Annotated in this window: 57 protein-coding genes, 2 tRNA genes and 1 other RNA gene (1 of these 60 running past the window's edge); 39 read left to right on the forward strand and 21 right to left on the reverse strand. The window is 61.4% G+C overall.

Annotated elements, in window-relative coordinates; translation table 11 throughout:
* Positions 1 to 198: 198 nt before the first annotated feature.
* Both Q6D67_RS05300 and Q6D67_RS05305 read right to left on the reverse strand, forming a co-directional pair.
* Entirely contained in the window at positions 199 to 867 is a 669-nt protein-coding gene (locus Q6D67_RS05300) for a 4'-phosphopantetheinyl transferase superfamily protein (RefSeq protein ID WP_304704547.1), read from the reverse strand.
* A gap of 31 nt (positions 868 to 898) precedes the next feature.
* Positions 899 to 1372, reverse strand: coding sequence for an excinuclease ATPase subunit (locus Q6D67_RS05305; RefSeq protein ID WP_304704548.1), 474 nt, complete (start codon positions 1370 to 1372; stop codon positions 899 to 901).
* A gap of 281 nt (positions 1373 to 1653) precedes the next feature.
* Between Q6D67_RS05305 and Q6D67_RS05310 the strand changes: the two genes are divergently transcribed.
* From Q6D67_RS05310 to radC, 20 genes are all read left to right on the forward strand, one after another.
* On the forward strand, positions 1654 to 2397 hold the full coding sequence (locus Q6D67_RS05310) for a beta-ketoacyl synthase chain length factor (protein WP_304704549.1): 744 nt from the start codon (positions 1654 to 1656) through the stop codon (positions 2395 to 2397).
* A complete protein-coding gene (locus tag Q6D67_RS05315) occupies positions 2394 to 3170 on the forward strand; it encodes a 1-acyl-sn-glycerol-3-phosphate acyltransferase (RefSeq protein ID WP_304704550.1) in 777 nt (258 codons plus the stop codon). Before Q6D67_RS05310 ends, Q6D67_RS05315 begins: the two co-directional genes overlap by 4 nt.
* Complete coding sequence (locus Q6D67_RS05320; protein ID WP_304704551.1) at positions 3160 to 3441, forward strand: phosphopantetheine-binding protein; 282 nt, start codon at positions 3160 to 3162, stop codon at positions 3439 to 3441. The genes Q6D67_RS05315 and Q6D67_RS05320 overlap by 11 nt, the downstream gene beginning before the upstream one ends.
* Complete coding sequence (locus tag Q6D67_RS05325; protein WP_304704552.1) at positions 3438 to 3689, forward strand: acyl carrier protein; 252 nt, start codon at positions 3438 to 3440, stop codon at positions 3687 to 3689. The genes Q6D67_RS05320 and Q6D67_RS05325 overlap by 4 nt, the downstream gene beginning before the upstream one ends.
* The gene (locus tag Q6D67_RS05330; protein WP_304704553.1) at positions 3682 to 4278 is read left to right on the forward strand and encodes a hypothetical protein; all 597 of its coding nucleotides are present in this window, start codon (positions 3682 to 3684) and stop codon (positions 4276 to 4278) included. The genes Q6D67_RS05325 and Q6D67_RS05330 overlap by 8 nt, the downstream gene beginning before the upstream one ends.
* The gene (locus tag Q6D67_RS05335; protein ID WP_304704554.1) at positions 4265 to 6007 is read left to right on the forward strand and encodes an AMP-binding protein; all 1743 of its coding nucleotides are present in this window, start codon (positions 4265 to 4267) and stop codon (positions 6005 to 6007) included. The genes Q6D67_RS05330 and Q6D67_RS05335 overlap by 14 nt, the downstream gene beginning before the upstream one ends.
* Positions 6007 to 6792: a glycosyltransferase family 2 protein gene (locus Q6D67_RS05340; RefSeq protein WP_304704555.1), complete on the forward strand. Its 786-nt coding sequence runs from the start codon at positions 6007 to 6009 to the stop codon at positions 6790 to 6792. The genes Q6D67_RS05335 and Q6D67_RS05340 overlap by 1 nt, the downstream gene beginning before the upstream one ends.
* Positions 6793 to 6807: 15 nt before the next feature.
* The gene (locus Q6D67_RS05345) at positions 6808 to 7770 is read left to right on the forward strand and encodes a hypothetical protein (protein WP_304704556.1); all 963 of its coding nucleotides are present in this window, start codon (positions 6808 to 6810) and stop codon (positions 7768 to 7770) included.
* Positions 7771 to 7810: 40 nt separating this feature from the next.
* Positions 7811 to 8269, forward strand: a complete 459-nt coding sequence (locus Q6D67_RS05350) for a thioesterase family protein (protein ID WP_304704557.1) — start codon at positions 7811 to 7813, stop codon at positions 8267 to 8269.
* Between the two features lie 23 nt (positions 8270 to 8292).
* Positions 8293 to 8877 carry an outer membrane lipoprotein carrier protein LolA gene (locus Q6D67_RS05355; RefSeq protein ID WP_304704558.1) on the forward strand — a complete coding sequence of 195 codons (585 nt, stop codon included), beginning with the start codon at positions 8293 to 8295 and terminating at the stop codon, positions 8875 to 8877.
* Between the two features lie 8 nt (positions 8878 to 8885).
* Complete coding sequence (locus tag Q6D67_RS05360; RefSeq protein ID WP_304704559.1) at positions 8886 to 11216, forward strand: MMPL family transporter; 2331 nt, start codon at positions 8886 to 8888, stop codon at positions 11214 to 11216.
* A gap of 13 nt (positions 11217 to 11229) precedes the next feature.
* Positions 11230 to 12510: an NAD(P)/FAD-dependent oxidoreductase gene (locus Q6D67_RS05365; protein WP_304704560.1), complete on the forward strand. Its 1281-nt coding sequence runs from the start codon at positions 11230 to 11232 to the stop codon at positions 12508 to 12510.
* Between the two features lie 20 nt (positions 12511 to 12530).
* Positions 12531 to 13040: a DUF3261 domain-containing protein gene (locus tag Q6D67_RS05370; RefSeq protein WP_304704561.1), complete on the forward strand. Its 510-nt coding sequence runs from the start codon at positions 12531 to 12533 to the stop codon at positions 13038 to 13040.
* Positions 13037 to 14236, forward strand: a complete 1200-nt coding sequence (locus tag Q6D67_RS05375; protein ID WP_304704562.1) for a beta-ketoacyl-ACP synthase — start codon at positions 13037 to 13039, stop codon at positions 14234 to 14236. Before Q6D67_RS05370 ends, Q6D67_RS05375 begins: the two co-directional genes overlap by 4 nt.
* Positions 14237 to 14238: 2 nt before the next feature.
* Positions 14239 to 14718, forward strand: a complete 480-nt coding sequence (locus tag Q6D67_RS05380; protein WP_304704563.1) for a hypothetical protein — start codon at positions 14239 to 14241, stop codon at positions 14716 to 14718.
* Positions 14718 to 15452 (forward strand): 3-ketoacyl-ACP reductase FabG2, encoded by a 735-nt coding sequence (locus Q6D67_RS05385; protein WP_304704564.1) that lies wholly within the window; start codon positions 14718 to 14720, stop codon positions 15450 to 15452. Before Q6D67_RS05380 ends, Q6D67_RS05385 begins: the two co-directional genes overlap by 1 nt.
* A complete protein-coding gene (locus Q6D67_RS05390) occupies positions 15452 to 16684 on the forward strand; it encodes a beta-ketoacyl-ACP synthase (RefSeq protein ID WP_304704565.1) in 1233 nt (410 codons plus the stop codon). Before Q6D67_RS05385 ends, Q6D67_RS05390 begins: the two co-directional genes overlap by 1 nt.
* 229 nt (positions 16685 to 16913) lie before the next feature.
* Positions 16914 to 18002, forward strand: coding sequence for a class I SAM-dependent methyltransferase (locus Q6D67_RS05395; protein ID WP_304704566.1), 1089 nt, complete (start codon positions 16914 to 16916; stop codon positions 18000 to 18002).
* Between the two features lie 657 nt (positions 18003 to 18659).
* Positions 18660 to 18729: hammerhead ribozyme type II (locus Q6D67_RS05400), an RNA gene on the forward strand.
* 67 nt (positions 18730 to 18796) lie between these two features.
* Complete coding sequence (gene radC / locus Q6D67_RS05405) at positions 18797 to 19300, forward strand: DNA repair protein RadC (protein ID WP_304704567.1); 504 nt, start codon at positions 18797 to 18799, stop codon at positions 19298 to 19300.
* A 707-nt stretch (positions 19301 to 20007) separates the two neighbouring features.
* Here radC and Q6D67_RS05410 read toward each other — a convergent pair.
* The 3 genes from Q6D67_RS05410 to Q6D67_RS05420 form a co-directional block, all read right to left on the reverse strand.
* Positions 20008 to 20337 carry a terminase small subunit gene (locus Q6D67_RS05410; protein ID WP_304704568.1) on the reverse strand — a complete coding sequence of 110 codons (330 nt, stop codon included), beginning with the start codon at positions 20335 to 20337 and terminating at the stop codon, positions 20008 to 20010.
* A gap of 134 nt (positions 20338 to 20471) precedes the next feature.
* Positions 20472 to 20548, reverse strand: a tRNA-Asp gene (locus Q6D67_RS05415).
* Between the two features lie 17 nt (positions 20549 to 20565).
* Positions 20566 to 20641 (reverse strand) — tRNA-Val (locus Q6D67_RS05420).
* Positions 20642 to 20811: 170 nt separating this feature from the next.
* On the opposite strand from Q6D67_RS05420, the gene queD reads away from it, so the two are divergent.
* Both queD and Q6D67_RS05430 read left to right on the forward strand, forming a co-directional pair.
* Positions 20812 to 21171 (forward strand): 6-carboxytetrahydropterin synthase QueD, encoded by a 360-nt coding sequence (queD, locus tag Q6D67_RS05425; protein WP_304704569.1) that lies wholly within the window; start codon positions 20812 to 20814, stop codon positions 21169 to 21171.
* Positions 21172 to 21603: 432 nt separating this feature from the next.
* Positions 21604 to 22233: a LysE family translocator gene (locus Q6D67_RS05430; protein ID WP_304704570.1), complete on the forward strand. Its 630-nt coding sequence runs from the start codon at positions 21604 to 21606 to the stop codon at positions 22231 to 22233.
* A 15-nt stretch (positions 22234 to 22248) separates the two neighbouring features.
* Here Q6D67_RS05430 and Q6D67_RS05435 read toward each other — a convergent pair whose 3' ends face one another.
* Both Q6D67_RS05435 and Q6D67_RS05440 read right to left on the reverse strand, forming a co-directional pair.
* Positions 22249 to 22575, reverse strand: coding sequence for a DUF3301 domain-containing protein (locus Q6D67_RS05435; protein ID WP_304704571.1), 327 nt, complete (start codon positions 22573 to 22575; stop codon positions 22249 to 22251).
* A 24-nt stretch (positions 22576 to 22599) separates the two neighbouring features.
* Positions 22600 to 23370, reverse strand: a complete 771-nt coding sequence (locus Q6D67_RS05440; protein WP_304704572.1) for an alpha/beta fold hydrolase — start codon at positions 23368 to 23370, stop codon at positions 22600 to 22602.
* 63 nt (positions 23371 to 23433) lie between these two features.
* On the opposite strand from Q6D67_RS05440, the gene Q6D67_RS05445 reads away from it, so the two are divergent.
* On the forward strand, positions 23434 to 24222 hold the full coding sequence (locus tag Q6D67_RS05445) for a hypothetical protein (protein ID WP_304704573.1): 789 nt from the start codon (positions 23434 to 23436) through the stop codon (positions 24220 to 24222).
* A 62-nt stretch (positions 24223 to 24284) separates the two neighbouring features.
* Here Q6D67_RS05445 and Q6D67_RS05450 read toward each other — a convergent pair whose 3' ends face one another.
* Together Q6D67_RS05450 and Q6D67_RS05455 are read right to left on the reverse strand one after the other, a co-directional pair.
* A complete protein-coding gene (locus tag Q6D67_RS05450; protein ID WP_304704574.1) occupies positions 24285 to 25100 on the reverse strand; it encodes a crotonase/enoyl-CoA hydratase family protein in 816 nt (271 codons plus the stop codon).
* Positions 25101 to 25139: 39 nt separating this feature from the next.
* Positions 25140 to 25697: a nitroreductase family protein gene (locus tag Q6D67_RS05455; RefSeq protein ID WP_304704575.1), complete on the reverse strand. Its 558-nt coding sequence runs from the start codon at positions 25695 to 25697 to the stop codon at positions 25140 to 25142.
* Between the two features lie 314 nt (positions 25698 to 26011).
* On the opposite strand from Q6D67_RS05455, the gene Q6D67_RS05460 reads away from it, so the two are divergent.
* A complete protein-coding gene (locus Q6D67_RS05460) occupies positions 26012 to 28291 on the forward strand; it encodes a TonB-dependent receptor (RefSeq protein WP_304704576.1) in 2280 nt (759 codons plus the stop codon).
* Positions 28292 to 28336: 45 nt separating this feature from the next.
* Here the strand turns inward: Q6D67_RS05460 and Q6D67_RS05465 are convergent, their stop codons facing one another.
* On the reverse strand, positions 28337 to 30193 hold the full coding sequence (locus Q6D67_RS05465; RefSeq protein ID WP_304704577.1) for a beta-ketoacyl synthase: 1857 nt from the start codon (positions 30191 to 30193) through the stop codon (positions 28337 to 28339).
* 138 nt (positions 30194 to 30331) lie between these two features.
* Between Q6D67_RS05465 and Q6D67_RS05470 the strand changes: the two genes are divergently transcribed.
* From Q6D67_RS05470 to ribB, 8 genes are all read left to right on the forward strand, one after another.
* Positions 30332 to 31318 (forward strand): GlxA family transcriptional regulator, encoded by a 987-nt coding sequence (locus Q6D67_RS05470; RefSeq protein ID WP_304704578.1) that lies wholly within the window; start codon positions 30332 to 30334, stop codon positions 31316 to 31318.
* Positions 31319 to 31406: 88 nt separating this feature from the next.
* Entirely contained in the window at positions 31407 to 32999 is a 1593-nt protein-coding gene (locus Q6D67_RS05475; protein WP_304704579.1) for a tetratricopeptide repeat-containing sulfotransferase family protein, read from the forward strand.
* Between the two features lie 302 nt (positions 33000 to 33301).
* Positions 33302 to 35761 carry a TonB-dependent receptor gene (locus tag Q6D67_RS05480; RefSeq protein ID WP_304704580.1) on the forward strand — a complete coding sequence of 820 codons (2460 nt, stop codon included), beginning with the start codon at positions 33302 to 33304 and terminating at the stop codon, positions 35759 to 35761.
* A 14-nt stretch (positions 35762 to 35775) separates the two neighbouring features.
* Positions 35776 to 37683, forward strand: a complete 1908-nt coding sequence (locus Q6D67_RS05485; RefSeq protein ID WP_304704581.1) for an NAD(P)-binding protein — start codon at positions 35776 to 35778, stop codon at positions 37681 to 37683.
* Positions 37684 to 37689: 6 nt separating this feature from the next.
* Entirely contained in the window at positions 37690 to 39060 is a 1371-nt protein-coding gene (locus Q6D67_RS05490) for a Na+/H+ antiporter NhaC family protein (RefSeq protein WP_304704582.1), read from the forward strand.
* Between the two features lie 43 nt (positions 39061 to 39103).
* Entirely contained in the window at positions 39104 to 39553 is a 450-nt protein-coding gene (locus Q6D67_RS05495) for a cupin domain-containing protein (protein WP_304704583.1), read from the forward strand.
* Positions 39554 to 39744: 191 nt separating this feature from the next.
* Positions 39745 to 40926 carry an acetyl-CoA C-acyltransferase gene (locus tag Q6D67_RS05500; protein ID WP_304704584.1) on the forward strand — a complete coding sequence of 394 codons (1182 nt, stop codon included), beginning with the start codon at positions 39745 to 39747 and terminating at the stop codon, positions 40924 to 40926.
* A 43-nt stretch (positions 40927 to 40969) separates the two neighbouring features.
* Complete coding sequence (ribB, locus tag Q6D67_RS05505) at positions 40970 to 42082, forward strand: 3,4-dihydroxy-2-butanone-4-phosphate synthase (protein ID WP_304704585.1); 1113 nt, start codon at positions 40970 to 40972, stop codon at positions 42080 to 42082.
* 16 nt (positions 42083 to 42098) lie between these two features.
* Here ribB and Q6D67_RS05510 read toward each other — a convergent pair whose 3' ends face one another.
* The 8 genes from Q6D67_RS05510 to Q6D67_RS05545 all read right to left on the reverse strand — a co-directional run bounded on the left by Q6D67_RS05510 (position 42099) and on the right by Q6D67_RS05545 (position 49315).
* Positions 42099 to 42857, reverse strand: coding sequence for an enoyl-CoA hydratase-related protein (locus Q6D67_RS05510; protein WP_370551925.1), 759 nt, complete (start codon positions 42855 to 42857; stop codon positions 42099 to 42101).
* A gap of 10 nt (positions 42858 to 42867) precedes the next feature.
* Positions 42868 to 43542, reverse strand: coding sequence for a nitroreductase (locus Q6D67_RS05515; protein ID WP_304704587.1), 675 nt, complete (start codon positions 43540 to 43542; stop codon positions 42868 to 42870).
* A gap of 88 nt (positions 43543 to 43630) precedes the next feature.
* Entirely contained in the window at positions 43631 to 44449 is an 819-nt protein-coding gene (locus Q6D67_RS05520) for a crotonase/enoyl-CoA hydratase family protein (protein ID WP_304704588.1), read from the reverse strand.
* A 15-nt stretch (positions 44450 to 44464) separates the two neighbouring features.
* Entirely contained in the window at positions 44465 to 46093 is a 1629-nt protein-coding gene (locus Q6D67_RS05525) for an acyl-CoA synthetase (protein ID WP_304704589.1), read from the reverse strand.
* Between the two features lie 32 nt (positions 46094 to 46125).
* Positions 46126 to 47286, reverse strand: coding sequence for a thiolase domain-containing protein (locus Q6D67_RS05530; RefSeq protein ID WP_304704590.1), 1161 nt, complete (start codon positions 47284 to 47286; stop codon positions 46126 to 46128).
* Positions 47286 to 48344 carry a lipid-transfer protein gene (locus tag Q6D67_RS05535; protein ID WP_304704591.1) on the reverse strand — a complete coding sequence of 353 codons (1059 nt, stop codon included), beginning with the start codon at positions 48342 to 48344 and terminating at the stop codon, positions 47286 to 47288. Before Q6D67_RS05535 ends, Q6D67_RS05530 begins: the two co-directional genes overlap by 1 nt.
* Positions 48345 to 48347: 3 nt before the next feature.
* Positions 48348 to 48863, reverse strand: a complete 516-nt coding sequence (locus Q6D67_RS05540) for a Zn-ribbon domain-containing OB-fold protein (protein WP_304704592.1) — start codon at positions 48861 to 48863, stop codon at positions 48348 to 48350.
* The gene (locus Q6D67_RS05545) at positions 48860 to 49315 is read right to left on the reverse strand and encodes a Zn-ribbon domain-containing OB-fold protein (protein ID WP_304704593.1); all 456 of its coding nucleotides are present in this window, start codon (positions 49313 to 49315) and stop codon (positions 48860 to 48862) included. The genes Q6D67_RS05540 and Q6D67_RS05545 overlap by 4 nt, the downstream gene beginning before the upstream one ends.
* Positions 49316 to 49545: 230 nt before the next feature.
* On the opposite strand from Q6D67_RS05545, the gene Q6D67_RS05550 reads away from it, so the two are divergent.
* Positions 49546 to 50451 carry a VOC family protein gene (locus tag Q6D67_RS05550; protein ID WP_304704594.1) on the forward strand — a complete coding sequence of 302 codons (906 nt, stop codon included), beginning with the start codon at positions 49546 to 49548 and terminating at the stop codon, positions 50449 to 50451.
* 15 nt (positions 50452 to 50466) lie between these two features.
* Here the strand turns inward: Q6D67_RS05550 and Q6D67_RS05555 are convergent, their stop codons facing one another.
* From Q6D67_RS05555 to Q6D67_RS05565, 3 genes are read right to left on the reverse strand one after another with little or no spacing between them, the layout of a single operon-like run.
* Positions 50467 to 51222: a transporter substrate-binding domain-containing protein gene (locus tag Q6D67_RS05555; protein WP_304704595.1), complete on the reverse strand. Its 756-nt coding sequence runs from the start codon at positions 51220 to 51222 to the stop codon at positions 50467 to 50469.
* Positions 51223 to 51255: 33 nt separating this feature from the next.
* A complete protein-coding gene (locus Q6D67_RS05560; RefSeq protein WP_304704596.1) occupies positions 51256 to 52596 on the reverse strand; it encodes an MFS transporter in 1341 nt (446 codons plus the stop codon).
* Between the two features lie 3 nt (positions 52597 to 52599).
* The gene (locus tag Q6D67_RS05565; protein WP_304704597.1) at positions 52600 to 53457 is read right to left on the reverse strand and encodes a PA4780 family RIO1-like protein kinase; all 858 of its coding nucleotides are present in this window, start codon (positions 53455 to 53457) and stop codon (positions 52600 to 52602) included.
* Positions 53458 to 53608: 151 nt separating this feature from the next.
* Between Q6D67_RS05565 and Q6D67_RS05570 the strand changes: the two genes are divergently transcribed.
* The 6 genes in view from Q6D67_RS05570 to Q6D67_RS05595 are tightly spaced (at most 6 nt apart) and all read left to right on the forward strand, a layout consistent with a single transcriptional unit that may run on beyond the window.
* Positions 53609 to 54088, forward strand: coding sequence for a Na+/H+ antiporter subunit E (locus tag Q6D67_RS05570; protein ID WP_304704598.1), 480 nt, complete (start codon positions 53609 to 53611; stop codon positions 54086 to 54088).
* The gene (locus Q6D67_RS05575; protein ID WP_304704599.1) at positions 54088 to 54399 is read left to right on the forward strand and encodes a monovalent cation/H+ antiporter complex subunit F; all 312 of its coding nucleotides are present in this window, start codon (positions 54088 to 54090) and stop codon (positions 54397 to 54399) included. Before Q6D67_RS05570 ends, Q6D67_RS05575 begins: the two co-directional genes overlap by 1 nt.
* Positions 54396 to 54746, forward strand: coding sequence for a monovalent cation/H(+) antiporter subunit G (mnhG, locus tag Q6D67_RS05580; protein ID WP_304704600.1), 351 nt, complete (start codon positions 54396 to 54398; stop codon positions 54744 to 54746). Before Q6D67_RS05575 ends, mnhG begins: the two co-directional genes overlap by 4 nt.
* Positions 54743 to 55720, forward strand: coding sequence for a DUF4040 domain-containing protein (locus tag Q6D67_RS05585; RefSeq protein WP_304704601.1), 978 nt, complete (start codon positions 54743 to 54745; stop codon positions 55718 to 55720). The genes mnhG and Q6D67_RS05585 overlap by 4 nt, the downstream gene beginning before the upstream one ends.
* Positions 55721 to 55726: 6 nt before the next feature.
* A complete protein-coding gene (locus tag Q6D67_RS05590; RefSeq protein WP_304704602.1) occupies positions 55727 to 56086 on the forward strand; it encodes a cation:proton antiporter subunit C in 360 nt (119 codons plus the stop codon).
* Positions 56083 to 56489: the beginning of a monovalent cation/H+ antiporter subunit D family protein gene (locus tag Q6D67_RS05595; protein WP_304704603.1), read on the forward strand. Its footprint extends 1087 nt past the window's final position; only the first 407 of its 1494 coding nucleotides appear in the window; it begins with the start codon at positions 56083 to 56085; its stop codon lies off the right edge, out of view. The genes Q6D67_RS05590 and Q6D67_RS05595 overlap by 4 nt, the downstream gene beginning before the upstream one ends.

A 56489-nucleotide genomic window follows, 5' to 3' on the forward strand; every position in this document is an offset into this window, starting at 1 on the left:
CTTGGCGGCCTTCAGCTGTATCCGGCCGGAATCCGTCAATGATTACCCACCATGATTGGGGAAGAGCCAAAAATTTAGGAAGCGGAACGCCGTGATCGGCGGTCCTTGGATGTTGATACGCCCGACCTAAGCCGTTTCCAGCTATCCTGTATTCTTGGATGAAAGCGTTCTACGTCAAGATACCTGACTACTGCTTTCTCATTCACTCGAAAGTATGCGCATCTCCCCAGTCTGTACCCGGTAACAGGCTTGAAATCGGGAGGCAGCCAATGGGTGGCAGTGTAGTATGCATGCGGTGTAATCAAGAACACTAAAGGTTTCTACAGTGTATAAATGCGTAGAGTAGCACGAAAGCGAACTCAGCCTTTGTCGAGTCAAACCTTCTCCTCTAGCCTTCGCTTCTGCTTCTTTGCGTGTCCACAAACCGTAGAACCAGTCAGGCTGTTGATCCGGTTCTACCAGGGCAAAAGCGCGATATTCGTCAGGGTGGAAGTACTCTGCCACGAGCCGCTGAAAATCCCGGAGGCGATGTTGTTCAATATCCACTCCGATGGGGCCGATCTGGCTGAATCCGGCCATCACTGCCGAGCCGCTGTGGGAAATACTGCAATGGATATTGACCCCGCTCAGGCATGGTCGGCCATCAGGGTCTTCGCTGAGCTGCGCAGCAACTGTCTGCGGAGGGTAGTTCAGCTCTGCGGCCAGCAACTGCGCCAGCAGAATCCGCCCCGCGACAAAATGGCGGTAGCGCCGTACTGAACGGAAAGCCGCCGCGCGGTTCTGTGCCGTGTCGGACAGGGTTTTACACCAGTCGGAAAACCGTGCAAAGGGGACGCTCTCGAGATCAGTGGCAACCGCTACTGCCACCGCCGCGCCATGGATGGTGTTAGCCTGGGAACTAATTTGGGAGGGTAACTACATCACCGATTAGCGCTACCCCGGCGATTACAGCGCCAGCATGACACTCATATTCGGTGGCACTGGAGAATTCATTCTTCTTATAGTAGCTGCGGATATTGACTACGGAATTACCACCTTCCGCTGCTGCGCGCTCCTGCAAGGTTATCAAGGCTGACAGCAATACCCATTGACAGGCTGTTATATCCGCTTTGCCAAACGCATTGGTTTTCTTGTTGGTGACAAATTCGCCGTGTTCGGCGGTGGGAGTGGGGTGGGATTGATCGCCGAAGTACAGCTTGATATCTGAGTTCAATTTTCCCTCGTAGGCCGGACTCGCAAGCGCTTCGGCGATGGAGAAATGGTGCTTGGTGTCGCGCGCCTGCGCATTGAAGCTCAGAGCGAGAAGAAAAGAAGCGACAAGGGCAAAGGCGGCCCTAGAAATGACGGAAGCAGATTTGGCGTAAGTGGGCACGGAGCAGGTTCCTTATGTGATTTTACTGAAGGCGCCGCAGGGTCTTGTTCTGCTTGAGGGTGCCATGCCTGCATTCTCGAGACGTGGCGATTATAGCGTATGGCCCACGTGTTTTCCAGAATCAGAATCCACTTGAATACCGTAGCGCTAATGTTTGCGGTGCCGATTTGATCTGCTACAATCTGGCGGTTTTCTGTAACAAGTGAGCCAGCTCACGTGTCAACAGGCCTGCGGCTTGAGCCTAACGGATCTGTTATCGACAATAATAAGGGCTCTCCCGGATGGCGATCCATTTTGCAGTTTCCAGCTGGTCTGGATGGACAACAGGTGCAGCTGATATCTCCCCGAGTGTCAATACTGCCAAGGTAAAGCCCATCCTTGTCTCACAAACGCCCGATGTTTCAATCGTTCCACCCCTGCTGCGGCGCAGGCTAAACGTCATGGGCCGTGCCTGTGTCAGCGAGATGCTACGCCACCTACAGGAGGGAGACAATCCGGCTGTTGTTTATGGCTCGCGCCATGGAGACATAGAGCGCACCCTTGCCATACTCATGGAACAGGCCCGCGGTGAGCCCATTTCGCCGATGAATTTCAGTCTCGCGGTACACAATGCCATCACCGGTGTGATTTCCATTCACCAACAGATCAGCTCCAATATCAGTAGCATCGCTGCTGGGGATGAGCCCCTGATACCCGTGTTGCTGGAGGCGGCAGGGTTGCTGTCTGACACCTGCCCGGCAATATTGTGTGTACTCTGTGATGTGCCACTGCCGGAAGTTTATCGAGATCCGCTTAAGCAGGTGCCTGCGCCTTATGTCGCCTGCTTTAGGATTACCCGCGATCAGGGGCTTGGCGAGGAGCTGTGGCTCGATGTTAATGCAGTTTCGGAAGCAGATGGCCCGGCACGGACGGCACCATTGGATTTCGTTGAGTTTTTGTCCTCCGCTTGCGAATTCTTCCCCACCCGTCATAACGGCAGTCACTGGACTGTACGCAAATCGCGTCGCCCAGCGGGATCTGGATGAGATTGATTCAGCGTGTCAATTACCTGTGGCGTTTGTTTGCTACTGCTCTGGCCTTTAGTCTCTTTGGCATTGGCGGTGTCATTGTGCCACTGATATCCACCCCCGTACTGTACCTTATCCGTGGAGATGAGGAGCGGCGCCGCCTGCGGGCGCGCCGTATCGTGCATTGGCTATTCAAGATCTACATCTATATGTTGCGGTTTCTGGGGATTCTTACCTGGACCACGGACGGATTGGAAAAGCTCGACCGGGATGGACTGTTGGTGCTGGCCAATCATCCGACACTGATTGATGTGGTTTTTCTGGTTGCCTTCGTCCCCGATGCCAATTGCATCGTTAAAGGCCGTTTGCTGGCAAATCCGGCGATGCGGGGCTTAATTTCCCAGGCTGGCTATATCACCAATGATCAGGGCGGCAAGCTAATTGACTCTGCTGACGCTTCGCTCAAGAGTGGCGGTGCCCTGTTGGTTTTTCCAGAGGGAACCCGTACTCGCCCCGGCTCGCCTCTGGCGTTTCAGCGCGGTGCTGCCAACGTGGCGATACGTTGCCAAGTGGACATCACGCCGGTGGTGATCCGTTGTCATCCCCCGACCTTGAGTAAACAACACAAGTGGTATCACATCCCCGATCAGTCGTTTATCATGTCGTTCTCGATCGGTGATGACATCGCGATTGCACCTTTCCTGGACTATCCCGCAGCTCAGGGGGCTAGGCAGCTGACTCGTTTTCTAGAGCACTTTTTCACGGAGGAAACCACCGCATATGCCCACTGAAGCACTGCACACCGAGCTCAAAGCATTGATTATCCAAGCCCTTGATCTGGAAGACCTTACCGTCGAGGATATCAATGATTCAGACGCCCTCTTTAACGAGGGGTTAGGGCTTGATTCAATTGATGCCCTTGAGATCGGTGTTGCCCTGCAAAAGCGCTACGGCATAAAGCTCAATCCTGAAGCCGACGATGTGAAGCGTCATTTTGCCAGCATTACCGACCTGGCCGCACTGGTGCACAATCATCGGATGGACGGGAGGGAGTCAGAGTGAAATCCCGAGAGGAAATCTACAGCCATGTGGTCGGCTTGATGAGCGATATGTTTGAGCTCGACCCCCAAATCATGTGTGAAGATTCGCGACTGTACGACGATCTCGACATCGACAGCATTGATGCGGTGGACTTGATCGTGGAACTCAAGAGCTACACAGGCAAAAAAGTGGCCCCTGAAGATTTCAAGAACGTTCGCACCGTAAGGGATATTGTCAGCGCCGTCGAAGACCTCCTGGAGAATGAATAAAGTCCCATGGCGCAATATGGGATACGGCCTTCTGTTTGCGCTGTATCCGTTGCTGGTCTACCTGGGGTTGCGTTATTTTGATCCTCGCTGGTTGGCATTGTTGTTAATTGTGGCGGCGAGCAGTCGCTTGGTGCGTGCAGGGTTTTCCCGCAGAATCCAGGTTCTAGCCGGCGTTGCGGTCATCGCCGCCGCTGGCTATACCCTGCTCACAGGCTCCGAGTTGGGCATACTCCTCTACCCGGTGCTGGTTAATGCGGTGCTGCTAAGTCTGTTTGGCGCCAGCTTGTTGCAACCGCCGACTATTGTTGAAACCTTGGCCCGTATCAAGGAACCTGATTTGCCCGAGGCTGCTATCAGCTATACCCGCAAGGTTACGCAGCTCTGGTGCCTGTTTTTTTTGTTCAACGGTTTCATCGCAATGGTTACTGTTGCCCTTGTCACGCAAGGATTCGGGCGTGAGTGGTGGCTGCTGTACAACGGATTTCTCGCCTATGTACTGATGGGCACGCTTTTGGCGGGAGAGCTGCTGGTGCGCAAACGCGTGCGGTCAAGGATCAGCGGCATTGAGCGCAACCATGAACGCGCCTGAATTGCTCAACGATGTTAGTCATGGCCGCAGTCTCCGCAGTGAGGAGCACGCCGTGGCCTGGGGCGTCGAGGGCGCTCTCAGCTGGGCAGGTTTCAGGCAGGAAGTGGCGACGTGGCGGCAGCAGTTGCAGTCCATGGCTGGCTCAGGTGTTGCAATCCATCAGCCTGTGCCGCAGACATTCATGGCTTGCCTGTGTGCAGTCTGGAGCCTGGGCAAAGCAGCGGTAGTTTCTGCCAGTGGCTTTCGCGACACAGCAGAGCTCCTGCCGCGTCTGCACCAGCAGTTAGGTGACCGTTCACACGAGCGAGGTTTCTCGCTGGGGGTGGACGTGCCGCAAAAGGCGCTGAAGATAGCGAATGGGGAGTCCCCCGCACTGCTGCTATTCACTTCCGGATCAAGTGGTACTCCCACCCTGGTGGCCAAGTCTCTGCGCCAGCTGGATGCGGAAATTGCCATGCTGGAGGAGCTGTGGGGCGAATCTGTGGATGGTTCGGTATTCGTCAGTACGGTCTCGCACCATCACATGTATGGCCTGCCGTTTGCGCTGCTTTGGCCGCTCGCGCGCGGTTCAGCCTTTTCCAGCGAGGGATTGCCCTATCTGGAGTCCCTTGAAGTGCGCGCACGACACCATCGTCTTACCCTGGTGACCAGCCCGGTTCAGCTGGACAACCTGCCTGCGGGCCTCGATTGGTCATTGCTGCAGGAGAAAACGTCACGTATTTTCTCCGCCGGTGCAGCGCTGTCCGCTATTACGGCGCAGACCTGCCTGGATTGCTTCGCCAAGCCCGTGACAGAAATTTATGGTAGCACTGAAACCGGCGCCGTCGCATGGCGCGAGCAGCCGGCCGTGCGCCTCTGGCGTTGTCTGCCCGCTGTACAGGTGAGGACCGCAGATCGAGGAAGCCAATTGTCCATTCACTCTCCCGCTCTCAGCAGCGAGCCCCAATCCTGGCTGACCGTGGCTGATACCGGCGATGTTCACAGCCCGCAAGAGTTCGCCTTGCGGGGCCGAGTGGACCGCATCGTCAAGGTAGGAGGCAAGCGTGTTTCCCTAAGCGGTCTGGAAAGCGCCCTGCAGGAGCATCCCCTGGTCTCCAGCGCGAAAGTGGTTGTACTGCCCCAGCGCAAGTCTCGCTTGGGAGCCGTGGTAGTGCTTTCGGCGCAGGGTAATGCAATATTGATCGATCAGGGCAAAAGCGCTGTCAACGCCATGCTGCTGGAGTCCATTGGGAGCCTTCCGGAGCGGGTCGCGTTGCCGCGCTACTGGCGCTATGTCACGACCATGCCAATCAATAGCCAGGGAAAGACTGTCAATGATGCTCTCGTGAGTCTTTTCCATCAAGAGCACCAACCCACGCTACCCGATGTTCTCGCCACGCAAGCCAGCGGAGATGAGCGAGAGCTAACTTTGCGAATCCCCGAAAATCTGTATTTCTTTTCCGGTCATTTTCCCGGCAACCCGGTGGTGCCTGGTGTGGTGCAGATTCACTGGGTCTTCCATTACGCTGGAGAAATCTATCCTGCGTTACGTCACTTCCTGCGCCTGGAAAACATCAAATTTCAGCATATCTTGCAACCAGGCGATATCGCAACTTTGCATTTGCAGCGCCAGGATGGCAGCGAGAAATTGCTTTTCCGCTTGTACTCTCCACGGGTACAGTATTCCAGTGGTCGTATCCTGTTTGGCGCTCTGGCTGAAGAATCGCATCCGGTTGACGGGGGGAAGTGATGACTGACTGGGCGACTGAAAATTTCAGTCCTTGCGTGTTGATCCCGGTTTATAATCATTGGCAGGTGTTGCGAAGCACTGTGGAGAAGGTCCGTGGGTTTGGCCTGCCGATCGTGTTGGTAAACGACGGTAGCCATCGCCAGTGCCGCGAAGTGATCGAAACGATAGTCAGCGATTTCGAGAGCGTTCATCTGGTTAGCCGGGACTACAATGGTGGCAAAGGCGCGGCTGTCAAGGATGGCTTGCGAGCCGCGCACGCACTGGATTTCACCCATGCTTTGCAAATCGATGCAGACGGTCAGCACGATATTGACGATGCACAGCGTTTCCTGCGAACTGCGCAGGCTTTTCCCGAGGCATTGGTGGCCGGATATCCGGTGTTTGACGAATCTGTACCCAAGCACCGTTACTATGCCCGCTATATCACCCATGTGTGGGTATGCATCAATACGCTCTCTACCACCATCAGGGATTCGATGTGTGGTTATCGTGTGTATCCCCTGGCGTCCAGCTGTGCACTGATTGAAGCGAGCCGCATCGGCGGCCGTATGGATTTTGACGGCGAATTCATTGTGCGCTGGTACTGGGCGGGGCTCCCCCTGCAGCAATTGCAGACACGCGTTGTCTACCCCGAGGGTGGGGTTTCTCATTTCAGGCTATGGCGAGACAATAGTCTGATCTCGATGATGCATGCACGCCTGTTCTTTGCCATGCTGATGTTGCTACCGCGCCTGCTGGCTCGCAAGTTTCCAACTATTCGAGGGAGTGCGCGCCCTTGCCGCTAGAACTCAGGATAAATCATGGCAGCTAACTCGCATTGGGCGCATACAAGGGAAGCCGGTTCGCTGCTGGGAATGCGGTTTCTGCTTGGCGCCTATCGGTATGGTGGGCGTTGGTTGTTTCGCCTCTGCCTGCTGCCCGTGGTCTGCTTTTACGCCCTTTTCCAACGTAGCAGCTACAGGGCGTCGCAGGACTACCTGCACCGAATGCACACCGTCAACAACGCTTTCCCCAAGCCGCGACCCTTGCATAGCTTCTATCATTTTTGGCATTTCGCCGACTCGCTGCTGGATAAGCTGGGAGTGTGGATGGGGCGTATTACACGCCAGGACGTGGTCCTGCACGGTGCCGAGGTTGCCGATGAGCTTCTGGCTACTGGGCAGGGGGCCTTGATCCTGATCTCCCATCTGGGTAATTTTGAAATCTGCCAAGCGCTGTCGGAAACCCGACGGAACCTGCGTCTGACGGTGCTGCACCACACCCATAATGCGGTGAAGTTCAACCGGATTCTCAGTGAATACAACCGGGCATCATCGGTGGAGCTACTGCAAATCAGTGAGCTCGACATTAGTGTGGCGATACAGTTGAGCGAGAAGATAAGCGACGGTCAATTCATTGCCATTGCAGCTGACCGGGTCGCTATCAACAATGCCGAACGCTCGGTTGCCGTGGATTTCCTCGGCTATCCTGCGCCGTTTCCCGTTGGCCCTTTCGTGTTGGCTGCCGCCCTCCAGGCCCCTGTACTGACCATTCACTGCATAAGAAAAGAGGGCCGCTATCATCTTTATTTCGAATACCTCTGGCAGGGTGACGTTGTCGGTCGTCGAGATCGTCAGCACCATATAGAATCCCTGATGCAGGGCTATGTGCAGCGTCTGCAGTACTATTGTCTGCAAGCGCCCTGGCAGTGGTATAACTTTTATCCATTCTGGGCGCCTTTGTGCACGGCGCACAAGCACTCCAGCCGGCAAGCGTCCTCATGATTTGCGATTCTGTTTCTAACCAATACCTGGAGGTCGCATAATGACAGGAGCCCCGTTACCCAGCGTCGATGTCACCATCGAGATACCTTTTCACGACGTGGATTCGGCGCATGTTGCCTGGCATGGGCACTACGCAAAATACCTCGAAATAGCGCGCTGCGCTTTGCTCGATACAATTGAATACAACTATGTCGATATGTCTGCCTCAGGGTTTTTCTGGCCAGTCATTGATATGCGGCTGCGTTATGTAGGTCCGGCTCGCTTCCAGCAGAAGATCTCCGTTACTGCCACGTTGGTGGAGTGGGAAAACCGCTTGCGTATCGACTACATGATTCGAGATTTCGTCAGTAAAAAGCGCCTCACGAGAGCTTCCACGGTACAGGTGGCTGTCAGGGTCGACAATGGAGAGATGCAGATTGCTTCGCCTCCGGTGTTACTGGAGAAGCTCGGCATCGAATCCGGCCAGGGTGGGCGCCGTCAGAGTGGGGATAATCGGTGAGAAACCGAGGCTGGCTGATTGTCATGCTAACCATACTTGTTGTGGGGCCTGTCCCCGCAGTTGTGTTTGGTGACGAATCCCCCGCCGGCTTCATCTCCGGGTTGGCGCAGCGCTTGGCGAAGACCGGGCAGTTGGAGGGTACCTTCGAGCAAACCAGGTATATCAGCGTTCTCTCGATACCGCTACGCTCGTCCGGAACATTCACTTATCAGCGGGGAGAGGGCATTGTCTGGCGAACCCTCGAGCCCGTTGCAAGTGTTGTCCGTATCAGTCCTGACCAGGGTGTAGTCGTCGTGGATGACCGCAACAACCCGCAGCCTGTGCCCGCGTCGGAGTTGGTTGGCGTGATTTTTCTCGGGGTCTTCTCTGGTGACTTCAGTCGTCTCAACGACTACTTTCGCGTCGAACACGAGCAGGGAGTGACCGCCCGAGAGGGTGACCACTGGGAGTTGCGCCTGACTCCGTTGCGGAAACAGCTGGCTGAGCACCTACGATCCATTGCCATTGCGGGTACTCAACTGGTCGAGTCCATTACGTTGCTGGAACCTAACGGTGATCGCACGGAGATTGTTTTCGAGACAACTGAATCTGGTGAGAAGTTCCACTGATGGGGGCGATGTCCGCGCCCGTTATGCACCGCTACCTGGTAGGCCTATGGCTGCTGGGGCTGCTGATTGGCGGGTTATACTGCGGCGAGCGTATTCTTCGAGGAGAAGTCTTCCAGAGCAATATTCTCGGTCTGATTCCCGAGCGAGATGAAGGCGGCCAGAGTGTTTACTCTGGCGTCACCAAAAATTTCGAGAAGCGCTTTGTGGTTATGCTCAGTCACCCCGATCCCCATCAGGGTTCAGCTCTTGCCGTCGCACTGAAGGAGAAACTGGCCCAGCAGGACCTTGTCGATATGAATGGCGCCAGCGAATCATTGCTGGGGGAACTGCGAGACTTCTTCAAACCTTATCGCCACCAGCTGCTTGCGGTTGAGACGCGACAACGCCTTCTTGCCCAGAATCCGCAAGACCTCGCTGCTAGCGTTGTTACCGGCCTCTACAGTCCTGTTAGCGGCTTTCGCCTTTATCCCTTTGCCGATGATCCCTTCAACCTGGGTGGCGCCTGGTTTCAAGAAGTGTTTCCCGAGGCTGTGCGGTTTCGGGGCACGGAAATCCCCTCCCTGAGAGCGGAGGGGCGCATCTGGTACCTGATCGACGGGCAGGTCCGGGGCAGTCCCTTCGATCTTGCCAGCCAACAGGCACTCAGCACCGTGCTGGATGATTTTCCCTCCCAATCAGGCACACAGATGGGTGATGCCGACTTGTTGTTTTCTGGTGTTATTTTTCATGCCACTGAAGCCGCGCGTCTTGCCCGCTCTGAAATATCTACCGTGGGCAGTGGTTCGCTATTGGGCATTCTCCTTCTGGTGATAGCGGTATTTCGCTCCCGTCGCGCGCTCGCCGCCATTGCCTTCACTCTGCTGAGCAGTGTGTTGATGGCGCTGACCATCTCCTTGTTGGTGTTTGACCGTGTGCATCTGGTCACTCTGGCATTTGGCACAACACTGTTGGGCCTGGCTGTGGATTACTGCTTTCACTTCCTGATCAAGTACCGGGTCCATGGCGATGCCCTGGTGGCGGGTCGCCTGATCCGCAAGGGGCTGTTGATCAGTGCGGGTTCCAGCATTGCAGCGTATCTGGTCCAGCTAGTCTCTCCGTTTCCGGGCTTGCAGCAGCTGGCCGTGTTCCTGGTGGCGGGTCTGGTGGGAGCATGCAGCGCAGTGCTTGTCCTGACACTCTGCTTTCGGGAGCTGCCTTCGGCGAGCCTCTCCCCCTGGCTGATTTTTTTTTCCACAAGGGTGGAGCCTGCTTATTTGCGCCTCGGCGCCCGGCGCCTGCAGTTATGCTGCTCGCTGGCTGCAGTGCTTGCTCTGCTCGCAGGCTATTTGTATTGGCTGGGTAGCAGCGATGATATCCGTCATCTCAATTCGTCAAGTCAGTCCCTACTGGACTCCGAGCGCAAGGTGCAGACCCTGCTGGGCGGGATCGATCCCCAGCGCTATTGGGTTGTGGCGGGGCAGGATCAGCAGCAGGTTCTGGAGCGCACCGAGAAGGTAGTGGCAGCTATTGACGACGACCGTGCCCCAACAGCGCGGTTGGCAGTCGCGGTTACGGCGATGGTGCCGTCGCTAGCAGCCCAGCGTGGCGACCATGCCCTGGTGGCCTCCAGGCTCTACGGTTCTGACGGGGCGGTGACCGTGATGTGCGTCATGCTGCAATCCGATTGTAGCCAGTGGCAATCACTGCCTGGCGATGTCCTCGACGAACTTGAACCGTCCGGCGTTCCCGCCACTGTTGCCGCCCGGTTCCTGCCCGCTGCCCTGACAACCGAGAACCGCAGTATTGTCCTGCTGCGGCAGGGGGCGCTGCCTGCGCAACGGAAGCTTGAATCCATGGCAGAATTGCCCGGTGTAACCTATGTCGATCAGGTGCAAGTCTTGTCGGAAACCCTGAAGTCGTTTCGGATCGAGGTGACGATGTTGTTGGCGGCGTTCCTCGGGGTTTTCTCCCTGGCGTGCATATTTTTCTATGGCCGACGGGGCAGCGTGGTACTGGTTAGCGTGCTTGCTTCAATGTTTGTGAGTCTGGCATTGTCCGCAGCCGGTGGCGTTACCCTGTTCCATGTTCTCGCTCTGCTGCTGGTCTTGGGGCTGACTGTGGATGCCGCGGTTTTCTACCTGGAGCTCGGTCTGAACGGTGAAACATGGCTCGCCTCGACTCTGGCCTCGGCAACGTCCATTCTCGCCTTTGGCTTGCTGGCATTGAGCGACGTGCCCCTGCTACACCATTTTGGTAGTGTAGTGTTTTTTGGCCTGCTGGCAGCCTGGTTAATCACTCCGCTGATGTTTCAGCTTGCCAGAGGCGGGACTGTGCCTGCCTCTTTGGGATTAAAATCATGACAGGAAAGATATCGTGATCGAAACAACCGATGTGGCCATTATCGGTGCCGGTCCCTCGGGCACCATCGCCGCGGCTCTGCTGCGTAAGGAGGGCAGGCGAGTTGTGGTGTTGGAGAAAACCCACTTTCCGCGTTTCTCCATCGGCGAAAGCCTGTTGCCACAATGTATGGAGTTTATCGCCGAAGCGGGAATGCTGGACGCGGTCAACAACGCCGGTTTCCAGTACAAGAACGGTGCGGCCTTTGCGCGCGACGGTCTCAAGGCTGCCTTTGATTTCCGCGACAAGTTCAGTGTTGGTATGGGGACGACCTTTCAGGTACAGCGCGCCAGCTTTGACCATTTGCTGGCGGAGGAGGCAGCTAAAATGGGCGCCGATATCCGCTTTGGGCACTGCATCGAGGCCTTCGCTTATGATGAGTCGGATCGGCCCCTGCTGACATTTGCCGACAGTGAGGGCCAACGCCATCAATTGAGTGCCGGGTTTGTTCTCGACGCATCCGGTTTTGGTCGTGTATTGCCGCGCTTGCTGGATTTGGAGCTGCCATCGGATTTTCCCCTGCGAATGTCGCTGTTTACTCATATCGAGGATAACATCAGCGATTCCCGGCACGATCGTGATAAAATCCTGATCGTGGTACATCCAAATCTCGATGACGTGTGGTATTGGCTGATACCTTTCAACAACGGTCGCTGCTCTCTCGGTGTTGTGGCTCCCAAGGGTTTTTTCGATAACGAAGTCGGTGCTCCCGAACAATTGCTGCGCGAGGCGGTCGATGCCAGCCCCGACCTAGTGCAGCTGCTGGTCGATGCCCGTTTCGATACTCCCGTGAGCCAGATTGGCGGCTATGCCTGCAACGTAAAGTCCCTCTGGGGTAAAGGCTACGCACTGCTGGGCAATGCCGGGGAATTCCTCGATCCTGTGTTCTCCTCCGGCGTAACAATTGCGATGAAGTCCGCAAGCCTGGCAGCACCGCTGGCAAGCCGAAGCCTGGATGGGGAAAATATCGACTGGGAGAGCGAATACGCCCAGCCCCTGCGCCTGGGCGTAGATACCTTCAGGACCTACGTCAGGTCGTGGTACGACGGAAGTTTTCAGAAGGTAATTTTTTCACAGGGTCAGCAAACTCAAGTGCGGGCCATGATCTCCTCAATCCTGGCCGGGTATGCCTGGGATACGGATAACCCCTTTGTGCGGGAATCGCAGCGGCGACTGAAGACTCTGATAGAGCTCTGTGATGGAGCAGCGCCTTCAGGTGAGACAAGGTCCTTCGGCGAAGTCGGGCCATGCTGCTGAGGTCGACTCTGGCGGTCATATTGCTTGCCCTTGGCGCCTGTGCCAGCCTGCACGGGGCGCGGCTGGAACAACTGCCGCTGCCGGCGGCCAGCCAGCTGCCTTGCTGCTGGCAGGCGGAAGAAAAGGTCGAGATTTCGGTGCCTGGCCGGGATTTACTCTTGACTGCGGCGGTTGCCGTGCAGGAGGACACCTTGACCGTGGTGGTTTTTGATCCGATCGGGCGTCGCATGGCTACGCTAATTCACACCGAAGGCGAGCCGCAGGTTCTGGCGCCACCAGACTGGCCTCCGGAATTGTCGCGCCAGCTACTGATTGGCCTGTATCTTCATCACTTGAACCCGGACCAGTGGGTCTTTTCAGAGGAGGGTTGGACCATCGCCAGTGACCCCGGTCTCAGGACCCTCAGCTACCATCAGCGGCAACTGGTCAAGCTTCAGTACTCGGCACATGATCTTGCTGAACGCACCCTGCTTTTTAATGGGCATAGCCTAAGTGTACGGCTCACAACTTTGTCTAGGGCTGATCTGTGAGCAGTGTAACACCTGTGTTCCTCAACCACGCCGGGGCCATCTGCTCCCTGGGGGCTGACCTGGCGAGCGTCGAAGACAATCTTTTTCCCTCCGAGCAGCTGACTCCCGGGTCGGAAGGGAACTTTCTGACACTTTCGGATGCCTGGTCACCAGGACGCACATTGCCGCTTGGGCTGGTGACTGGTCATTTGCCTTCAACTGTCATCGCGGCTGAAAATACCCGCAACAACCGCCTGCTGGCAGCATCCCTGTCCCCGTTATATGGAGTGGTGGAGGGCCTTAAGTCGCGCCACGGGCGCCACCGTATTGGTATAGTGGTGGGTACCAGCACCTCTGGCATTGCTGAGGGCGAGGCGGCGCTGACCTGTGACAGTGCGGGCGCGCGACTGGTGCCGGGTTACCGTTACACCAGCCAGGAATTGTCTGCCCCGACTCGGTTCCTGGCCCGCTGCCTGGATGTCAGCGGGCCCTGCTGGACCCAGTCGTCGGCCTGTACTTCAGGTGCCAAGGCTCTTGCTTCGGCGGCGCGCTTACTCCGACTCGGAGTTTGTGACGCGGTCGTTGCTGCGGGAGTGGACAGTCTTTGTCATATGACCGTGGCTGGATTTTCCTCTCTGCTGGTCACCGCTGAGAGCCATTGCAACCCGTTCAGCCGCAATCGCTGCGGGATTAATATCGGTGAGGCCTCTGCCGTGTTCGTGCTGAGCCGGGAGCCCGGGCCAGTTCGGCTTGCCGGTGTAGGTGAAAGCTCCGATGCATACCATATTTCCTCTCCGGATCCAGAAGGCAAGGGCGCGGCAGCAGCCATGCTCCAGGCCTTGAGCATGGCGCAAACAGATCCGGCCCAGATCGATTACGTCAACCTGCACGGTACTGCCACGCCCCAGAATGACGCCATGGAAGCTCTGGCGGTGAACCGGGTATTCGGACCTGATGTGCCCTGCGGTTCCACCAAGCCCCTGACCGGCCACACGCTGGCGGCGGCGGGTGCCATTGAAGCGCTAGTGTGCTGGCTACTGCTGCAACGCGACGACAATCGGTTGCCTCCCCATCTCTGGGATGGCGAGGTGGACCCGGATCTAGCCGCACTGAACGGGCTTGCACGCAGTAATGGTGTCGCCCCGGCACGTATGGTGATGAGCAACTCCTTTGCCTTTGGTGGTAACAATCTGTCGCTAGTCCTCAGCCGGGAATAATCATGGAAGATACGTCACCCAACAGAAATTCCTGTCCCAAGGCTCTGCCGATCCGCGACCTGCTCCCCCACGATCATCCGATGATATTGCTTGACCGAGTCGACTCGTGCCGGGAGCACGGCCTAACTGCCTGCGTCTACATCGGTGCCGACTCCCTTTTCGTTCAGCCACAAGGTGTGCCCTCCTGGGTGGGGCTTGAGTACATGGGGCAGGCCATCGCCGCCCATGCCGGTGTTTGCGCCCGTCGCGACGGCCACCCGGTGCGCATTGGCTTCCTGGTCAGCACCCGCCGCTACGATCCCGCTTGCAGCTATTTCCCCATCGGTGCGACACTGCACATCGCCGTAGATGCAGTGACCTATAACAGTACCGGCTTGCAGGTGTTTGAATGCACCATCAGCGGCCCGGATGTAATCGTTACCGCCAATCTGAATGTATTTATGCCGGAGAATGTCGAGAAATTCATGCTGGAGAACTTGTGATGAGCGGTACTGTTCTGGTAACCGGCTCAAGCCGCGGCATCGGCAGGGCTATCGCTCTCGACCTGGCCCGCGCTGGCTACCCGGTGTTGCTGCACTACCGCAGCCAACGGGATGAGGCAGAAGCCGTGGCGCGAGAAATCGACGCACTCGACGACCGCTCCGGCCCAACCCGTATCCTCCAGTTTGATGTGGCCGACCGGGAGCAGTGCCGCGAGGTGCTGGAAGCCGATATTGAAGTCCACGGCGCCTATTACGGCGTGGTGTGCAACGCCGGGATTGTCCGCGACGGGGCCTTTCCAGCACTGACCGGCGACGATTGGGACTCAGTGATCCACACCAATCTCGACGCGTTTTACAATGTACTACAACCCTTGGTCATGCCCATGGTGCGGCGCCGACAATCAGGGCGCATCGTCACGCTTGCCTCGGTGTCCGGATTGATGGGCAACCGCGGCCAGACTAACTACAGCGCCGCTAAGGCGGGTGTTATCGGCGCCAGCAAATCCCTCGCTATCGAACTAGCAAAACGTGACATTACTGTGAATTGTGTGGCACCCGGTCTGATTGAAACAGACATGAGCGCTGCAGCAATATCCCCCGAGGCGCTGGCGATGATCCCCGCGCGGCGTACCGGGAAACCCGCTGAAGTCGCCGCCCTGGTCCGTTTTCTACTGTCGCCGGATGCCGCCTACATTACTCGCCAGGTGATTTCCGTCAACGGAGGCATGTGCTAATGAAACGGGTTGTCATCACCGGGATGGGGGGCCTGTCACCGATCGGCTCAGACTGGCACACCATCGAACAGAATTTGCGGATGGGCGCTACCGGTATTCGCTTTATGGATGACTGGAAGAAATACACTGAACTCAATACCCGTCTGGGCGCCCCGGTAGCGGGTTTCGACCGGCCGGCACATTACCCGCGCAAGATGGTGCGCAGCATGGGGCGGGTTGCCCTGATGAGCACCCGGGCGAGCGAGTTGGCCTTACAAGCTGCGGGATTGCTGGATGATCCCTGCATCAAGGATGGGCGCATGGGTGTCAGCTACGGCTCTTCAACCGGCAGCCCCGACGCGGTCCTCGATTTTGGCAATATGCTTCTCAACCACGCCAGCGCCGGCATCAACGCCAACTCTTATCTAAAAATGATGAGCCATACGGCGGCGGTGAATATTGGGGTTTTCTTTGGCCTCAGGGGCCGGATTATCCCCACCTCCAGCGCTTGCACTTCCGGCAGCCAGGGTATTGGCTACGCCTATGAAGCGATCAAGTACGGTCACCAGGCACTTATGATTGCCGGTGGAGCCGAGGAGCTTTGTGCCACAGAGGCGGCTGTGTTCGACACACTCTACGCTACCAGTACCCGCAACGCTGAGCCGCAGCTGACACCGCGTCCCTTCGACCGCGACCGCGACGGACTGGTGATTGGTGAGGGTGCCTGTTCACTGATTCTCGAAGAACGTGAGCACGCCTTGGCCCGGGGTGCTAACATTCGGGCAGAAATCGTTGGTTTTGCCACCAACTCCGACGGCAGTCATGTCACTCAGCCCGAAGCTGAAACCATGTATCGGGCCATGGAGTTGGCGCTGGAGAATGCCGGCCTACCTCCAACCCGGGTCGGCTATATCAGCGCACACGGCACCGCCACTGATCGCGGCGATGTAGCCGAAAGCCACGCGACCTACCGCCTGTTCGGTGGTAACACCCCGGTCAGTGCGCTGAAAAGCTATACCGGCCACACGCTCGGCGCCTGCGGGGCGCTGGAAGCCATGGTCGCGGTCGAGATGATGAACAGGGGTTGGTTCCACGCCACCGCTAATCTCGACAACCCGGACCCTGCCTGCGCTCCCTTGGATTACCTGACCCGAGAGGGGCGCAATATCGATACCGACTGTGTAATGAGCAATAATTTTGCGTTTGGTGGCATCAACACATCCCTATTGTTCGTTCGTCCTGAACAGGGCTGAGTCATAGACCACCTAGGATGGGCTGGCCACGGTTGGGAGGATAAAAACACTTGGAGCGTCCGCACCCCAGACCGCGCGCGACCTCTCGGCGTATAGAAAAGATAGGAACCAAATTTTGCTGCTACAAGCCGTGCTATAAGGCTTTGTCCCGAGAAATATTGGCTAGCAAAACGGGTAAATTTTGCGGCAAAAGGAATTTCACCCCTAAGACGAGTTTTATAGCCAAATCATGATTAGCTATGACAAGCCTAAAAAAATTCATGCCTTTAATGCCAAATTTGAGGCACAAAAAATTGCTTTTGCGCCAGTGGCCTTTCAAACAGCTCGATGCTTAATTAAATTCGATATTCTAAAGTATATCGATGCTGCTGGTGAAGCCGGCATAAATCTGACAGCACTTTGTGAAAAATGCAGCATCAGTGCATATGGTGTGCAGGTGTTGGTCGATATGGGCATGAGCATGCATCTGATTTGGCAAAATAATGAAAACTATATACTCGATAAAACGGGTTATTTTTTGCTTAACGATCCCATGGCACAGTGTAATCTTAATTTCGTGCACGATGTTTGTTATGAAGGCTTGTTTAAGCTTGATGACTCTATCAAAAACGGCAAGCCTGAAGGTCTACAGGTTTTTGGTGATTGGAAAACGATTTACCCAGGCTTAAAGGATCTACCCGAAGCCGTGAAAAAAAGTTGGTTTGAATTTGATCATTACTACTCCGATCATGCCTTCCCTGAAACATTACCCTTAATATTGGAGTTCTCTCCAAGACATATTTTAGATGTGGGCGGAAATACCGGTAAGTGGGCACTAATGTGCGCCGAATTCGATAAAAATATTAATGTGACCATTATGGATTTACCTGGCCAGCTAGCTGTTGCCAAGGTCAATGCCGAAGCGCAGGGTGTGGGTGATAGAGTTCATGGTTATGAGATTAACCTGTTGGACGAAAGCCAAGAGTTCTACCAAGGTGCTGATACTATTTGGATGAGTCAGTTTCTTGATTGTTTCAATAAGCAGAAAATTCTCAGCATTCTCAATCGCGCGGTTAAAGTCATGAATAGTGATAGTCGTCTCTATATCTTGGAGTCCTTCTGGGATAGGCAGCCATTCGAGGCCGGTGCATATTGTGTAAATGCCACCTCTTTGTATTTCACCGCTATGGCCAATGGCAATAGCCGGATGTATCACAGCAAAGATATGATCAAGCTAGTTCAAGAAGCCGGAATGTATGTGGAGAAAGATACCGACAACTTAGGCTTAGGCCACACCTTATTAAATTGTCGGCTCAAATCTAGTAATTATTCGCGCTAATTTGTTTGACTCAAGAGCATGCATCAATATGCTATTGAGCTAATTCGATTCGACCGCTTCAGCTGGAGACTGAGCGGCGAAGACTGAACGCGTAGCTTGGCCAGGAAGGGACCAAGACTTCTCCCGGCGGGAACCCCGTGCATTGCAAGCGCTGAATCAGTCACTCAAGCATATAGGGTCTCACAGAATAGGTAGAAAGCTCCATGAACTTGGACACGTCCATAGAATAGGGCTAGAAACCTCCACGAATCACTCCGATGAATGAGCTACATCTAGTACTCCAAAAAAACCTTTCTTTTTCCATGTCTTAATTATATCCCCCACCAGGTAAAGATCTTTTTCCGTATACCGAAGATGAGCCTTCACCGACGTGTTTCCTTCTGAGCACTAACAGTTAATTACGCGGACCCTACCGTAAAAAACATCTCCATGCTCGCCGCAGGACGCCCTGCAAGAGGAGAAATCCACCCTGGAGACTTTTGCGGTCGCTGACCCGTCGAGCCTATATATAGGTTCCCTTTTTTATCGACCCCCGCCTTCGGATTCGTATCCCAAAGAGCGGATATGAAAATCCCGGCCTGGAACCTTGTGTAGCACCCCCCTCCCCCTAATCGCGCCCATCAAGGCACGAAGAGGGCGTCCTCGTATCGATCTTTCCGTCGAAACCCCGTCAAGTCGCGGGGTCTGCAGCAGCTGGCGCCTGCCGCACTGATGAGACAAGCCAAAGCAAGTCGGCCCGCGCGGTAACGCGGGCCTAGCCCAAGAAAAACAATCCTACCTACGGAGTATCCATCATGAGCCACACCTACGATATGTTCGCTACTGCCACGATGTCAAACACACGGTGTTCTGGTTTCAGTGTCGCCGACCAGAGTGTCATCGAACAGGCACTCGATATCCTCAAACGTCGCCTCCTCGAAGGGGAAGCATTCACCAGCCCTCAAGCGGTCAAGCACTACTGCCAGCTGCAGATCGCTCACGAGCCAGACGAGTACTTCTGCGGCATCTACCTCAACAGTCAGCACCGCCTGATTAGCTTCGAGCGCATGTTTCGAGGCACGGTCGATGCTGCAAGCGTCTATCCACGGGTGGTGGTCAGACGGGCGCTGGAGCTGAACGCAGCTGCTGTGATCTTCACCCACAACCACCCCAGCGGAGTGACTTCGCCCAGCGCTGCCGATCTACGCATCACCGAAAGGCTGCAATCGGCTCTGAACCTGATTGATGTCCGGGTCCTGGACCACGTCATCGTCGGGGTCGGGGGCGCCACTTCCCTTGCCGAAACCGGTAAACTTTAAGGAGATCCCCATGAATACTGACCGTAAACCACGAGTCCGCGTCACCTGGGATGAGAACGGGGCCGTCCAGTGGCCTCGCGTGACGGCCACGGTGGTCGTTCCCGGCAGGCCAGCCCAAACCAGGCTTTCCCTGCCTATCGAAGACCCCGCGCATCAACTTGGTGGGCAGTGTCCACACTGTGGCGGCCTCGGCCGCTACCTGCACCATCTGCGACGGTCATGGGATAAGTGCTTCAGGTGTGACGGCAAGGGGGTCCTGGACGCCTTTGATATTGCGCTGCTGCGATTGCGCCTCCAGGGTGGCGGCCCTGTAAACCGCGTTTACGGAGGCGTCCCGCGCAAGTCAGAGAGGTTCACCTGAGCTCCCGAGACCCAGCACGCCCCCGCGGCAACCGGATCACAAGAGCTGACGGGCTCACAGTCATCTGGAGAGCGTAACTAGCAAAGCGTCACAGCGTCATTGTATTGGTGCGTCGGTGCGTCGGTGCGTCGGTGCGTCGGCGTCTCGGTGGCCGGGGTGTGGGTGCGTCGTGTCAGTGGTCCCGCATCAGCCGAAGAGGGACAATGGCCATACGAAGCCACTGTGAAGCGCTACTATCGGCGGCCGCCAATCCCTCAACCTCACCGCCCTACCCCGAGTCCTCAGCTCCCTGCCCGATGACGAAGGTTGCGTCCCGAGGCGTCCAAGCTGGCTGGACAATGAAGGGCTAGTTGATTAGGCCAAACAATCGGCACAGCAGCTCTGCCGCCCGGAGCTTCTCTCCGGCGGTGGTCTCGGGGGAGTGTATGATTGCGCGTAGGTCCGTGAGGATATCGTCCCGAACCTGATGCTGCTCAATGAAGAACCGCGCCCGTTGGCGCGCGACGGCTTCGGCGACTTTCGGGTGCCGGAGTAACTGACAGGCCGAGTTCTGAGCGACATCACGCTTGAGGACTCTGCCAGGGCCTTTGGCGGTAATGTAGGCGTCCGTAGCCGTGATGGTCGGGTCGGCGGTGAACGCCGAGACGAAGCGATTCTGGAGGGCGGTGAGGGCCATGCGCAAGCCTCATGTGGCACCCGCTTATTATACTAGGGGCAGCCAAGTGCCGCTATCCATCACTAACAGAATGGTATACGAAATGGTATACAAAACAAAAAAGCGCCCCGAAAGGCGCTTGATTGCTGTGCATGTGGCGGAGCGGACGGGACTCGAACCCGCGACCCCCGGCGTGACAGGCCGGTATTCTAACCAACTGAACTACCGCTCCAAAAGGGGCTCGGATATTGGTGGGTGGTGACGGGATCGAACCGCCGACCCTCTGCTTGTAAGGCAGATGCTCTCCCAGCTGAGCTAACCACCCCCTGACCGAGAGGCGCATTATAGAGATAAAAAAAAGGCTGTCAAACCTTCGCCGTTGATTTCCCGGAAATTTTTCCGGCACTGTAAAAACACGGGTTTGGTAGTAGTATTCCCGATCCCAAACGTGGCGCAGGAACTGCGCCTCTACCCGCTGCCACAGGTTCACCAGCCATGGATATCTTCAAGGAATTTCATTTCGAGGCCGCCCACCGCCTGCCCAATGTGCCGCCCGGGCACAAATGCGCACGCCTGCACGGCCACTCGTTTCAGGTCCGGCTGGTGGTCTCCGGCCCGGCCGCGGAGCCGAGCGGTTGGGTGATGGACTTCGGTGACATCAAGACTGCCTTCAAGCCGACACTCGACAGGCTTGACCATTACTACCTGAACGACATTCCAGGCCTGGAAAATCCCACCAGCGAAAATATTGCCCGCTGGATCTGGCGCGAACTGTCGCCAACGCTGCCGCAGCTGACCCAGGTTGAGATTCGCGAGACCTGCACTTCCGGCTGCATCTACCGGGGCCAGGATTGAGCTGTCATAAAACCGTTACGTCCCGGTAACATGGCGCAAATGTCTTGACGATCAGAAAAACGCTATGCCAACAGGGGTCCCGTAGATTGGTACGATTTGTTACCGAGACAGCCCCTACTCGCGATGTTCCCCAAGCACTGGGGAAGTTACGTTAGGTAGCAAGAGGGAAAAGGTTATGCACAAATGCAGCGCAGTGATAATTCGGTGCAAGCTTAGCCCCACAAAACAAAGTGTCACTTTAGATAAACTACGTAACTATATGTATTAAAAGGGAATTTAACTATTGTTTATTTTTTAACCAATCTGTAACACGGCCCCGGACCACTGGCTTCGGGGCGCCGTTAAACAAATTGTGCACCGACTTATCCACAGATTCTGTGGAAAAATGATGAGGGCTTGAAAGGTGTTACCAACCGCTGGAAAGCACTGCTTATGACTCTGAGCGCCTGGCTGTCACTGCTCGGAGTGTGCCTGCTCGGAGCGATGTCCCCCGGGCCCACCCTCGCCGTAGTCCTGCGCTCGGCGCTTGCCGGAGGCAGGCCGGTAGGGCTTGCCGCGGCAGTCGCCCATGGCCTGGCAGTGGGGTGTTACGCACTGTTTACCGTAGGCGGCCTGTCGGTCCTGATCGCCCGCTCCCCACAAACGTTTTTTGCCCTGCAACTCGCCGGCGCCGGCTGGCTTATCTACCTCGGAGTCTCGGCATTGCGCAGCGGCGGCAATCCCTCGGCCACCACTGCCGGGGCTGGCGCGGCGCCTCAAACCAGCCCCTGGCAGGGGGCAGTCAACGGTTTTCTGATCGCCTTCCTCAACCCCAAACTGGCCCTGTTCATGCTGGCCCTGTTCAGCCAATTCCTGCCCGCAGAGCCCAACTGGCCAATCTATGCCCTGATGGTAACCACTGTCGCAGTCACCGACGCGCTTTGGTATTGCCTGGTGGTGCTACTGGTTAGCAGACCGGCCTGGATGGCGCTACTCCAGCGCAAGGGGCAACGGGTCGACAAGCTGCTGGGCGCAGTCCTGATTGTCCTGGGCGCTGTCGTGATCCTGAGGCTGGTACTGTAGGTGCCGCCTGCGTGGTCAGTGCAGGGTGGCATCGGGCTCCCGCACCACCACCGCCTGCAGGCGCTGGCCCAGCATAATGACAAAGCCCTCGTGCCGCTCCACGCCATCGTAGCTGTAATCGAAACGGTACTGGCGCCAGACCCGCCAACTGCCGCGCTCGTCCCGACTCAGGGACACACGCGAGAGCTGAACGGTCTGGTCGAGGAGCTGAAAATCATCGCGTTTGCCGGCGTGGCGAACTGCCGCCACCGCCAATTCCCGTACCCGGATGGAGGAGAGAAACCACACGCAGAGGGCGCCAAAGGCGAGCACGGCCAGCACTTCCCCCAGGGTAAAATACACGATCAGGCCCCGCGCCGGCGCAAATCAGCCGTCAAGGAAACGCATCACCAGCTTGTTGAACTGCGCTGGCTGCTCCACGTGTAGCCAATGGCCGCAACCAGGCATTTCTGCCAGCTCTGCCTGGGGGAAACGCGCCTCGATCGCCGGGAGGTGTTCGTCCCTGATATAGGGCGACTCGCCGCCCTTGATGAACAGGGTGCGGCCAATGAAAGGTGCTTGCTGAGGCACCTCCGCGAGCACCTCGGCATAACGTTCGCGCAGGACCTTGAAATTGAAGCGCCAGTGATAGTCACCGGCATCGTTGCGCTGCAGGCTCAGCAACAGAAACTGAATGACGCTGTCCTCCTGCAGGTGCTCCGCCATCAGCTTCGCGGCCTCGTTGCGGCTGCGGCACCCGGCGCCATCGACCGCGGCCAGCGCCGCGAACACCGCGTCGTGGGAGGCCGGATAGGCCACCGGGGCGATATCCGCCACGACCAGGGCGTCCACCCGGTACGGTGCATCGAGCGCCAATTGCATGGCCACCTTGCCGCCCAGGGAATGGCCGACAAAATGTGCCATCTCCAGGTCGCGGTGCGCCATCCAACGCTGCACTGCGTCCGCCAGATCCGGCAGCGCCATGCTCCCGGTCCAGGCTGAGCGACCGTGGTTGGGCAGATCGAGGCTATGTACCCGGTAGTGATCCTGCAGTGCGCGGGACAACCCTCCCAGGTTGCTGCCCACCCCGAACAAACCGTGCAAAAGCACCACGTCAGGGCCGTCTCCAGCCACCGAGTCGAATACTTCAGCTGCCATTGTCGCTGTCTCCCCCGCGAGATTTTGCTACCATGCGCGCACTATAAACGAACTGGAGCCACTATGCGTTATTTCCGCACTCTGGGCCGGGCGGCCGTAGCCCTTGCGGTACTGCTCGGGCTCGCCGCCTGCAGCGGCGCGCCGACCTACAACCCCACCGTCTTTGCCTATGAACTGGACAAGGAGCGGCTGGCGCAGAACCAGATAAAGACGGTCATCATTCCCCATGTCAACCTCGGCCCGGTCTCCCGCGCCTACCTCGACAAAGAGGCGCCGCGCATCGACGGCATGGTCCAGACCTACCTGAAGGAGCATGGCTACAAGGTCCTGCCCCAGCGCGATTTCATCCAGCACTGGAACACCGGGGTGCGCGCTTTTGGCAATCCCTACGACCCGACGACCGGCCGGGTCGATATGGCGACCTTCGCCCAGGTCATGCAAAGCGTACGTGACCGCCTGCGGGAAACCAGCGAGCTGGACGCCTTTGTCTTTACTGACCTGATCGAGTCACAGGTACCCTTTGGCACCGGTATGCAGCACATCGCCCGCTGGCATGGGGTAAGCCGCAAGCCCTCGCTGCAGGGGCCCGGCACTGGCGTCTCCGCCGACTTCGACTGGAACCAGGGGGCCTCGGTGGCCTCTCTCCAGATCAGCGTTTATGACATGGAGCTGCAGCGCCTGTTCGCCAGCGTAGGCGGCCTCGATGCCACCGACGCCATTGACGCACGCTCTTCCGCCGGCCGCTTTATCCGCCGCCGCAACATCCTGGAAAACGAGAATTTCGTCAACGAGGGGATCGCCATCGCCTTCCACCCGTTCATCGTTTCGGAAATCTGGCCCGGCAATCCCTAGGCGGGGCACCAGCTAGGCGCTCCCTCGGCGGGCCCCAGCTAAGCGCCCCCTCGGCGGCCCCCCTAATCTTCGTAGGACGCTTTCTTTTTCGCGGCCTGGGCCTGAATCCCCGTCATAAGGTCCGCCTGACTCAGCATGCCCGCGTTCCAGGTGGCGATATAGTTGAGGCCGTCCCGCACGCTGTGGTCGCGGGTATACAGCAGCATCTCCTTGGTGCCGCGCACCGCCAGCGGCGATTTGCCGGCGATGTTGCGGGCGATAGCCGTGACCTCGCGCAGCATGGTCTCGCGATCATCAAAGACCCGGTTCACGAAGCCAACCTCGCGCGCCTCTTCCGCATCCAGGTTGCGCCCGGTGTAGGCCAGCTCCCGCACCACACCCTCGGCAACCAGCCTGGGCATGCGCTGCAGGGTACCGACGTCCGCAGTCATGCCAATGTCGATTTCGCGGATCGCGAACCAGGCATCCTCGGTGGCGTAGCGCATGTCGCAGCAACAGACCAGGTCGACGCCGCCCCCGATACAGGTGTTGTGGATCGCGGCCAGCACCGGTTTGCGGCAGTTTTCAATCGCGCTCAGGTTGTCCTGCATGCGCAGTACATTGCGCCGGAACTCCTCGCCCTGGCGGGCGGGGTCGCTGGACTTCCCCTTGAGGCCATTGAACATGGCAAGGTCCAGACCGGCGCAGAAATGCTTGCCATTCCCGGTCAGGATCACCGCCCGCACAGCGGGCTCCGCATCCAGCCACTCAAAGCAGGCCTGTAGCTCCGGCCACATAACGGCGCTCATCGAATTGGCCTTGTCCGGGCGGTTGAGGGCCACGGTGGCCACCTGCTGCTCAATGCTCAGGGCCAGGGTCTCGAATTCAGGTATCGACATGATGGCAATCACTCCAGTGGGTACACTATGGGCCGCCACCTACCAGCGGCTGAGAAAATCAGCCGGGTTCAACGCCGGCAGATTCTTGGGGTTGCCGTCCCGGGTACCCAGGTAGAGAAAGGCAACCACTTCCTCGTTACTCTCCAGGCCCAGCGCGGACCCAACATAGGGATCAAAGGCCGCGTTGCCGGTGCGCCAGATACCGGCGTAATCGAGGGCCTCCGCTGCCAGCAGGATAGCGTGGGCAGCGCAGCCGGCTGACAGTCGCTGCTCGTCCGCAGGCACCTTGGGGTGCTCCTGCAGGCGAGCAACGACCACCAGTACCAGCGGCGCCCGCAGCGGCGCCGAGCGGGCTTTTTCCCGGGCTGACGAGTCGGCGGCCGGATCCCGGCGCAGGAGGCAGCGTTCCAGCACTTCACCGAAGTCCTCCCGTCGCTCGCCCTCAATGGCAATGAACCGCCAGGGGCGCAGCCAGGCGTGATCCGGAGCCCGCAGTGCCGCCTGCACAAGTTCGTCGAGTTGCTCCGGCGAGGGCGCGGGGGCTACCAGTCGCGGCGCCGAATTACGGGTTTGCAGACGTTGCAGGAGATCGGACATAGGTTCGCGGATACGCTCCAGCTACACAGGGCAGTCATCATACCAGCGGGTCGGGAAAACCGCGAAGACCCTGTGCCGCCGCTGTGCTCCCGGTAATTTTTACGCGCCCGGAGACTGGCATCCGTGTGGCGGTATGTTTAAAGTGTCAACTTGGCGTCCCCGCAAGAAAAACTGCGGTAATAATCAGGCTTGTTCGACCTTGCCAAAACCACCACAATTTACCGAACATCGATAACAGCGCAGCGCACGCACAGGGGACAGGCGCACTACCGGTAACAGCAGCAGTGATTTTATAATTACAAGGAGCACACAACATGCAGCACACCACTCAACCGCAATCCCTGAGAAAAAGCCCTCTGGCAGCCGGCATAGCCGCTCTGCTGGGCACCGTCATGGCAACCACTTTCACCTCGGCAGTCCAGGCCCAGGAGGAGAACCGCCGCGGCGCTTCCGCCTTGCTGGAAGAAGTCGTGGTCACCGCCCGGAAGCGCGAGGAAGGTTCCCAGGAAGTGCCGATGGCCATCTCCGCACTCGGTGCCGACCAGCTGGAAGCGCTGAAGATTCGCGACCTGACCAACCTCTCCGTACGCCTGCCCAACGTGGCGCTGGATGATGTCGGCACCGCGCGCGGTACCGCAAACTTCGCCATTCGCGGCCTCGGCGTCAACAGCTCCATCCCGGGCATCGACCCGACGGTGGGCGTGATTGTCGATGGCGTTTATATCGGCCTCAACAGCGGCATCCTGTTCGACACCTTTGATCTGGAGAGCGTGGAAGTGCTGCGCGGCCCCCAGGGCACCCTGTTCGGCCGCAACGTAACCGGCGGCGCGGTCCTGCTGAACACCAAAAAGCCCGGCGACGAGTTCGAACTCTCTCTGCGCGCCGCCATTGACCAGGGCCCGGACGGCGGCCCCAGCCGCTACATCATGGGCAGCGTCGGCGGCCCGGTGAACGACTGGCTGGCAGCCCGCGTCACCGCCTACCACAACGACGATGACGGCTTTATCGAAAACCAGTTCGACGGTGAGGACGTTGGTGCCATCCGCCAGACCATGTTTCGGCCGGTAGCGGTGCTCACCCCGACCGACGAGCTGGAAGTGATCCTGCGCTACGAGTACAGCGAAGTTTCCGGCGACGGCCCTATCGGCCAGAGCCATACCAACGGCTCCGGCGTGCCGGGCTTCCCGGTAAATTTTGATCGCGACGAGTTCGACGTCTCCATCGACGAGGTGGGTTTCCAGGACAACGAAACCAACGCGTTCACCGCCGAGGTCAACTACGACGTCGCCTTCGGTGACGGTACGGTTACCAACATCTTCGGCTGGCGCGACTACACCTCCAATGGTCTCGGGGACATCGACGCCCAGCCGGTGTGGATGTTCCACGCACCCTCCTGGCTGGACTACGAGCAGGTCAGCAACGAGCTGCGCTACAACGGCCTGTTCAGCGAGCGCTACAACGTCACCACCGGCGTGTTCTACTTCGACAGCGAGATCAACTATCACGAGCGTCGGGAACTGCTGGGGATCGCCACCGGCGGTGTGGCGCCTGCCGCCCAGTTTGACGGCGGCGGCAATCTGCTGACCGAGACCTGGGCCGTATTCGCCTCGGTGGACATCGACCTCAATGACCAGTGGATCCTGAGCCTGGGCGCCCGCTACTCCGAGGAAGAAAAGGAGACGGAAATCGCCTCCCTGAGCAAGAACATCAACAACCCCTGCAATATTGTCACCGCCGGGGACTGTGCATATGACTTTATCGACGATGACAAGTGGGACAGTTTCTCACCCAGGGTGGGCCTGACCTACAACCTGTCTGACGACTCGTTCATCTACGGCTCCTACAGCCAGGGTACCCGCTCCGGTGGCTACAACATGCGCAACACCTCCTTCAACCCGGCGGACACCCCCGGACCGTTTGATCAGGAAACCGTCGACAGCCTGGAGCTCGGCTACAAGTCGTCCTTCGGCGGCCGCGGTATCCTCAACGCCGCGGTGTTCTACAACCAGATCGATGACATGCAGCGGGAGATCAACCTGCCCGGCCCGATCGGCGTGATCCAGCTGGTACGCAACACCGCCGAGGCCACCATCATGGGCCTGGAAGTGGACGCAACCTGGGGTCTGACCGACAGCCTGGTGGCCATCGCCTCGGTCGGTGTGCTCGATGCCAGTTACGACGAGGTGCTGGTGGATCTCAACGGTGACGGCGTCATCGACGGGGCCGACAAGGACCTGGACCTGCCGCGGGCGGCGGACCTGACCTGGACCGTGGGCCTGAACCACGATATGGAACTGGGCAGCTGGGGTTACCTCGGCTCGCGGATCAGCTACTCCTACCGGGATGAGTCGGCCTATACCGACAACAACCTCGGCACCCTCAACGAGCAGAAGCGGGTTGATGCCGGCCTCGACTTCTACAGCAACGACGGCCACTGGGTATTCTCCATCTACGGCCGCAACCTGCTGGACGAAGTGCTGCACGGCAACGACACCCAGCTTCCGGACAACATCTCGGGAGTGCCCCTGGGCGGCACCTTCGCGCCCATGTCCAAGGGTCGTCGCGTCGGTCTGGAAGTCACCTACAACCTGTAGGCCGCCACCGCAGCTCTACTCAAGGCAGCCTTCGGGCTGCCTTTTTTATGGCTGCATGTCCGCGTAGGGATTGGGCAGGTCCAGGTCGATACGGTAGCTGCCCACCTGCATGTCCCGCTCGCCAATGGCGACATCTGCGTCCCCCAGCACCCCAAAATCAAAGCGGTAGGTAGGCGACACCGTGCCGGCGGTCATTGCTGCATCGTAATCCTGCTGGCGTGCGCGAACCTCCTCATTCGCCCGCTCCCAGGCCTGCCACTGGCCGCTGCCGTGGCGCGACTGCAACATGCGGGCAGTCACCGCGGGGCTCAGCAGCGTGGCCGAGGCATTGTTGCCGCCGAACCCCTTGGAGTTGATGATGGCATAGGACTGCCGGGCTGGATCGATTTCCCGGTGGCGCAGGGTAAACGCCAGGCCGTCCTGACAGACATCCTCCGCCAGCGCATCAATGGTATTGATACCAGGGATGATGCCATCGGCCCAGATTCCCAGAGTCGCGCTGACCTGGTCCCCGGAGGCAGAGCCCAAAGAGTGCCCCAGGTAGCATTTCAGCGCCGCCACTGGCCAGGCATCGATCCCGAACGCTTTTGCCGTCGCCGACAGAATCTGGGACTCTGTCACCCGGTTTTGCGGGGTGCCGGTGCCGTGGGCCTGTACCAGGCCACCCTTGCGTACCGCCTGTTCGCCGAGCATGGCGCGTACCGCGGCCACTGCCTTGGCCATGGTGATGTAGTTGCCGACGCCCGGCCCCGAGATGGACTTCTTGTAGCCGTCCGCGTTGACGAATACATCGGTGGCGGCGCCATAGACCGTGGCGCCCAACTCCAGCGCCAGGGCGTCGTCAAAGAGCACGACCATCTGCGAGGATTCGGCAATCGTGAAGCCACAGTTCTCCGCAAAGGGCCGACAGGCACGCCGGTGATCCGGTTCCACGTCAGACGGCAGGCCGTCCAGCTCCCGCAGGCCCTTGTCAGACGCCAGCGCACCCATGGCGCCATAGCCTTCCATCACTTCCGGATTGACCGGGGCCTCGGAGGAACCGATAAACGCCACCCGCGCCCTGCCGCTGCGAATGTCCTCAATACCGAGGCGCAGGTTGTACAGGAACGAGGCGCAGGCTCCCAGGCTGGCGCCGGTCGCGCCGAGGCTCCCCAGTACATAGGCGTTGACGAAATCCGCCGGCATCTCCGCCAGTGACAGGGGGCAGAACTTGGAGGTCACCCGCTGGCCGTTGTAGCGTGCTTTGAGCATGCCGCCGCCACCGGCGTCGTCCAGCTGACCCATGGCACTGCCGGCGTAGACGCTGATCTTGTCCGCCGCGACCCGCTGCTGAATCTGCTCCCAGGGAATACCCAGGCTGCCGAGGGCATCGGAGGCCGCATAGACCATCATCTGCAGGCCACGGGGATGGTTGCGCGACTGGTACAACTTGCCGGGATGAAAGCCGGTAGGCAGCTGCCCCGCCGCCTTGACTTCAAATTCACGCAGGCTGGGCAGCAGCATGTCCAGGGCACCGTCGATGCGCACGGCGACCTGGCCCACACTCAGCGGGGTCACGGTCCAGTTGCCGGGGATAATGGCGGGCAGCTGCTGTTTGCGCAGGGTGAGGTGCAACGGGCCACCTTCCCCCTGGGCGACCAGGCGCTGGGTCCAGCTGACCGCGTCCGGGTCGAAGTGACTGGACTCCACTCGCCGGACCAGGGTGTGGTCCAGGATATGGGCAGTACTGGCCACCGGATCCTCCAACCCCATGAGCTGGGCCAGTGCAGCCAGCGTCCGCTGGCGCGTCGCCGAAGGCAGTGCATCCTGAACCAGACGCCGGTAGGCGTGATGACCCGAGGCCCGCCCCGCTCCGTTGATGCCGCCAAAACCCACTATCACCGGTAACCGCGGCTGACCCATTTCTCCCTCCCTGTGGCAACAATGCTCGTAGAGGCACCAGTGTACTGAGACAGTCACCCCATTAGTATGCTATTTTTGCCACTTGCTATACTGTTTCTGCCAAATAAACAGCTGCCAAGTTGAAGAGACGCCACCGCGATGTACACCGTTGCCGCCCTGGTCTACCCGGACGCGCTCGCCAGCAGCCTGACCCTGCCCATGGAGATTCTCGGAGCTGCCAGCCAGACCGCGCTGGGCGCCAACCGCAATGCCCGCCCGCTGTCATTCCTGCTCGCCGGCGACACGCCGGGGCCGGTGACCCTGGCCAGTGGCCTGACCCTGCACACAACAGAGTCCCGCGATGCCCTGCCGCCCCTTGACCTGCTGCTCCTGCCCGCCATCTGGCGCACCCCCCTGCCCACCCTGCGTAGCTGCCGGGAGTGGCTACCGGAACTGTGCCGCATCGCGGCGGCGGGCACCCGCATCTGCAGCGTCGGCACCGCCAGCTGCATTCTCGCCGAGGCCGGCCTGCTCGCCGGGCGCCCGGCCACCACCCACTGGAACTGGTTTGAACGCTTTGCCCGACGCTACCCGGATGTCAATCTCAAGACCCGGCACCTGATCACCCAGAGCGACAACATCTACTGCGCGGGCAGCGTCAACTCGATTGCCGATCTCTGTGTGCACGTCGCCGAGGACTGGTACGGCAGCCGCATCGCCAGGGCCGTGGAGCACCAGTTTTCCCCGGAGATCCGCCAGCCCTTCCGGGCCGCGGCCTGGCAGGACCCGCCCCGCAGCAGCCACCACGACGAAACGGTCCTGCAAGCCCAGCAGTGGCTGCAGGACCGCTTGCATCAAGCTGTGACCCTGAGCGCCCTGGCGCCGGCACTGGGGGTCAGCGACCGCACCCTGCACCGCCGTTTCCGCCAGGCTACCGGCATGACACCGCAGCAGTATCTGAACACGCTGCGCAGCAACAGCGCCCGCGATCTGCTGCGCCGCAGCAACCTGAGCATCGGCGAGATCGCCTGGCAACTGGGGCTGCAGGATACCAGCCACTTCTCGCGCCTGTTCCGGCGCCTGAACGGCATGACGCCTGGAGCGTATCGCGCGGCGGTGCGGGGCAAGCTGTTCGATCCAGGCTGAAATTCCTGCGATTACCGCAGTGCCGGGTGCCATGTGGGAGGGGCTCTGGTACTCTCAGCCACCGTCCTGACAGCAGAAGCAGCGCCCCATGCCCCCACCACCCGGCAGTCCCGAACCCTGGATGCAGCAAGCACTCCAGGAAGGTTACACAAGACTCGCACAGGGGGACCGGCAAGGCGCCGCCGACTGTTGCCGCAGGGTGCTGACGGTGACCCCGGACCTCGCCGAAGGCCATTTCCTGGTGGGCCTGGTCGCCGCCGAGAGCAACGATCTGGGCACAGCGGTGCAGGCCTTTGGCTCGGTCACCAAACTCAACCCTGCCCACGGTGCAGCCTGGGCCCAACTCGGGCGCCTGTTCATGCGCCTGGGCCACGTCAACCGCGCGGATGACGCTCTGGCCAGCGCGGTAAAAAACCAGGATGGCAACCCCCTGGTGCAGGATACGATCGCCACGGTCTATACGCTGTTGGGTGACACAGAGGCTGCAGCGACATGGTTGCACGCCGCCGTCGCGCAGCAGCCGCGCAATGTGGCCTTGCGCATCAACCAGGCCAACAACCAGATGTTCACCGGCGACTTCGACGCCGCCCGGCGAAGTCTCCAGTATGCGCTGGCAGAGCAGCCGGAGAACGCCAATGCCCACTGGTTGCTGAGCGGGCTCGGCCGCGCCACCGACGACAGCCATGTGCAGCAGCTGCAAAACCTGCTGCAACGCGCCCGGGACAACCCCCGCGACCGGGCCTACCTGGGCTACGCCCTGGGCAAGGAACTGGAAGACCTGGAGCAATGGCCAGAAGCCTTTGCCGCCTATGCCACCGGCGCCGAGGCCCGACGCGTCTCGCTCAGCTACAACGAGAGCGCCGAGATCGCGATGTTTCGAGCATTGCAGCAGACCTTCGATCAGTCCTGGCTGGAGCGCCAGGCACCGGGTTGCGACGACCCGGCACCAGTGTTTATCGTCGGCCAGCCCCGCACCGGCACTACGTTGGTAGAGCGCATCATCACCAGCCACTCCATGGTTCACTCCGCCGGCGAGCTGCGCCAGTTCGACAGCTCCCTGCGCCGCCTGCTTAATTATCGCGGCCGCGAGCGCCACTCGGCGGAACTGGTGACTGCGGCGGCAGGCATGGACTTGCGCCGGCTGGGCGAAGCCTATTTGAGTACCAGCCGCAAGTTCCAGGGCACGCTGCCGCGATTCGTGGACAAGCTGCCCACCAACTACCGCTACCTGCCGCTGATCCTCGCCGCCCTGCCCAATGCGAAAATCATCCACCTGCGCCGCGATCCCATGGATGCCTGTTTTGCCAGCTTCAAGCAGCTGTTCGCGGAAGCCTATCCCCATTCCTACCGGCAGGAAGAGATGGCGCGCCACCACGCGCGCTATCTGCGCCTGATGAGTTGCTGGCGCGAGCGCTTCGGCGATCGCTTTCACGAGGTGCGCTACGAGGATGTTGCGGCGAACCTGGAACCCAATGCGCGGGCGCTGATCGATTTTCTCGGCCTGCCCTGGGAGCCGGCCTGCCTGGAGTTCCACCGGCAAGCGTCTGCGGTGACCACGGCCAGCGTAGTGCAGGTCAGGGAAGCGGCCCACACCCGTTCGGTCGGACGCTGGCGCCGCTATGCGGAGCAGTTGCAGCCGATGCGCCGGGCGCTCGCTGCCGAGGGGGTCGACGTCGACTGAATAACTGCACCGTGCGCCTCCTCCCTCCTCGCGGCTACCCCTAAAGTGTTAGGTAAAAGCCGCCCGCGGCGATTGCAAAGCCCGCTTGATTCTCGTAACTTCATTCGCACCTGCTCGGAGTCGACCGACGCACGGCGACTGTCTTTTGGCATCGACGGCGGATAGAGTTTTTCCGAACGAACCATCCACAATAACGAAGACAGTGGTTCAGCTGACGCCGTGACGCCCGCAATAACGTCATAAACCGTTCGGCCCCGGGGGCCGGACACCGCAGTGCCACATGACTTCACAAGGGGTACGTCATGACTACAACACCGAACAGAAAGTCCCGCACCAGTTCGTCCTTTTCCCGCTCTCCGAGCCTGTCCCGCTCCGCCCTCGCCGCGGCGGTTTCTGCCGCGCTCCTGGCCGGCCCCATGGCCAGCCCCGCCCGCGCCCAGCTCGAGGAAATTATCGTTACCGCGACCAAGCGCGCGGAGTCGGTAATGGATGTGCCGCTGGCGGTGCAGGCCTTGTCGGGAGAGTTCCTGCGCGAGGTCAACCTGGATGACATCAAGGATCTGGTGTCCTTCACCCCGGGGGTAACCGGCAATTCCAAGGACAGCTTCCTCGACACCATCCGGGTGCGTGGCATCGTCACCAACGATTTCGGCAACGGTGGCGACCCGTCTCTGGGGGTCTACAAGAACGGTTTTTACCAGGGGCGCAATGGCTCCGCGGTCACCAGCCTGTTTGACCTCGACCGCGCCGAGATCCTGCGCGGGCCGCAGGGTTTCCTGTTCGGGCGCAACTCAATTTCGGGCGCCTTCAGCGTCTTCACCACCAAGCCGGTGCGCGGCGACAGTGATGCCTACGTGGATGTGCGGGTCGGCGAGCGCGGCGTTTTCACCGGCGAGGCGGCCGGCAATATCGACATCGGCGATTCCTTCGCCGTGCGGATCGCGGGCTACCACTCGGAAGAAGATGGCTACGTTACCAACATCGCCACCGGCAACAAGTTCATCAAGCACAACAAGGATGCCTTGCGTTTAACCGGGGTCTACGACAACGGCGGCGCCCTCGATGCCACCGTGTTCCTGGAGTACGAAGACCGCAAGCAGTCCGGCACCATCTACCGCGCCACCGGCAACGCGGGCTCCTTTGCCCTGCTGGAGGACATCTACGGTGAGATCGAAGTGCCCTCCGATCCGCGCAAGATCAACATCGATGAACCGGACAACGGCGTTTTCGAAACCGGCGAGATCTACAGTGTCGGCCTCGAAGCAAACTACGACATGGGCTGGGCGAGGGTCACCTCGCTTACCAACTACAAGGATCACGACTACCGCTACACCGAGGATTTTGACGGCACCCCGCTGACCATTTTCAATTACGAACAGATCCAGTCCGGCGAGTATTTCGAGCAGGAGATCCGGCTGACATCGCAGAATGACGGCATGTTCAACTGGTATACCGGCGTCTCCTATTACCGCGAGGAAATCGACACCCTGTTCCTGGGCCAGCAGGACGAGGACCTGTACTGCAACGTCTACTGGGGCGACACCTGCGAGGGCGTATTCGACTACTACAATAACGCCTACGACGGCGCCTACGCCTATGTGCTGTACGACTACTTCGGCACCTACGACTGGCAGGCCAGCCCTACCGGACGCATGGACGACTGGAACCGCACCCGGGGCGTGTTCCAGGGCTGGGCCGCCTACCTCGACTTGAGCTTCCGCTTCAGCGAGAAGCTGGATGCCAGCATTGGCGTACGCTACAACGACGACGAGAAGCGCATGTCCCAGGAAGTGCTGACAGCGCTGAATCCCAGCCCGGTACTGGGCAACCGGGTCCAGACCGGCTTCACTACTCCCGACGGGCCGGTAGAGGACACCCGGGACTGGACCAAGCCGACCTGGCGCGCGGCCCTGAACTACCGGCCCGTCGACGACATGCTGTTTTACGGCACCATCACCACCGGCCACAAACAGGGCGGTTTCAACAGCTTCAAAGTGATACCCGACGGTCTCTGGGGAACGATCGAGGCCCGCCCCGGCACTCATGTGCCCGGCTCCTTCGACGAGGAGAGCGTGATCTCCTACGAGATTGGCTACAAGGGCACTCACCTGGACGGCCGCAGCCAGGTCCAGCTCAACGCGTTTATCTACGAGTATGAAGACCTCCAGGCCACCTGCGGCATTCCCGGCCAGCCGGGGGTAGTGATCTGCAACGTCGGTACGGTGGACGCCCAGGGCGTCGAGGCAACCTGGAACTTCTCCCTCAACGAAAACTGGCGCCTCGGCGCCGGCGGCTCCTGGTTCGATAGCGAGGCAACCGGTATCCAGGCCTTCTGCTCCGAGGGCGAGCGTGTCTTTGACGACGTCAACGCCTGCGAAGGCGAACCCATGCCGGGCACCCCGGAATACACCTTCTACGCCATGCTGGATGGCCAGTTCCCGGTCGGCCATGGCGCCTGGTTCGGCAACCTCGCGTTCAGCTGGGAAGACGAAGCCCGCGCCAGCTACCTGCCGCTGACCCCGGAGAGCACCGACTTCCCGGAAGGCAACCGCCTGCGCAGCGACTGGAGTGAACTGCAGGGCCTGGTGGGTTACCGCTCCGACGACGGCTGGTCCCTGGCTCTGTACGTGGAAAACATCTTCGATGAGGAGTACTTCGACTCCAGCGGCAGCGGTGGCAACCCCAACAACCCCTACGTGCAGACGGACATCAGCCCCAGTCGGCCTCGCACCGCGGGAATGCGCTTCAATTATTCATTCTAGGCGAGGTTTGTGATATGGCTGAGCGCCTCAGGATCACCCGCCGGGACTTTCTCGGTGGCCTTGCCGTCGGTGTCGGCGCCACGGCGCTGTCTCCATTGGAACTGTGGGCCCAGTCCAGTGGCTCCGTTGCAGGCAACAGTTATCCGCCGCTGCTGAGCGGCCTGCGCGGCAGCCATGCCGGCTCCTTCGAAGTGGCCCACGCCGTGTCCTGGCAGGGCGTGCGCTATCCGGTGCCGCAGGAGCAGACCGAAGCCAGCTATGATCTCGTGGTGGTCGGCGGCGGAATCTCGGGGCTGGCTGCGGCCTGGTTTTATCGCCAGCAGGCGGGGCCAGAGGCCCGCATCCTGATTCTGGACAACCACGATGATTTTGGCGGCCACGCCAAACGCAACGAGTTCGAGGTTGGCGGTCAGCGCCTGATCGGCTACGGCGGCAGCCAGTCCATCGACACACCCTCCAGCTACTCCCCGGTCGCCGCCGGACTGCTGCGCGACCTGGGCATCCACACCGAGCGCTTCTACGACTACTTCGACCAGGAGTATTTCGCCAGGCGCGAACTCGGTACCGGGCTCTATTTCAGTGCCAGTCGCTACGGCACCGCGGCCACGCGGCCCCACTTCAAGCCACCGCGCTGGCAGGGCGGCAAGTCAATCGACGACACAGAGCTGGGTGCCATCATCGGCAGCTATCCGCTACCGGAAGCTGCCCGCGCGACATTGATCGAGCTACTCACCGCTCCGCGAGACCACCTTCCGGGCCTCAGCCGGGAGGAGAAAATCGCCTTCCTGCGCAGTACCAGCTACCGGGATTTCCTGCTGCAAACCGTGCGGGCCCCGGAGCCAGTCTACTTGCTGCTGCGGGATAGCATGCGCGGCTTGTGGGGCGTCGGCTATGACGCCCTGTCGGCCCTGGAAGGATATCGCTACGGCGCCCCGGGCACGGAGGGTCTCGGCATCGGTGCCCTGCAGGAGGACAAGGCCGATCACCAGTCCGAGCCCTATATTTTCCACTTCCCCGACGGCAATGCGGGTGTGGCCAGGGCGCTGGTTCGCCAGCTTATTCCCGCTGCCCTCCCCGGTTCCGGCATGGAAGATCTGGTACTGCCAAAGGTGGACTATGCGGCCCTGGACCGCCGCGACAACAGTACCCGCCTGCGCCTCAACAGCACCGCCGTGGAGGCCCGCCACAGTAGCGACGGCAAGTTCGTGGACGTCACTTACGTCACCGGCGGCGAAGTCCATCGGGTGCGGGGCAAGCACACGGTCATGGCCTGTTACAACAACATCCTGCCGCACATTGTCCCCGAGTTGCCCGCGGAGCAGGTGGAGGCGCTGGGCTACGCCAGCAAGGTGCCGCTGGTCTACATCAGTATCGCAGTGCGCAACTGGCGCGCCTTTGCCGAACTCGGCTTCAGCCATATCAGCGTGCCGCAGCCGGAGCTGATGCACAGCTTCGGCCTGGACTTCCCGGTCTCCATGGGCGGCTACCAGGTGGTGCGCGATCCAGACCAACCTACTATCCTGCACGGCAGCTATGTGCCGACCGTTCCGGAGCAGGGCTTCAGCCCCATTGAGCAGCACATTCGCGGGCGCCGGGCCCTGTACGAAATGTCTTTCGAGCAGTTCGAGAAGCCTGTTGTCAGCCAGCTGCAGGGCGCCCTGGGAGCGGGCGGCTTTGACGCCGCGCGGGACATCGCCGGCATCACCGTCAACCGCTGGCCCCACGGCTACGCCTACGAGTACAACGAGCTGTTCGACCCGGTGGCTTATGGCCCGGGGCACGGCCCGCATCTGCTGGGTGCGCGTCAGCTCGGCCGCATCTCCATCGCCAACTCGGACGCCTCGGCCTATGCCTACGTCAACGGCGCCATCGATGCCGCCTGGCGGGCGGTACAGGAACAAACCGGCTCGGTAGCGGGGTAAGGAGGCATGGAAGCTCCTGCGTTGGGCGCGGTCGCGGTCATCCCCACCCTGCTGGTGTTTGGTCTCGCCATCTGGAGCCGCAGACCGATCGAGTCACTGATCAGCGGTTCCCTGTTGGGGCTGGTCATCCTGCACGGTGCGGGCTTTGTTGGTGGCCTTGCCGAAACCTCACTGCGGGTCCTGACTGACGAGGATGTGGCCTGGGTCATCCTGGTCTGTGGCTTCATGGGCAGCCTGATCGGGCTGCTGATCCGCACGGGAGCCACCCGGGCCTTCACCGCCCGCCTGACCCGGCTGGTGCACAGCCAGAAGTCCGCCCTCTTCACCACCTGGGGCCTGGGTATCTTCATGTTCGTCGACGACTATCTGAACTCCCTGGCGGTGGGCGCCGCCATGCGCGACATTTCTGACAAGTTCCGCATTTCCCGGGAAAAGCTGGCCTATGTTGTGGATTCCACTGCGGCGCCGATCAGTGTCATCATTCCCTACTCGACCTGGGGTGCGTTCTTCGGCGGCCTGCTGGTCGCCAACGGGGTGGCGGAAGAAGGTCAGGGATTGACGGTCTATATCCAGTCCATCCCCTACATGCTCTACGCCTGGATTGCGGTATTCCTGGTACCCGTGGTCATCGCCGGGTTTCTGCCCGCGCTCGGACCGATGCGGGCCGCGGAACAGCGGGCCTTTGAAACCGGGGTCACGGTACCGCCGGAGGCGGCCAAGATCGAGGAGGCGAACAACGCCATTGTTCCCAAGGAAGGCTCAAACCCCGGCCTCGCAATGTTCGTGCTGCCAATGCTGACCCTCGTGTTCGCCACCATGTACTTCGACAACGATTTCCTGGTCGGCATCTATCTGACTATGGGCGTTACCGTTGTCGCCATCCTGGGGCTGCGGATACTGGACTTGCACGACACCTTCGATACTGTGATAGACGGCTTCAAGACCATGCTGGAGCCCCTCGCTGTGCTGGTTGCCGCATTCATCCTCAAGGATGTGAACGACGCCCTGGGCCTGCCGGCGCTGGTGGTGGCTACGGTGGAGCCGCTGCTGACCCCGGAACTGCTGCCGGCGATCATTTTTGTCAGCATGGGGCTGGTGTCATTCATGACCGGCTCCAACTGGGGCGTGTTCGTGATCATCCTGCCCATAGTCACCGCCCTCTCCCAGAATCTGGGCGCGGACATGACCCTGGTGATCGGCGCCACCCTGTCCGCCAGCACCTTTGGCAGCCACGCCTGCTTCTATTCGGACGCCACAGTGCTCACCTCCCAGGCCACCGGCTGTACACCATTGCAGCACGCCCTGACCCAACTCCCCTATGCGCTGATCGCCGCCGCCATTACGGTGGCAGGCTACCTGGCCATAGGTTATCTGTGAGTAAAAAGCTTATCTGTAAGTCACCCGCAACTGGAGAACGACCATGAGAAAACTTGCTACCCTGACCTGCATCGCCGCACTCGCGTCCTTTATCGGCGCCCCAGCCCTGGCCGAGGACACGCCACTGCCCGCGAAGATGACCGCCGAAGACATGAGCGGCACCATGTTTGAACGCGAGGACACCACCCGTACCGAACGCAATGGCCACACCGTGCTGGATGTGACTTCGCTCCTGAGCAGCGACGGCAAGTTCGGCTCCGGGCTGTATCGCGCCGGGCCCTCGCGCTTTGCAATCGACGAGCCCTACGGCGTGGATGAATTCATGTACTTCCTCGAGGGCGGCGTTACCCTGACTTCCGCCGACGGCAGCGTGCTGGAGGTCAATGCCGGGGAAGCGGTTACCCTGCCCAAGGAATGGACCGGCGTCTGGGAAACCGAAGGCTACACCAAGATCTGGGTGATCTATTCCGAGGACGGCTCCGGGCTCCAGTAACAGCCCCCATTCCCCGGGAGCGTCGCTCCCGGGCATTGCCGCACACCTGGCCGGCCGCCTTGCCGGCCGCGCACCTGGCCGGCCGCCTTGAGTCAGCCCGCGGTCTGTGGCCTAATGTGCCCCCGTTTCAGGGGGCATGCGGCCGCGCAGGCTGCGCCCAAACGCACTCACCAGCAGCCGGAAAGTACACTATGAGCAATAATTCTGTCGTTATCATCAACGGTGCCCGCACCCCCATGGGTGGCCTCCAGGGCAGTCTTGCCACCCTCACCGCAGCGCAACTCGGCAGCACGGCCATTGCTGCCGCCCTGGCACGCAGCGGCGTTGCCGCCGACGATGTCGATGAAATTTTCATGGGCTGCGTACTCCCCGCGGGCCTCAAGCAGGGCCCGGCCCGACAGGCCGCCCGCGGCGCTGGAATTCCCGACGCCGCCGGCGCGGTCACCCTGAACAAACTGTGCGGCAGTGGCATGCAGGCCACCATATTCGGCTTTGACAGCATTGTCGCCGGCACCAACCAGGTGGTCGTCACCGGCGGCATGGAGAGCATGAGCAATGCGCCGCACCTGCTGCCCGGCGCCCGTGCCGGCGTGCGCACGGGCCACGCCAAACTGCTGGACCACATGTTTACAGACGGCCTGGAAGACGCCGACAGCGGCCGCGCCATGGGCAGCTTCGCCCAGGAAACCGCTGATTCCCGCGGCCTGACCCGGGAGCAGATGGACGCCTTCGCCGTGGAGTCCCTGACCCGCGCCAAGCGCGCCATCGAAGACGGCTCCCTGCAGGCGGAAACGGCTCCGGTCACGGTCACCACCCGCGCCGGGGAATTGGTAGTCAGTGACGACGAGCAGCCGCACAAGGCCGCGATCGACAAGATACCCAATCTGCGTCCGGCCTTCTCCGCGGACGGCACCATCACCGCCGCCAACAGCAGCTCGATCTCCGATGGCGCCAGCGCCCTGGTGCTGATGAACGGCAGCGAAGCAGAAAGCCGCGGCCTCAAGCCCATGGCCCGGATTGTCGCCCACGCCCGCCACAGCCAACACCCGTCGGAGTTCACCATTGCGCCGATCGGCGCGGTCAACAAGCTGTTTGCCAAGACCGGCTGGACCGCGGCCGATGTAGATCTGTTCGAGATCAACGAAGCCTTCGCCATGGTGACCATGCTGGCGATGCAGGACCTGGGCCTGGACCACAACAAGGTCAACATTCACGGCGGCGCCTGCGCCCAGGGTCATCCCATCGGCTCTACCGGCTCGCGCATCATCGTCAGCCTGATGTACGCCCTGCAGAAGCTTGGCAAAAAGCGCGGCGTGGCCGCCCTCTGCATTGGCGGCGGCGAGGCCACCGCGGTTGCGATTGAACTGATCTGAGACTGATACGGCGGGCCAGCGCTCGCCGCTTCCGAGGCGCCCCATGGCACTGAGCAGCATTCCCGACATACTCGACGATATTCGCGCCGGGAAAATGGTTATCCTGATGGATGACGAAGATCGCGAGAACGAAGGCGACCTGATTATTGCCGCGGAAGCGGTCACCCCCGAGATCATCACGTTCTTTTCCAGCGAGGCCTGCGGCCTGATCTGCATGCCGATCACCGAGGAGCGGGCGCGGCAACTGCAGCTGCCGCTGATGGTGCGCGACAACCGCTCGCAGCACGAAACCAACTTCACCGTGTCCATCGACGCCGCCGAGCGCAAGGGGCCGGGCATCAGCTCGGTACAGCGCGCCCACACCGTGCGCCAGGCCGTGGCCGCGGATGCCAGGCCGGCGGACATCATCCAGCCGGGGCACATTTTTCCGCTGGTGGCCAAGCCCGGCGGTGTCCTGCGCCGCGCCGGCCACACGGAAGCGGGGGTGGACCTGGCGCGCATGGCGGGCTTTGAACCCGCCGCCCTGATCGTGGAAATCATGAATGAAGACGGCACCATGGCGCGGCGGCCGCAGTTGGAAGTGTTTGCCGAGCGCCACGGCCTGCACATGGGTACCATAGCCGACCTGATCGAGTATCGCTCGCTGCACGAACAGTCCATTGACCTGAGTGACAGCAAGACCGTAAACACTGAATTCGGCGAGTTCCAGTTGCACACCTTCAGCGATCTGATCGACGACACCCTGCACTACGCGCTCACCCGCGGCACACTGGCCGAGGACACCGCTACCCTGGTGCGGGTTCAAACGGTGAGCATGCTGCGGGATGTCATTGGCACCGTGATTAGGGACCAGGCTGCCGGCTGGACCTGCCGCCGCGCCCTGGAGTGCATCGCCCGCGAAGGTAGCGGCGCGCTGGTGCTGATCGGGCAACCGGTCAGCGCTGCCCAGGCCCTGGCGGACGTGGTCCAGTTTCCGGATCCCCCGACCGTCACCGGCAGCAGCACCGGCGGCGTCGGCAATTATCGGGTAATCGGCACCGGGGCGCAGATTCTGAAGCGTCTGGGTATTGGCCAGATGCGCCTGATGTCGGCGCCAGTGCGCTTCAACGCACTCTCCGGCTTCAACCTGGTGGTCACTGAATTCGTTCAGCCTTGAGCGGAGCCCAGGGCGCTCAGACGAAGCGCGGCGCCCGCTTCTCGAAAAATGCGGCCAGGGCCTCGATGTTGTCCGCCGAGCCCGCCTGGCGCAACATGGCAGCCTGCTCGGCCACGAACGCGGCGTCGATGCTGCGCTCGTGGTGCATGCGCAGACAGCGCTTGATCTCGCGCAGGGAGCTCACCGGCCACTGGGCGACCGTTTCGGCGCGGGCGAAGGCGTGCTCAAACAGAGCCGCATCCGGCAATACCTCGGCCACGATTCCCAGCTCCCGGGCCCGCGCCGCATCGAACCAGTCCGCTGTATAGAACAGTTCCGCCGCCCGCTGGGCACCGATATTCGCCTGCAACATATAGCTGCTGGCCCACTCCGGCACCAGCCCCAGGGCGGCGAACGGCAGCCGCAGTCGCAGGCTCTCCCCGGCATAGACCATGTCCGCGTGAAACAGCACGGTGGCGCCGCCGCCAACGGCGACGCCGCTGGCGGCAATGATGAGCGGCTTGTCGAAATCGGCCACCGCCCGGGCGGCGCTCTCGAAGGGGTGGGGCTCGTCGCCCGCGGTGCCGCCAAAACTCGCCAGATCGACGCCGGCGCTGAAGCTGTCACCGGCGCCGGTCAACAGCACGCAGGCGACCTGGGGGTCTTCCGCCGCGGCCTTGAAAGCCTCGCGAATGGCGACCCACAGGGCATCGTTGATCGCATTTTTCTTCGCCGGGCGGTTCAGGGTCAGCACCCGTACCCGGCCGCGCTGCTCTTGTAAAAGCACCGATTCCATCGTCCTGCCCTCAGCCGTGAAAGATGACAAAGTCGTCCACTGACGCCCGCTCGGTGACGCACTGGTTGGCTGCCGCCTCGGGGTCCGGGAAGCCGAAGGAAATGCCGAACATCAACTTGTGCGACGGGTCCACCGCCAGCGCGGCGCGCAGCTGGTCCGCCTGGAAACCCAGCGCCGTCTGCGGGCAGGAGCCCAGGCCGCGGGCTGTCAGCGCCAGCATCAGGGTCTGGGCAAACATGCCCAGGTCGCAGGCTTCGCGCAGGCCAAAGGGCTCGGGCAGGAACAGGAAGGCGACGTGGGGCGCATCGAAGAAGGTAAAGTTGCGCATGAAGGCCTGCTGGCGGCTGGCCTTGTCCTCCCGCGGGATGCCCATGGCGTTGTAGAGCGCATGCGCGGCGGCGTGCTGGCGGCTCTTGTAGACCCCTTCATAGACACCGTCGTAGGGGAAATCCATGCTGATGCGACCCGCCAGGAACTCCCCGGGCAGGGTCTCCCGCAGTTCTTCCAGTTTCGCGCCCGAGACTACATGCACGACCCAGGGCTGGGTGTTGCAGTTGCTGGGAGCGCGGGCAGCGTCATCGAAGATCGCCGCCAGTTCGGCGGCGGGAACCGGGTCCGGCAGGAACGCGCGCAGGGAGCGACGCTCGCGGACTACGGTACTGAAAGCGTGGACATGGTCAGACATCAGGGGTTTCCGTAAATAAGTGAGCCGCCATTATGCGCAGCCGCGCCGCGGCAGGCCAGTGCGCTGATGACCGGAGAGGTCGGGAGGGTTATTCGCCGCGGAATTGCGCCGGCCGTTTGTCCCGGAATGCGCGCATGCCCTCTTTCGCGTCGGCGGAGGCAAATACTGGTCCGGCCAGGGCGTCCGAGGCCAGCATGGCGTCATCTTCGGCCATGCATTCCTGGTGCTCGCGCAGGGACCGGGTTACCGCCATTACCGCCAGCGGCGCGTTGGCGCAGATACGCGCGGCGTATTCCCGCGCCACCGTCAGCGCTTGCCCCGGCGGCACCAGACGATTGACCAGGCCCCAGTCCAGCGCCTGCTGCGCGCTGATGTGCTCGCCGCAGAGCAGCATTTCCGCCGCCAGGCAGTAGGGAATCTGCCGCCGCAGGCGCACGGTCGAGCCGCCCATGGGATAGAGGCCGCGGGCAACCTCGGTAACGCCAAAAATCGCATTGTCTGCGGCGATGCGGATATCGGTGCCCTGCAGGATCTCGGTGCCGCCGGCCAGGGCGTAGCCCTCCACCGCGAGGATCAGCGGCTTGTTGGGGCGGTTGTCGCGCAGCAGCGCCTGCCAGTGCAGGTTGGGCACCTCGCCCATCAGGGCCATGAATTCCTCGCTGGCGCCGTGGTCGCCGTCGGCACCGGCCTTCAAATCCATGCCCGCGCAGAACGTGTTGCCATTGGCGGTGAGAATGGCGCAACGCAGGCTGTCGTCTTCCTCCAGCCGGCGCCAGGCCCGGTACAGGCCCAGCAGCATCGCCGGGTTGAAAGCATTTTTTGCCTCCGGGCGGTTCAGGGTCACCACCAGAATGCCGTCTTCCTGCTGCACCAGGCAGCTGGGAGTGCTGATATCGAGTTCTTGCACGGGGTCTGCTCCTTGCTAGTCCACCCGGCAACGGCCGGACAGGGCGATTTCCAGGGCCTTGGGATAGGCGGGCTTGCCGCTGGGCGCCCGCGGCACCTCGGCAACAATGTGTAATTCCCGCGGCACCTTGTAGCCGGCGATATGCTTGCGCGCCTCTTCCTGCAGTGTCTGCAGGTCAATCGTCCGGGCATCGCGGGTGGCTACCACCGCGGTGACCTTGCTCCCCAGGCGTTCATCCGGTGTCGCCACCACCAGACAGTCAAACACCGCCGGGTGGTTCTTCAGGGCCTGCTCCACTTCTTCGGGAAAGATCTTCTCGCCGCCGCTGTTGATGCAATTGGAACCGCGACCGTAGACGGTGATGGTGCCGTCCTCTTCCAGCTGCGCCTCGTCCCCGGTCAAAAGCCAGGTCTTGCCGTCTACCGGCACAAAGGTTTTGGCGGTCTTCACCGGGTCGTTGTAGTAGCCGACGGGAATATAGCCGCTGCGGGCAAAGATCCCCCGGGCGCCGGGTTCAACATGAAAATGGCTGCCGTCCTCGGCCTCCCCCAGCACCGACATGAAGGGGTCGCGCACAATATTGCCCAGCCCCTGCCCCGCCTTGCCGCCGCTGTCGGCGCCCATGGCGCCGGATTCGGAGGAACCGAAACTGTTGCGGATCATGATATTCGGCAGGTGGCGGCGGAACGCCTCCTGCTTGCTGGCGGAGAAAACCGCGCCGCCGGAGCCCACGGCGAACACGGAGCTCAGGTCCCAGCGCTCCGGGTTCGCTGCCAGCGCATCCAGCAGCGGCACCGCCATGGCGTCGCCGACGATGGTGATGGAGTTGACCTTTTCCCGCTCCACGATATCCCACACATCTGCACCCACCAGGTGGTGCGCCGGGTTCAGCACCAGCATGTTGCCCGACAGCAGCTGGATGCAGGCGTACCACCAGCAGGCCCCGTGCATCAGCGGCGCCAGGGCAATGCCGACGATCGCGAAATCCCCGACCCGGTCGGCAATCTGTTCCGGCTCGGTGATCACGCCGTCCGGATGAAAATAGCCGCCGCCGCCCATGGCGGCGTGGAACACGCTCTTGTGCGGCCACATCACGCCCTTGGGCATGCCGGTGGTGCCGCCGGTGTAGAGAATGAACAGATCGTCATCCGCGCGCTCGGGGAAATCCCGCGCACTGCTGCGGCCGGCAAGCGCCTCCTCGTAGGCCGTGCTGCCGATGGCGGCCGCGTCCGCACCGCTGTCATCGTCCACGTGGACCAAAGTCTTCAGAGCCGGAGAATCGGCGTGCACCGCGGCAATGTGGGGCGCGAATTCTCGGTGGTGAATGCAGGCCACCAGATCCGCGTTATTGAAGATGTACGACAGTTCCTCTTCGACATAGCGGTAATTGATGTTGATCGGCACCGCCCGCAGCTTGAAACAGGCCAGCATGCCCTCGAGGTACTCGTTGCAGTTGTACAGGTACAGGCCGACGTGATCGCCCGGACCCACGCCCTGCTCGCGCAGGAAGTGCGCCAGGGCGTTGGCGCGCTGGTCCAGCTCTGCATAGGTCGCACGCTGGGCGCCACAAACCAGCGCCGTGCGCTCGGGCACCTTGTCCGCGACCAGCTCGAACATGTCCGCAATATTGAAATGCTTTGCCATTGTTGTTCTCCTCGCTGCTCGACGCCGCTAGCTCAGCCCTTGTCGGCGCCGACAATCCACATGGCAAAGAACTGGGCGCCGCCGCCGTAGGCGTGGCCCATGGCCAGCCGCGCCCCCTCGACCTGGTGGGCGCCGGCGTCACCGCGCACCTGCCGGGCCGCCTCCGCAAAGCGGATCATGCCGGAGGCTCCTATGGGATTGGAACACAAAACCCCGCCGGAACAGTTCCAGGGGATGTCACCGCCCGCGTCCAGGGACGTCGCACCCTCCTGGGTCAGCTTCCAGCCCTCACCTTCGGGAGCAAAGCCCAGGTTTTCCAGCCACATGGGTTCATACCAGCTGAAGGGCACGTAGATTTCGGCGCAGTCGAGATCCTTGCGCGGATTGGTGATCCCGGCCTGGGCGTAGACATCCGCCGCGCAGTCGCGCCCCGCCTGTGGGTTTACCTCCTCCCGCCCCGCGTACATGGTGGGCTCGGAGCGCATCGCCACGCCGCGGATCCAGGCCGGGGGCTTGCTGCCGGTAATGCTGTCCTCCGCCGCGATCACCATGGCGCAGGCGCCGTCCGAGGACGGGCAGGCCTCGAGAAAGCGCAGCGGGTCCCACAGCATCATGGAGTCGCGCACTTCCTGTTCGGTGATATCCGGCAACTGCAAATGCGCCAGCGGATTGCGGGCACCGTGGCGGCGATCCTTCACCGCCACCTTGATACCGATGTCACCGGGCGCTCCGGAGCGGCGAATATACTCGCGAATAATCGGCGCGAAGTAACCGCCGGCGCCCGCATTGAGGTGCACCGAAAATGGCTGTGGCGTGGACAGGGCCCACATGGCGTTGGATTCCGACTGCTTTTCAAAGGTTACGGTCAGCACTCGCTTGAAGGTGCCGCTCTGCACATGCGAGGCGGCCACAATGGCGGTGGAACCGCCCACGGAACCGGCGGTGTGCACGCGCAACATGGGCTTGCCCATGGCGCCGAGGGCATCGGCCAGATAGCTCTCGGGCATGACCACGCCCTCGAACATGTCCGGCGCCTTGCCGATAATCACCGCGTCGATGTCGTCGAAAGTGACGTCCGCGTCCGCCAGCGCCCGATCCACCGCTTCGCGCAGCAGGCCTGCGATCGACACATCGGTGCGCCGGGTTTTATAGCGAGTCTGGCCGATGCCGACCACTGCAGCCAATTCAGCCATTACGCGCCCTCCAGTACAGCGACCAGGTTGTGTTGCAGGCAGGGACCGCTGGTGGCATGTGCCACGCCGCGCCCGGCCTCACCATTGATAATCCGGCGGAACACCTCGCCTACCCTGGCCAGGCCGGAGGCCATCATCAGGTTGCCCGCGAGCACGCCGCCGCCGGGATTGACCAGCGTCTCCGGGGCCAGCTCCAGGGCCCGCGACAGCAGGATCTCCTGGTGACTGAAGGGCGCGTAGACTTCCGCGACATCCACCGGCCCCCGGTGGACACCTGCAGCAGCCGCTGCCTGCCGGGTGGATACCGAGTCCGTTAGGTCACGCAGGCAGGGGTTGTGGTTCTCGATGCGATGGTCGATGCCGGTGATGCGCGCGTAGGGCGCACCCCAGGCCCTGGCCTGCTCTACCGTAGCGATGACCATCGCCGCCGCACCGTCGGATACCGGGGAGCAATCCGCGCGTCGCAGCGGGGCGACGAAATGTTCCTCCGCCAGCAGCTCCTCAACGCTGAACTCCCCCGCCAACTGGGCCAGGGGGTTGGCCAGCGCATTGTGCCGGGAACGCGCCACCACGGCGGCCATGTCATGCTCGGTGAGCAGGCCCTGCTCCAGCAGCAGGCGCGCCTGCAGCGCCGCCAGGGACACCGTATCCAGCCACAGAGGCGCCAGGTAATAGGGGTCCAGGCGCTGGGACAGCACGATAGGCAGCTCGCCGGGCGAGGACTTGCCAAAACCGTAGATCAGGGCGGAGTCGGCGTGACCCATACGGATCTTGAGGATGGCCTCATACAGGGCCCAGGCCGCATCCATCTCGACGTGGGACTCCTTGATCGGCGGCACGGCGCCCAGGGCATCGACCCCCGCGACAAAGGCGAAGGCGGCACCCTGCAGGTAGTCGCAGCTGCCGGAGCAGACAAAATCGACATCCTGGGCACTGGCCAGGCCCAGCTGGCTGTACACAGCCTGCAACTGGGGCATGATCAGCTCCACCTCGTTGGTGGCGCCGGCATCGGCGACACAGGGGGACTGGCTATAGGCTACTACGGCAATCTCACGCACGGCTCAGCTCTCCAATCCGGTGACCGGCAGTTTGCCGATTCTGTCCACCGCCACATCCGGCTCGTCCAGCGGCCGGAAGTAGCGAATATTGTCCATGGAATAGCCCCACTCTGCCGCCGGCTTCCACAGGGCCTGCACCCGCTGGCCGATATGCACCTCTTCGTTGACGCACTCGCTGAGCAGGTGAATGAAGGAGATGTTGGCGCCGTCCGGGACGATATTGGCGACGATATAGGGCGGCTCGATCGGGTTGCCCGGGATCGGGATGGAGACGATGGTGAAGGACTGGACCGTGCCCTTGTCCGACAGCACCACCTCTTTCTCGGTGGGTACACCGCAGGCGGGGCAGGAACCCCGCGCCGGGATATAGACATTGCTGCAGCGGGGGCAGCGCTGGCCGGTGAGGACACCTTCCTTGAGACGGCCCAGAAAACGCGCCGGCGCGCTGCCGGCAGTAAACCGGTATTTGAGATACACCGGGGATTTGACAACGGTGACATCGGCCTGCGGCTCACTCATGACGCGGCTCCTTGCAGCAGGGTGAAACAGCGGATATCGGTGATGAATCCCTGGCGCTCGTCGGCCCAGCTGATGCTTACCCGGGCGCCGGTGGTGACCGCCTCCGCGGAGGGCGCCTCCAGGCAATGAATCATCGGCACATCGGCGCCGTCCAGCTGCACCATGGCCCAGGCGAAGGGCTGCTGCAGGAGATGGGCTTCCCGGGGCTCGCTTACCCAGCACCAGCTGAGCAGACGCCCCTCCTGGCCAACCTCCACAAAGTCCGTGAGCGGCGCCGCGGTCACCGGATCGTACTCGGCCGGCGGCACCAGCACGCGGCCGTCACTGCCGCGCACGCCGTACACCTTGCCATCCCGCAAGCCGGTAAGGAATTTGCCCACCACCGGTCCGGTGGAACGGGTATAGGTAAAACCCAGCTCGAACTCCTGGCTGAGTAATTCTGCAGCTGCCATATGCGCTTGCTCCCTGCCTGTGTGTGGCAGGGAGTATTCAACAGCACCGGCCCCGGCTCAATGACGCATTACAGCAACCGGCAGTGACATTTCTGATCACCCCCGCGCAAATACGCAAGGGTTTCCCTGTTTATACCAGCGCCGGGCTGTCGGCGGTTGGCCACTGTGCCTGCACGGCAAAGCCGCTTAAGATGGAACCACACCGGACACTATCCCGAGGAGAGACCCGCATGAGCATCGCCAGCATCGGCTACCTGAGAATCGCTGCCACCGACACCGCCGCCTGGATGACCTTTGGCACCGAAGTCCTGGGATTGATGGACGCGCGGCGGGAAGACGTCGCGGGCGCGCACTTCCTGCGCATGGATGACCACCCATTCCGCTTCATGCTGGAACCGGCCGAGACCGACGGCTTGCTCGCGGCGGGCCTGGAGTGCCGCGACCGCAGCGTCTGGCTGGACCTGTGTGAGCGCCTGCGCAATGCCGGCCACGAGCTGGAGGACGGCGATGCTGCCGCCGCGGCACGGCGCTGCGTGACCGCATTTGTCACCCTGCAGGATCCTTGCGGCAATACCCTGGAGTTGTACTATGGCCGCCGCCTGGACTACGCCCCCCTCATCTCCCCCACCGGGATCAAGCGCTTCATTACCGGCGACGAATACACCGGCGACATGGGCTTCGGCCACGCGGTACTGCCAACGCCGGACATGGACACCGCGGCGACGTTCTATACCGAGCTGCTGGGCCTTGGGGTCAGCGATGAACTCTACCCGCCGATGCCCCCGGGAGCGCCAGAGACCAAAATTTTGTTCATGCACGCGGACAATCCGCGGCAGCACTCACTGGCACTGTACAACCACCCCTACCCGGGCGACGTCGTGCATATCATGGTCGAGGTAAGCAGCCTGGACGAGGTGGGGCGCGCCCTCGATCGCGCCAAGGCAGCCGGCCACACCATCCTCGCCAGCCTCGGACGCCATGTGAACGACAACATGTGCTCCTTCTACGTGCTGGCCCCGGGCGGCGTTGCAGTGGAGTATGGCTACGATGGCCTGCTGGTGGACTGGGACAACTACACGCCCACGGTGAGCACCGAGGGCGATCACTGGGGTCACGAATACAATTTCCCCGGCTAGTACCCTGACAGGGTACTAGCCTGCCGGGGCATCCGGGCGGACCGGGATCCAGCGGTCAATGATATAGTCCAGGGTGCCGTTGCTGCGCATCATTGACAGCGCCCGCGCCAACTCCGCCGCCAGCGCCGGATCGTCCCGGCGCACGGCCCAGGCCAGCGGTTCCTCGGTCAACAGATGGTTCTGGCTGATCAGGTCGGTGTAGTCATCAGACGTCGCCAGCAGCCAGCTGGTCACCGCGTCGTGCAGCAACAGGTCAATCTCTCCCGCCCGCAGCGCGTCCATGGCAGCGGGCAGGCCAGCGAATGGCCGTACCGCAGCATCAGTCAGGTCGCGGCGGGCGAAAGCCTCGCCACTGCTGCCAACCACCACACCAACCCTGATATCTTCGCGGTATATCGCCCAGGGCTGACCAAACCGGCCGACCCGGTTGATCTGCATGATCGCCATCTGCCCCGCCTGCAGGTAGGGTTCCACGAACTGCACTCGCGAGGCGCGCTCCGGGGTCACGCTCATGCCGGACATGATGACATCGATCCGGCCCTGCTCCAGTGCAGGCAGCAGCTCGGAGGCTGCCATCGGCACCAGCTCCACGCGGCGGCCGATGACCTCGGCGACCGCACGCGCATTGTCCGCTTCCAGGCCAACAATCCGCTCCCCATCGCGAAATACCAGGGGCGGCTGTTCCGGAGCAAGCCCCACCCGCAGGGTTTGCGCCAGTGCCGGTGCCGCGACAGTCGCCAGCAGGAAACTCAATACCAGTAGTCTGATCATGCAAGTACTCTCGAAGAGGAAGGTTGGCGCGGGTCAGTCGGACGCGGAAGGCAGGGACAGGCTGCGCCACACCGCGAGCACGCCAATCAACGCCAAAAACAGCAGCACCGAGGCAGTGCCGTAGACCACATCGATAACCCCCAGGCCGGCGCCGGAAAACAGGAACAGGCCGATCACGGTATTGCTGACCGCCGTGTACTGGGCACGATTTTCGCTGGAGGCCATGTCCACCAGGTAGGTCTTGCGTCCGACCCGCGCGCCCTGATGGGCAACCGCAGCGACAAACAGTAACAGCGACGCCACCGGTACCATGCCAATGGCCCCCGGCAGCAGCCAGTAAAGGCCCAGGGCAACGCCCATTGCCGCCACCGAGATCGCTGCCGCCGCCGCCATGACCTTGTGCGCACCGGTGTCGGACCAGCGCCCCCAGAACGGTGCCGACAACAGTCCGGCGGCGCCTTCCGCCAGTAGCAGAGCGGCAAAACTGAGCAGCTGGCCCTCGGCGCCGCGCTGGATCAGCACGACGATATAGGGAATCGCAAACGCCGAGCTGATCAGCAGCATGCGGGCAGTGACGAAGTTGCGAAACTGGCGGTCGGTGCGCAGCAGGGACAGGCTGCGCAGGGCCTCGAGGATGGCGTTGGCGCCGCCCTGGGTCGCCCCCGGCACCTCGGGCACGCCGGCATAGACGGCGGCTGCAGCCAGCCACAACAGGGCCGCCAGCGCGAGGATTGCCGCAAACAGGCTGGCATTTCCGTCCGCGCCCTGCCCTGCCAGCTCCGGCACAAGCAGCAACAGCACCGCCACCGCCAGCGTAACCGCCCCGGCGGCAGAGGCAGAGAGGCCGGTGAGGCGTCCGCGCCGGGACTTGGATACGGTCTTGCCGAGGACATCCTTGGCGGCAACCGAGCAGACTCCGCGCGCCAGGCTGAACAGGGCCAGCAGGATTACCACCGCCAGACCGAGGGCGAACTCGCGCAGCAGCAGCACCGCGGGCACCATCAGCGCCAGTGCCAGCCCCTGGGCTACGCTGCCCCAGGCCCAGAACATCTTGCGTACGGCGTGCTCACGCACGAACTGGGCCACGAACAGCTGCGGCATCAGGGACAGGGATTCGCGCACGGGCACCAGCAGGGCAATGAAGATAGCCGGGGAACCGAGTGCCGACAGCATCCAGGCCAGCACCAGGCGGCTGCTGGTCAGGGCATCGCCGATCTTGGTGAGGGTCTGGGCCGCCAATTGCAGGACGAAGGCCCGGGGCTGTTCATGGCAGGCGGACTCCGGGATATCGCGGCACACGCGGACATCTTCTTCCTCCACCAGGAGGGTATAGATCCGGTCCGGCAACTCACGCTCGCGGGAAGCTGAGGTCACGACCTAGTCGTCCTCGTCGGCTTCCCTGAGCCGCTCCTGTCGCTCCTGCTCTTCCTCCAGCGCGGCGCGGATTTCCAGCATCACCGAATCCAGGTCCGCGGGGGTGTCATCTTCCGCGGCGATGCCGGTCAGGACGTGCTCCGGGGTAAGCTCCCCTTCCTCGAACAGCTCCCAGATTTCTTCGCCGTAGCGGGTGGCCAGCAATTCCGGGGCGAATATACCGTAGTACTCCGTCACCTTGTGCACATCGCGCAACAGCATGCTGCGGGCGTTGTTGTTGGCGGCGGCATCCACCGCCTGGGGCAAATCGATGACCACCGGGCCGTCCGGATCCACCAGGATATTGAACTCCGACAGGTCGCCGTGAATGACCCCGGCACAGAGCATCCGCACCACGTAGCGCAGTACCTGTGCGTGATCCTCCACCGCCTGTTCGGCGGACATGGTGACATCCGCCAGCCGCGGGGCGACGTCACCGCTCTCGTCGGTGATCAGCTCCATCAGCAGCACCCCGTCGAAGCAGCCCAGGGGCTCGGGCACGCGCACATCGGCGCGGGCGAGACGGTACAGGGCATCGACCTCCGCGTTCTGCCAGGTTTCTTCCTGCTGCTTGCGGCCGTAGCTGGAGCCCTTTTCCATGGCCCGCGCCCGGCGGCTGTTGCGCACCTTGCGGCCCTCGGTGTAGGCGGCCGCTTTCTTGAAGCTGCGCTTGTAGGCCTCTTTGTAGATCTTGGCGCAGCGGGTGCGGCCCCCGCAGCGGACCACGAAGATGTCGGCCTCCTTGCCGCTCATCAGGGGGTAGAGCACCTCGTCGATCAGGCCGTCCTCAACCAGGGGTTGCAGGCGAGGCGGTACTTTCATAAACAGCATTCCGGCGGCAAATTTGCCGGCCAGTCTAGCACGAAAAACAGCAGCGTCTGTCCAGTGGCGGGAGCAACCGGGTCACGACAGGTGGCACATTCTCGCATCGTTAAGGTATCATTCCGCCTTTGTCGGCAAGAGTGATCGTTCTATGCATGTGTTGCGACTCGGGCTCGCAGTCATGGCCCTGTTCCTCGTATGGTTACTCTGGGGCGGGCTGTACAAGACTCCCGTGCTGCAGTTGGGCATCGCCTCCTGCTGCCTGGTGGTGTGGCTGACACACCGCATGGCCCGCCCTGATCAGGAGACCCACAGTTGGACGCTATACTACCGCATTCCGTTTTACTGGCTCTGGCTGGTGGGCCAGATGGTGATTTCCAACGTTCAGGTGTTGCGCATGGTGCTGGGGCCTCTGTCCGCCCTGTCACCAACGATTGTGGAGGTGGAGGCCAAAGCCACCAGCAAGTTCGCCCTGACCTTGCTGGGCAACTCGATAACGCTGACTCCGGGAACCCTGACCATCGACATTGACGGCAACAGACTCACCGCCCACTGCCTGACAGCGCCAACCGCGAGAGATCTCAGCGCCGGCGCCATGATCCGGCGTGTTGCAGCCGTGGATCCAGATTGATGTTGCTGGTTGCCGCAATCGCCATTCTGATAACCATGGCGCTGGCGCTGGCGCGAGCGCTGCTGGGCCCCAGCGTCTACGACCGGGTGCTGGCGGTGAATATGTTCGGCACCAAAACCGTGCTCCTGATGGCCATCATGGCGTTCGCCATGGGCCGCACCGACTTCCTGGACCTGGCCCTGGCCTACGCCCTGATCAACTTTATCGGTGTGCTCGCGGTGCTCTGGTTCGTCCAGGAAAGCCAGCTGCGGGAGCAGCGCAGGGCGGCGACCAGCGACCGCGGTCCGCCAGCCGGGAGCGACAACGAATGAACGGAGTTGTCGAGCTCATCGCGGGGCTGTTGGTGGTCAGCGGAAGTCTGTTTGTGCTTGCCGGCGGCATCGGCGCGCTGCGCATGCCCGACTTCTACACCCGGATCCACGGCGCCAGCCTGACCGACTCGCTGGGGCCGGTGCTGATTCTCGGCGGCCTGATGGTCCATGCCGGGCCGTCCCTGGTGACGGTGAAGCTCGCGGCGGTCCTGCTGTTCCTGATGGTCACCTCACCCACCGCGAGCTACGCTCTGGCCAACGCCGCGTTGCTCGCCGGGCTGCGTCCGGAAGGTGTCGAGGGCGCAAAGCCTGCGGCCGATGCCGGGCAACAGGAGACGTCGCCGTGACCACACTTCTCATCGGCGCCTTCCTGCTATCCCTGCTGGTTATAACCGCGGTTGCCATCGTGCGCGCCACCGACCTGTTCTCCGCGGTCATGCTGTCCGGCATTTTCAGCCTGCTCATGGCCCTGAATTTCTTCCTGCTCGACGCGGCAGATGTGGCGCTGACGGAAGCCGCAGTCGGCGCCGGAGTGGCCACCGTGCTGCTGCTTGCGGGTCTGCGCCTGACGCCGCCTACCGAAGCCAGGGGACGCTCCCTGCGCGTGCTCACTCCTGCCGTGATCGCCGCCGTCGCCCTGCTGATGATCTACGCCAGCTTTGGCCAGCCCTCACTGGGTGATCCGCAGGCGCCGGCCCAGCAGCATGTGGCGCCGTGGTACATCGAGAAGACCCCGGAACTGGTGGATATCCCCAACATCGTGACGGCGGTTCTGGCCAGCTACCGCGGCTTCGACACACTCGGGGAAGTATTCGTCGTACTGACCGCCGGTATCGGCGTCATGTTCCTGCTGGGTGGGGGCCGGGGCAAGCCGTTCTCGCGCCTCGACAGCAACGTCGAAGAGGGCCTGAGCAGGCACCTGATCCCCAAGGTCATGGCGCGACTGCTGGTACCCTTTATCCTGCTGTTCGCCCTGTTCATCCAGTTCCACGGTGAGTACAGTCCCGGCGGCGGCTTCCAGGCCGGGGCCATCTTCGTCGCCGGTATCATCCTGTTCTCGCTGGTCCGTGGTGAACGCCTGACGTTGGCGGTCATTCCCCCCCGGGTACTGCTGTGGATGAGCGCTGGCGGCGCGCTGCTATATGGCGCCGTCGGCCTTGCCGGCATTGCCATGGGCGGCAACTTCCTCGACTACTCGGTACTCGCCGACGATCCGATCACAGGCCAGCACATCGGTATCATTGTGATCGAACTGGGTGTGGGGCTGACCGTTACCGGTGTCCTGCTGTCCATCTTCCACGCATTCGCTGCCAGAGACTGATCCACCATGAAGCTCCTGGGACTCTTCAACTATTGGGTGTTCGCGGTGTTGCTGATGATCGGGCTATTCGCCCTGATCAGCCGGCAGAACCTGATCAAGAAAATCATGGCGCTGGCCATTTTCCAGTCCGCGGTATTCCTGTTTTTCATCACCATGAGCAAGATCGAGAACGGCACCGCGCCCATTATCCAGGCCGGCGTGGACAACCAGATTTTTTCCAACCCACTGCCCCAGGTGCTGATCCTGACCGCAATCGTCGTAGGCATCTCCACCACCGCCCTCGGCCTGGCCATCGCGGTGCGCCTGTACGAGGAGTACGGCACCATCGAGGACAACGAAATCCTGGCGCTGGATCGCAGCGCATGAATCTGGCGGACCACCTGCCGGCGCTGCAGGTCGCAGTACCGCTACTGACCGCCCCGCTGGTGATCCTGCTGCGTGCGGGTTTCCTGGCCTGGCTGACGGCGCTGGTGGCGAGCCTGGCGTCGCTGGGCCTGGCCATCCTGCTCACGGTGGCGGTGCTGGAGACCGGCACGCAGGAGTACTATGTGGGCGGCTGGGAACCGCCCTACGGCATTGCCCTGTCGGTCGACGGGCTGAGTGCCCTGGTGCTGCTGCTGATCACCGGTGCCTCGTCGCTGGCGCTGGCGGGGGGCCGCCAATCCCTGCGCCTGGATATCGACAACCGTCGCGCGCCCATGTTCTACGGCGCCTGGCTGATCGCCATGGCCGGGCTGTGCGGTATTGCAGTGACTGGCGATGCCTTCAA

The organism is Haliea sp. E1-2-M8, assembly GCF_030649675.1.
Classification (GTDB): Bacteria; Pseudomonadota; Gammaproteobacteria; order Pseudomonadales; family Halieaceae; genus Haliea.

Bases quoted from the DNA above. Each gene is read 5' to 3' on its own strand.
- Q6D67_RS05465 (WP_304704577.1), bottom strand. From the start codon at position 30,193: ATGGGTCAGCCGCGGTTACCGGTGATAGTGGGTTTTGGCGGCATCAAC.
- Q6D67_RS05570 (WP_304704598.1), top strand. From the start codon at position 53,609: ATGCATGTGTTGCGACTCGGGCTCGCAGTCATGGCCCTGTTCCTCGTA.
- Q6D67_RS05555 (WP_304704595.1), bottom strand. From the start codon at position 51,222: ATGATCAGACTACTGGTATTGAGTTTCCTGCTGGCGACTGTCGCGGCA.
- Q6D67_RS05500 (WP_304704584.1), top strand. From the start codon at position 39,745: ATGAGCAATAATTCTGTCGTTATCATCAACGGTGCCCGCACCCCCATG.
- Q6D67_RS05410 (WP_304704568.1), bottom strand. From the start codon at position 20,337: ATGGCCCTCACCGCCCTCCAGAATCGCTTCGTCTCGGCGTTCACCGCC.
- Q6D67_RS05455 (WP_304704575.1), bottom strand. From the start codon at position 25,697: ATGTCCGATCTCCTGCAACGTCTGCAAACCCGTAATTCGGCGCCGCGA.
- Q6D67_RS05530 (WP_304704590.1), bottom strand. From the start codon at position 47,286: ATGGCTGAATTGGCTGCAGTGGTCGGCATCGGCCAGACTCGCTATAAA.
- Q6D67_RS05430 (WP_304704570.1), top strand. From the start codon at position 21,604: ATGACTCTGAGCGCCTGGCTGTCACTGCTCGGAGTGTGCCTGCTCGGA.
- Q6D67_RS05525 (WP_304704589.1), bottom strand. From the start codon at position 46,093: ATGGCAAAGCATTTCAATATTGCGGACATGTTCGAGCTGGTCGCGGAC.
- Q6D67_RS05475 (WP_304704579.1), top strand. From the start codon at position 31,407: ATGCCCCCACCACCCGGCAGTCCCGAACCCTGGATGCAGCAAGCACTC.
- ribB (WP_304704585.1), top strand. From the start codon at position 40,970: ATGGCACTGAGCAGCATTCCCGACATACTCGACGATATTCGCGCCGGG.
- queD (WP_304704569.1), top strand. From the start codon at position 20,812: ATGGATATCTTCAAGGAATTTCATTTCGAGGCCGCCCACCGCCTGCCC.
- Q6D67_RS05390 (WP_304704565.1), top strand. From the start codon at position 15,452: ATGAAACGGGTTGTCATCACCGGGATGGGGGGCCTGTCACCGATCGGC.
- Q6D67_RS05590 (WP_304704602.1), top strand. From the start codon at position 55,727: ATGAAGCTCCTGGGACTCTTCAACTATTGGGTGTTCGCGGTGTTGCTG.
- Q6D67_RS05395 (WP_304704566.1), top strand. From the start codon at position 16,914: ATGATTAGCTATGACAAGCCTAAAAAAATTCATGCCTTTAATGCCAAA.
- Q6D67_RS05360 (WP_304704559.1), top strand. From the start codon at position 8,886: ATGTCCGCGCCCGTTATGCACCGCTACCTGGTAGGCCTATGGCTGCTG.
- Q6D67_RS05565 (WP_304704597.1), bottom strand. From the start codon at position 53,457: ATGAAAGTACCGCCTCGCCTGCAACCCCTGGTTGAGGACGGCCTGATC.
- Q6D67_RS05315 (WP_304704550.1), top strand. From the start codon at position 2,394: ATGAGATTGATTCAGCGTGTCAATTACCTGTGGCGTTTGTTTGCTACT.
- mnhG (WP_304704600.1), top strand. From the start codon at position 54,396: ATGAACGGAGTTGTCGAGCTCATCGCGGGGCTGTTGGTGGTCAGCGGA.
- Q6D67_RS05545 (WP_304704593.1), bottom strand. From the start codon at position 49,315: ATGGCAGCTGCAGAATTACTCAGCCAGGAGTTCGAGCTGGGTTTTACC.
- Q6D67_RS05495 (WP_304704583.1), top strand. From the start codon at position 39,104: ATGAGAAAACTTGCTACCCTGACCTGCATCGCCGCACTCGCGTCCTTT.
- Q6D67_RS05385 (WP_304704564.1), top strand. From the start codon at position 14,718: ATGAGCGGTACTGTTCTGGTAACCGGCTCAAGCCGCGGCATCGGCAGG.
- Q6D67_RS05340 (WP_304704555.1), top strand. From the start codon at position 6,007: ATGACTGACTGGGCGACTGAAAATTTCAGTCCTTGCGTGTTGATCCCG.
- Q6D67_RS05355 (WP_304704558.1), top strand. From the start codon at position 8,293: ATGCTAACCATACTTGTTGTGGGGCCTGTCCCCGCAGTTGTGTTTGGT.
- Q6D67_RS05510 (WP_370551925.1), bottom strand. From the start codon at position 42,857: ATGGAATCGGTGCTTTTACAAGAGCAGCGCGGCCGGGTACGGGTGCTG.
- Q6D67_RS05490 (WP_304704582.1), top strand. From the start codon at position 37,690: ATGGAAGCTCCTGCGTTGGGCGCGGTCGCGGTCATCCCCACCCTGCTG.
- Q6D67_RS05540 (WP_304704592.1), bottom strand. From the start codon at position 48,863: ATGAGTGAGCCGCAGGCCGATGTCACCGTTGTCAAATCCCCGGTGTAT.
- Q6D67_RS05450 (WP_304704574.1), bottom strand. From the start codon at position 25,100: ATGTCGATACCTGAATTCGAGACCCTGGCCCTGAGCATTGAGCAGCAG.
- Q6D67_RS05460 (WP_304704576.1), top strand. From the start codon at position 26,012: ATGCAGCACACCACTCAACCGCAATCCCTGAGAAAAAGCCCTCTGGCA.
- Q6D67_RS05310 (WP_304704549.1), top strand. From the start codon at position 1,654: ATGGCGATCCATTTTGCAGTTTCCAGCTGGTCTGGATGGACAACAGGT.
- Q6D67_RS05515 (WP_304704587.1), bottom strand. From the start codon at position 43,542: ATGTCTGACCATGTCCACGCTTTCAGTACCGTAGTCCGCGAGCGTCGC.
- Q6D67_RS05350 (WP_304704557.1), top strand. From the start codon at position 7,811: ATGACAGGAGCCCCGTTACCCAGCGTCGATGTCACCATCGAGATACCT.
- Q6D67_RS05480 (WP_304704580.1), top strand. From the start codon at position 33,302: ATGACTACAACACCGAACAGAAAGTCCCGCACCAGTTCGTCCTTTTCC.
- Q6D67_RS05470 (WP_304704578.1), top strand. From the start codon at position 30,332: ATGTACACCGTTGCCGCCCTGGTCTACCCGGACGCGCTCGCCAGCAGC.
- Q6D67_RS05575 (WP_304704599.1), top strand. From the start codon at position 54,088: ATGTTGCTGGTTGCCGCAATCGCCATTCTGATAACCATGGCGCTGGCG.
- Q6D67_RS05330 (WP_304704553.1), top strand. From the start codon at position 3,682: ATGAATAAAGTCCCATGGCGCAATATGGGATACGGCCTTCTGTTTGCG.
- Q6D67_RS05320 (WP_304704551.1), top strand. From the start codon at position 3,160: ATGCCCACTGAAGCACTGCACACCGAGCTCAAAGCATTGATTATCCAA.
- Q6D67_RS05380 (WP_304704563.1), top strand. From the start codon at position 14,239: ATGGAAGATACGTCACCCAACAGAAATTCCTGTCCCAAGGCTCTGCCG.
- Q6D67_RS05550 (WP_304704594.1), top strand. From the start codon at position 49,546: ATGAGCATCGCCAGCATCGGCTACCTGAGAATCGCTGCCACCGACACC.
- Q6D67_RS05445 (WP_304704573.1), top strand. From the start codon at position 23,434: ATGCGTTATTTCCGCACTCTGGGCCGGGCGGCCGTAGCCCTTGCGGTA.
- Q6D67_RS05485 (WP_304704581.1), top strand. From the start codon at position 35,776: ATGGCTGAGCGCCTCAGGATCACCCGCCGGGACTTTCTCGGTGGCCTT.
- radC (WP_304704567.1), top strand. From the start codon at position 18,797: ATGAGCCACACCTACGATATGTTCGCTACTGCCACGATGTCAAACACA.
- Q6D67_RS05335 (WP_304704554.1), top strand. From the start codon at position 4,265: ATGAACGCGCCTGAATTGCTCAACGATGTTAGTCATGGCCGCAGTCTC.
- Q6D67_RS05345 (WP_304704556.1), top strand. From the start codon at position 6,808: ATGGCAGCTAACTCGCATTGGGCGCATACAAGGGAAGCCGGTTCGCTG.
- Q6D67_RS05440 (WP_304704572.1), bottom strand. From the start codon at position 23,370: ATGGCAGCTGAAGTATTCGACTCGGTGGCTGGAGACGGCCCTGACGTG.